This is a genomic window from Pseudomonas sp. (assembly GCF_049653025.1).
Taxonomy (GTDB): Bacteria; Pseudomonadota; Gammaproteobacteria; order Pseudomonadales; family Pseudomonadaceae; genus Aquipseudomonas.
The window spans coordinates 55347-113017 of sequence record NZ_JBASFM010000007.1 but is presented as its reverse complement, the minus strand read 5'-3'; the positions used below and the strand labels follow the sequence as shown (position 1 = coordinate 113017).

General features: G+C 62.3%; 49 protein-coding genes and 1 tRNA gene (2 of these 50 cut by a window edge). 27 read left to right on the top strand and 23 right to left on the bottom strand.

All coding sequences use genetic code 11. From position 1 onward, the window contains the following. A protein-coding gene (locus tag WBK23_RS07765) for a Rieske (2Fe-2S) protein (RefSeq protein WP_424483407.1) crosses the window boundary here: on the top strand, positions 1–200 show its 3' portion. It extends 127 nt beyond the left edge of the window; the window shows 200 of its 327 coding nt (coding positions 128–327); the start codon falls outside the window, past its left edge; the stop codon is at positions 198–200. 5 nt (positions 201–205) lie between these two features. Here the strand turns inward: WBK23_RS07765 and WBK23_RS07760 are convergent, their stop codons facing one another. Further along, positions 206–1096, bottom strand: a complete 891-nt coding sequence (locus WBK23_RS07760; RefSeq protein WP_424483406.1) for an esterase/lipase family protein — start codon at positions 1094–1096, stop codon at positions 206–208. Positions 1097–1216: 120 nt separating this feature from the next. Here WBK23_RS07760 and WBK23_RS07755 point away from each other — a divergent pair, with 120 nt between their 5' ends. Continuing rightward, the gene (locus tag WBK23_RS07755; RefSeq protein WP_424483405.1) at positions 1217–1954 is read left to right on the top strand and encodes a class I SAM-dependent methyltransferase; all 738 of its coding nucleotides are present in this window, start codon (positions 1217–1219) and stop codon (positions 1952–1954) included. Here WBK23_RS07755 and WBK23_RS07750 read toward each other — a convergent pair. Together WBK23_RS07750 and WBK23_RS07745 are read right to left on the bottom strand one after the other, a co-directional pair. After that, positions 1935–3023 (bottom strand): fatty acid desaturase family protein, encoded by a 1089-nt coding sequence (locus WBK23_RS07750; RefSeq protein WP_424483404.1) that lies wholly within the window; start codon positions 3021–3023, stop codon positions 1935–1937. The two genes, WBK23_RS07755 and WBK23_RS07750, sit on opposite strands and share 20 nt — an antisense overlap. Positions 3024–3040: 17 nt before the next feature. After that, positions 3041–4156 (bottom strand): ferredoxin reductase, encoded by a 1116-nt coding sequence (locus WBK23_RS07745; protein WP_424483403.1) that lies wholly within the window; start codon positions 4154–4156, stop codon positions 3041–3043. 173 nt (positions 4157–4329) lie between these two features. On the opposite strand from WBK23_RS07745, the gene WBK23_RS07740 reads away from it, so the two are divergent. The 7 genes from WBK23_RS07740 (at position 4330) to WBK23_RS07710 (ending at position 10788) form a co-directional block, all read left to right on the top strand. After that, a complete protein-coding gene (locus tag WBK23_RS07740; protein ID WP_424483402.1) occupies positions 4330–4965 on the top strand; it encodes a TetR family transcriptional regulator in 636 nt (211 codons plus the stop codon). Positions 4966–5275: 310 nt separating this feature from the next. After that, a complete protein-coding gene (gene ureE, locus WBK23_RS07735) occupies positions 5276–5776 on the top strand; it encodes an urease accessory protein UreE (RefSeq protein ID WP_424483401.1) in 501 nt (166 codons plus the stop codon). Next, complete coding sequence (locus WBK23_RS07730; protein ID WP_424483400.1) at positions 5773–6447, top strand: urease accessory protein UreF; 675 nt, start codon at positions 5773–5775, stop codon at positions 6445–6447. Before ureE ends, WBK23_RS07730 begins: the two co-directional genes overlap by 4 nt. Positions 6448–6466: 19 nt before the next feature. Then, a complete protein-coding gene (gene ureG / locus WBK23_RS07725) occupies positions 6467–7081 on the top strand; it encodes an urease accessory protein UreG (protein ID WP_275961651.1) in 615 nt (204 codons plus the stop codon). Between the two features lie 174 nt (positions 7082–7255). Beyond that, entirely contained in the window at positions 7256–7828 is a 573-nt protein-coding gene (locus WBK23_RS07720) for a HupE/UreJ family protein (protein ID WP_424483399.1), read from the top strand. Between the two features lie 159 nt (positions 7829–7987). Next, positions 7988–8902 (top strand): glycerophosphodiester phosphodiesterase, encoded by a 915-nt coding sequence (locus WBK23_RS07715; RefSeq protein WP_424483398.1) that lies wholly within the window; start codon positions 7988–7990, stop codon positions 8900–8902. 929 nt (positions 8903–9831) lie between these two features. After that, on the top strand, positions 9832–10788 hold the full coding sequence (locus WBK23_RS07710; protein ID WP_424483397.1) for a DUF808 domain-containing protein: 957 nt from the start codon (positions 9832–9834) through the stop codon (positions 10786–10788). A gap of 41 nt (positions 10789–10829) precedes the next feature. Here WBK23_RS07710 and WBK23_RS07705 read toward each other — a convergent pair whose 3' ends face one another. From WBK23_RS07705 to WBK23_RS07680, 6 genes are all read right to left on the bottom strand, one after another. Further along, positions 10830–11678 (bottom strand): mechanosensitive ion channel family protein, encoded by an 849-nt coding sequence (locus WBK23_RS07705; protein ID WP_424483396.1) that lies wholly within the window; start codon positions 11676–11678, stop codon positions 10830–10832. Positions 11679–11756: 78 nt separating this feature from the next. Next, positions 11757–12662: a transglutaminase family protein gene (locus tag WBK23_RS07700; protein ID WP_424483395.1), complete on the bottom strand. Its 906-nt coding sequence runs from the start codon at positions 12660–12662 to the stop codon at positions 11757–11759. Further along, entirely contained in the window at positions 12659–15151 is a 2493-nt protein-coding gene (locus tag WBK23_RS07695) for a circularly permuted type 2 ATP-grasp protein (protein WP_424483394.1), read from the bottom strand. The genes WBK23_RS07700 and WBK23_RS07695 overlap by 4 nt, the downstream gene beginning before the upstream one ends. 80 nt (positions 15152–15231) lie before the next feature. Continuing rightward, the gene (locus WBK23_RS07690; RefSeq protein WP_424483393.1) at positions 15232–18522 is read right to left on the bottom strand and encodes a DUF2126 domain-containing protein; all 3291 of its coding nucleotides are present in this window, start codon (positions 18520–18522) and stop codon (positions 15232–15234) included. A gap of 336 nt (positions 18523–18858) precedes the next feature. Continuing rightward, positions 18859–19971, bottom strand: a complete 1113-nt coding sequence (locus tag WBK23_RS07685; protein ID WP_424483392.1) for an SO2930 family diheme c-type cytochrome — start codon at positions 19969–19971, stop codon at positions 18859–18861. Next, positions 19971–21209, bottom strand: coding sequence for a parallel beta-helix domain-containing protein (locus tag WBK23_RS07680; protein ID WP_424483391.1), 1239 nt, complete (start codon positions 21207–21209; stop codon positions 19971–19973). Before WBK23_RS07680 ends, WBK23_RS07685 begins: the two co-directional genes overlap by 1 nt. A gap of 161 nt (positions 21210–21370) precedes the next feature. Between WBK23_RS07680 and WBK23_RS07675 the strand changes: the two genes are divergently transcribed. The 8 genes from WBK23_RS07675 (at position 21371) to pgi (ending at position 32341) form a co-directional block, all read left to right on the top strand. Continuing rightward, a complete protein-coding gene (locus WBK23_RS07675) occupies positions 21371–21547 on the top strand; it encodes a hypothetical protein (RefSeq protein ID WP_003244646.1) in 177 nt (58 codons plus the stop codon). Between the two features lie 57 nt (positions 21548–21604). After that, positions 21605–24559: a sensor histidine kinase gene (locus WBK23_RS07670; RefSeq protein WP_424483390.1), complete on the top strand. Its 2955-nt coding sequence runs from the start codon at positions 21605–21607 to the stop codon at positions 24557–24559. A gap of 75 nt (positions 24560–24634) precedes the next feature. Continuing rightward, positions 24635–26062 carry a sigma-54-dependent transcriptional regulator gene (locus tag WBK23_RS07665; RefSeq protein WP_424483389.1) on the top strand — a complete coding sequence of 476 codons (1428 nt, stop codon included), beginning with the start codon at positions 24635–24637 and terminating at the stop codon, positions 26060–26062. 700 nt (positions 26063–26762) lie between these two features. Next, the gene (locus WBK23_RS07660; RefSeq protein WP_424483388.1) at positions 26763–28169 is read left to right on the top strand and encodes a polynucleotide adenylyltransferase PcnB; all 1407 of its coding nucleotides are present in this window, start codon (positions 26763–26765) and stop codon (positions 28167–28169) included. Continuing rightward, on the top strand, positions 28169–28660 hold the full coding sequence (gene folK, locus WBK23_RS07655) for a 2-amino-4-hydroxy-6-hydroxymethyldihydropteridine diphosphokinase (RefSeq protein ID WP_424483387.1): 492 nt from the start codon (positions 28169–28171) through the stop codon (positions 28658–28660). The genes WBK23_RS07660 and folK overlap by 1 nt, the downstream gene beginning before the upstream one ends. Before the next feature lie 242 nt (positions 28661–28902). After that, the gene (panB, locus tag WBK23_RS07650) at positions 28903–29703 is read left to right on the top strand and encodes a 3-methyl-2-oxobutanoate hydroxymethyltransferase (RefSeq protein ID WP_424483386.1); all 801 of its coding nucleotides are present in this window, start codon (positions 28903–28905) and stop codon (positions 29701–29703) included. Beyond that, a complete protein-coding gene (gene panC, locus WBK23_RS07645; protein WP_424483385.1) occupies positions 29700–30560 on the top strand; it encodes a pantoate--beta-alanine ligase in 861 nt (286 codons plus the stop codon). Before panB ends, panC begins: the two co-directional genes overlap by 4 nt. A gap of 116 nt (positions 30561–30676) precedes the next feature. Beyond that, positions 30677–32341 carry a glucose-6-phosphate isomerase gene (pgi, locus tag WBK23_RS07640; protein WP_424483384.1) on the top strand — a complete coding sequence of 555 codons (1665 nt, stop codon included), beginning with the start codon at positions 30677–30679 and terminating at the stop codon, positions 32339–32341. Here the strand turns inward: pgi and WBK23_RS07635 are convergent. Then, the gene (locus WBK23_RS07635; protein WP_424483383.1) at positions 32338–33342 is read right to left on the bottom strand and encodes a GlxA family transcriptional regulator; all 1005 of its coding nucleotides are present in this window, start codon (positions 33340–33342) and stop codon (positions 32338–32340) included. The two genes, pgi and WBK23_RS07635, sit on opposite strands and share 4 nt — an antisense overlap. Before the next feature lie 124 nt (positions 33343–33466). On the opposite strand from WBK23_RS07635, the gene WBK23_RS07630 reads away from it, so the two are divergent. The 10 genes from WBK23_RS07630 (at position 33467) to WBK23_RS07585 (ending at position 44526) form a co-directional block, all read left to right on the top strand. Continuing rightward, entirely contained in the window at positions 33467–34576 is a 1110-nt protein-coding gene (locus WBK23_RS07630; RefSeq protein WP_424483382.1) for a DJ-1/PfpI family protein, read from the top strand. Between the two features lie 92 nt (positions 34577–34668). Further along, positions 34669–36606, top strand: a complete 1938-nt coding sequence (gene acs, locus WBK23_RS07625) for an acetate--CoA ligase (protein ID WP_424483381.1) — start codon at positions 34669–34671, stop codon at positions 36604–36606. 53 nt (positions 36607–36659) lie between these two features. Continuing rightward, positions 36660–37535, top strand: coding sequence for an oxygenase MpaB family protein (locus WBK23_RS07620; protein ID WP_424483380.1), 876 nt, complete (start codon positions 36660–36662; stop codon positions 37533–37535). Between the two features lie 95 nt (positions 37536–37630). Further along, positions 37631–38812: an acetyl-CoA C-acetyltransferase gene (locus tag WBK23_RS07615; RefSeq protein ID WP_424483379.1), complete on the top strand. Its 1182-nt coding sequence runs from the start codon at positions 37631–37633 to the stop codon at positions 38810–38812. 179 nt (positions 38813–38991) lie between these two features. Then, a complete protein-coding gene (locus WBK23_RS07610) occupies positions 38992–39297 on the top strand; it encodes a hypothetical protein (RefSeq protein WP_424483378.1) in 306 nt (101 codons plus the stop codon). A 119-nt stretch (positions 39298–39416) separates the two neighbouring features. Next, positions 39417–40433 (top strand): class I SAM-dependent rRNA methyltransferase, encoded by a 1017-nt coding sequence (locus tag WBK23_RS07605; protein WP_424483377.1) that lies wholly within the window; start codon positions 39417–39419, stop codon positions 40431–40433. Positions 40434–40536: 103 nt separating this feature from the next. Then, complete coding sequence (locus WBK23_RS07600) at positions 40537–43563, top strand: DUF748 domain-containing protein (RefSeq protein ID WP_424483376.1); 3027 nt, start codon at positions 40537–40539, stop codon at positions 43561–43563. 11 nt (positions 43564–43574) lie between these two features. After that, positions 43575–43871: a DUF2845 domain-containing protein gene (locus WBK23_RS07595; RefSeq protein WP_424483375.1), complete on the top strand. Its 297-nt coding sequence runs from the start codon at positions 43575–43577 to the stop codon at positions 43869–43871. Between the two features lie 25 nt (positions 43872–43896). Further along, positions 43897–44193 carry a DUF2845 domain-containing protein gene (locus WBK23_RS07590; RefSeq protein ID WP_424483374.1) on the top strand — a complete coding sequence of 99 codons (297 nt, stop codon included), beginning with the start codon at positions 43897–43899 and terminating at the stop codon, positions 44191–44193. A 45-nt stretch (positions 44194–44238) separates the two neighbouring features. Then, on the top strand, positions 44239–44526 hold the full coding sequence (locus WBK23_RS07585; protein ID WP_424483373.1) for a DUF2845 domain-containing protein: 288 nt from the start codon (positions 44239–44241) through the stop codon (positions 44524–44526). A 145-nt stretch (positions 44527–44671) separates the two neighbouring features. On the opposite strand, the gene pnp is transcribed toward WBK23_RS07585, so the two are convergent. The 13 genes from pnp to ftsH form a co-directional block, all read right to left on the bottom strand. After that, complete coding sequence (gene pnp / locus WBK23_RS07580) at positions 44672–46777, bottom strand: polyribonucleotide nucleotidyltransferase (protein WP_424483372.1); 2106 nt, start codon at positions 46775–46777, stop codon at positions 44672–44674. Positions 46778–46990: 213 nt separating this feature from the next. Next, positions 46991–47260, bottom strand: coding sequence for a 30S ribosomal protein S15 (gene rpsO / locus WBK23_RS07575; RefSeq protein WP_305623403.1), 270 nt, complete (start codon positions 47258–47260; stop codon positions 46991–46993). A 205-nt stretch (positions 47261–47465) separates the two neighbouring features. Next, positions 47466–48386, bottom strand: a complete 921-nt coding sequence (truB, locus tag WBK23_RS07570) for a tRNA pseudouridine(55) synthase TruB (protein WP_424483371.1) — start codon at positions 48384–48386, stop codon at positions 47466–47468. Positions 48387–48390: 4 nt separating this feature from the next. Beyond that, on the bottom strand, positions 48391–48795 hold the full coding sequence (gene rbfA, locus WBK23_RS07565; RefSeq protein ID WP_424483370.1) for a 30S ribosome-binding factor RbfA: 405 nt from the start codon (positions 48793–48795) through the stop codon (positions 48391–48393). Positions 48796–48902: 107 nt separating this feature from the next. Next, entirely contained in the window at positions 48903–51401 is a 2499-nt protein-coding gene (infB, locus tag WBK23_RS07560; RefSeq protein ID WP_424483369.1) for a translation initiation factor IF-2, read from the bottom strand. A gap of 27 nt (positions 51402–51428) precedes the next feature. Further along, positions 51429–52910 (bottom strand): transcription termination factor NusA, encoded by a 1482-nt coding sequence (gene nusA, locus WBK23_RS07555; protein ID WP_424483368.1) that lies wholly within the window; start codon positions 52908–52910, stop codon positions 51429–51431. Positions 52911–52994: 84 nt separating this feature from the next. Further along, positions 52995–53453, bottom strand: coding sequence for a ribosome maturation factor RimP (gene rimP, locus WBK23_RS07550; RefSeq protein ID WP_424483367.1), 459 nt, complete (start codon positions 53451–53453; stop codon positions 52995–52997). Between the two features lie 302 nt (positions 53454–53755). Continuing rightward, positions 53756–53841: transfer RNA gene (locus tag WBK23_RS07545), tRNA-Leu, on the bottom strand. A 33-nt stretch (positions 53842–53874) separates the two neighbouring features. Continuing rightward, positions 53875–54255, bottom strand: coding sequence for a preprotein translocase subunit SecG (gene secG, locus WBK23_RS07540; RefSeq protein WP_424483366.1), 381 nt, complete (start codon positions 54253–54255; stop codon positions 53875–53877). A gap of 4 nt (positions 54256–54259) precedes the next feature. Beyond that, on the bottom strand, positions 54260–55015 hold the full coding sequence (gene tpiA / locus WBK23_RS07535; RefSeq protein WP_424483365.1) for a triose-phosphate isomerase: 756 nt from the start codon (positions 55013–55015) through the stop codon (positions 54260–54262). Positions 55016–55080: 65 nt separating this feature from the next. Beyond that, positions 55081–56418, bottom strand: coding sequence for a phosphoglucosamine mutase (gene glmM / locus WBK23_RS07530; RefSeq protein ID WP_424483364.1), 1338 nt, complete (start codon positions 56416–56418; stop codon positions 55081–55083). Positions 56419–56437: 19 nt separating this feature from the next. Continuing rightward, positions 56438–57289 carry a dihydropteroate synthase gene (folP, locus tag WBK23_RS07525; RefSeq protein WP_424483363.1) on the bottom strand — a complete coding sequence of 284 codons (852 nt, stop codon included), beginning with the start codon at positions 57287–57289 and terminating at the stop codon, positions 56438–56440. Positions 57290–57297: 8 nt separating this feature from the next. Continuing rightward, positions 57298–57671: the 3' end of an ATP-dependent zinc metalloprotease FtsH gene (gene ftsH / locus WBK23_RS07520; protein ID WP_424483362.1), read on the bottom strand. The gene runs 1543 nt beyond the window's last position; only the last 374 of its 1917 coding nucleotides appear in the window; its start codon lies off the right edge, out of view; its stop codon occupies positions 57298–57300.

Sequence of the window (57671 nt, the reverse complement as noted above, 5' to 3'; positions counted from 1 at the left end):
ACCGCGGCATCCCCCTGGAATGGCTGCCCGACCAGTTTCTCGATCACAGCGCCAGCCTGATCCAGTGCGCCACCCACGGCGCACTGTTTCTGATCGAATCCGGCGAATGCGTCGCCGGCCCCTGCGCCGGGCAATCGCTGCAAGAACTTGCCATACGTGAGGATGATCAGGGCGTCTGGGTTGATCTAAACAACATTTAAGAACCCTAAAGTCCCGCAGTAGCCAAACGCTGCGCATGCTCAACAAACAGCTTGACCGGCTCGGCGCCTTTGCCGACCAGGCCGAAGGTCTGATTGATGATGTCGAAGTGATCCATCGGGTACTGATCACCAATCACCGAGCCTAGGTGTGAGCTGTAGCGCCCGACCATGCCATCGCACTGCCCCGGCTCACGCTGAAAGGTTTTGGCAAACATCCGGCAGGCGACATTCGGCCCATCGAAGCGGTTACCGCCTTTATCGGTGATCCCCGGCTGAATGGTGCCGGACCAGGAGTAGTAGCGCACGCCGTTGACCTCGGCCGCGCCCTCACCGCCCCATACTTCAGGCAAGCCCTGCGGATACTGCACATTAAAGGCCGCCACGCCTTCGCTGGTCAGCGATTGCTGCGCTGCTGCCACATCCATCGGCAGTGGTTCGCCTTTGTAGCCGCGCTCCAGCCAGGCCATGCACCGCGCCACACCACGCAGCAGACGCGCCAACAGACGCTCACGCCAGCTGCCGTGCGGGGCTTTGCGTTTGAGAAAATCCGCCAGCTCCGAGCCATGATTGGGCCCGGCCACCGAGGTCACGGACGCCACCCACTCGGGTTTTAGCGCCGCCGCATAGCGCGCCGTCAATGCACCCTGGCTATGGCCGATCAGATGCACCTTTTCTGCGCCGGTCTGCTGCAACACATCGGCGATGCGCAGCAGCAGTTGCTCGCCGCGCACCTCGGTGGAATGCACCGAAGACACCAGCACCGGGAAGACTTTTGCACCGATGCGGCGCAGCGCCGTGACGATACCGTACCAGTAGGGGTAACCAAGCAGGCTGACAAAACCGAGCAAACCTGGCACCAAGACCAGGGGATAACGGGGTGCAGAAGATGTCGACATAGCAAACCATCCTTGTGTCATACCGCCGAGAAAGAAGTACAGAACCACGAAGCATGCCAATGCCGCTCGTGGGAAAACTGGGCCGCCTGACATATAGTCCCGGCTTCTCTTTGCGCTGCCATGACCATGCACACCATCGAACGGATTTACCCGAAGGATCTCAACCCGCAGAGCCCGGATGACCAGGCCAGCCTGCAGATTCATATGCAGCGCTATGAGTTCGCCGCTAAGCACCTCAGCGGCCAGCGCGTACTGGATATGGCCTGCGGCTGCGGTTATGGCACGGCGCTACTGGCCGAACGCAACTCGGACAAGCAGGTCACCGGCGTCGACATTGACCCTGCGGCCATTGCCTACGCTCGCGAGCATTACCAGCTGGCCAATCTGCGTTATGAATGTGCCGATGCCGAACAGTTCAGCAGCGACCAGGGCTTCGATTGCATCGTCAGCCTGGAAACCATCGAGCATCTGCCGCGCCCGCAGGTGCTGCTGGCCAACTATGCGCGGTTACTGGCTGAGGGCGGCAAGGTCATCGCTTCGGTGCCGATCACTCCAACCCTGGACGGCAACCCCCACCACCTGCACGACTTCAGCAAACGCAGCTTTTATGCACTGTTCCGCCAGCAAGGGCTGCATGCCCGCCAGCACTTGGAACAGATTCAGTGGTGGCAGTTCAAAGGTTTGTTCTCGAAGCAGGCCGATCAACAGAAACAGCACCGCTCAGAAGGGGTCGGCAATGCTGTGCTGTTGTACTACCGCAAGCGCCCGCTGTACCTGTTCAGCCGGCTGTATTCGATGCTGCGCTACGGCTTTAGCAACCGCTATCTGACTTGCGTCTTCACACGCCAGCCGGCATAGCCTCGACCGGACGACGGCGGTAGATCCAAATCCGCCTAAGCACAGTCGAGAATTGATGCCACAGGCTGCCGTTGTTATAGACCTGACCATAACGCTCGGCGATCTCGCGCACTTCTACGGCCAACGCCGCATAACGCCGCGCCGGCAGGTCGGGGAACAGGTGGTGTTCGATCTGGTGGCTAAGGTTGCCGGTGAGGATATGGAACAGCGGCCCGCCGTTGAGGTTGCTGGAACCGCGCAGCTGACGCAGGTACCAGTGACCACGGCTCTCGCCGACCACCGACTCCTTACTGAACACAGCCGCCTGCTCGGTAAAGTGGCCGCAGAAGATCACCGTAAAGGTCCACAGATTGCGGATCAGGTTGGCCAACACATTACCGGCCAACACCGCCACGGCATTGGCTCCGATTAACAGCGCCAGCAGCGGGAAAAACAGGTAATCCTTGCCCCACTGACGGAGGATCTTGGCGTTGAACTGCTTGATCAGCGGGCGCACTTCCTCTTTGCTCAGCCGGCCCTTGTAGACCTTGTCCAAGCGCAGGTGCTGCACCGCGATCGAGTACTGGAACAGCACCGCCTGAATCGTTACCCACAGCGGCTGCCAACGGTAGAACGGTTTCCAGCGCTGCTCGGGAAACAGCCGCACCACGCCATAACCGACGTCATCGTCCATGCCCAGCACATTGGTCCAGGTGTGGTGCACATGGTTGTGGGTGTGCCGCCAGAAATCACTGGGCCCGGCGATATCCCACTCATAGCTGCGCCCGGCAAACTCCGGGTCATTCATCCAGTCGTACTGGCCGTGCATGACGTTATGGCCCAGCTCCATATTCTCCAGAATCTTGCCCAGGCCCAGTAGCAGCGTGCCGAGCAGCCAGGTCGGCGGAAACCAACCGAACATCAGCAGACTGCGTCCGCCCCAGCAACAGCAGCGCACCGCCGCGCGAATACGGCGGATATAGCGCGCATCCACCTCGCCCAGATCGGCCAGGGTACGTTGGCGCAGGGCGTCCAGCTCGTTGCCGAAGGCGTTCATTTCATCCGTGGAAAGTTCGCGATCACCACGCATGGGGATTCCCTCGCAAGTTAAAGATCAATCTCGACATCGGTGTGCGGCGCGCTGACACATAAGCGGATCGGCTGACCCGGCTCGCTGAACAACAGGCCGCTGCGCAAATCGCGCACCGTGCCGCTGAGCAAGGTGCAGGTGCAGCTGGCGCAGATACCCTGGCGACAACCATGGGCCGGCGTCAGGCCCTGGGCCTCGGCCTGTTCCAGCAGGCTGCGCTGGTTATCCGCCGGCGCCACCCAATGACTGCGGGCAAAGCCCAGGCGCACCTCGCGGCGCTGGCTATCGAGTTGCAACGCCGGCGGGGTAAACGCCTCGTACTGCAAGCCTCCCACCTGGTTTGCGCCTTGCCACCACTGCTGCACCTGCGCGACAAACCCGGCCGGGCCGCAGGCCAGTACGCTGCGCTGCGCCAGCCCGGTGATGTCGGCCAGGTGTTCGACGCAGAATCGCCCCTGCAGCTGGCTGGCATCGGCGGGTGCCGCGCTTAACGACCAGCGCACCTGCACGTTGGCGTATTGCGCCTGCAAGGCCTGCAACTCGGCGACGAACGCCCGCTGGCCCTGCTCGCGCACGTAATGCAACAGACTGACCGGCGCACTGAAACCCTGCGCCAGCGCCGTACGCAACAGGCCCAGCAACGGCGTGATGCCACTGCCCGCGGCCAGCAGCAGCAACCCCTGCGCCTGTTCGGGCCAGCTCAGCTCGCCATACACCGGCCCCAGCTCCAGCAACTCGCCCACCGCCAGGTGCTCCAGCAGGTAAGGCGACACCCGCCCGCCCACCTGGCGCTTGATCGCGATCTCCAGGCTGCCATCCGGGCGAAGCGCCGTCAGGCTGTAACTGCGGCTCAGGCGCACGCCGTTGCGCTCGAGGTAAAGCTGCACATGCTGGCCCGGCAAGGCCCCACGCCAGTTGCCATTGGCGCGCAGGGTCAGCGCCAGCATGTCGTCGGCCACCCACTGCCGCGCCGTTACCCGGGCCATCACCCGGCTCAAGCGCAAGGCCGGGTGCAGCAACGCCAGCCAGGCATCGACATCGCTCTCGCGCAGCCAGCCGCGCGCAACCAGAGCCCGCAAGGGGCGCAACCCACCGGAGAGTCCACGTATCCAGGCAAAAGGCATCAGGGTCATAATCGCCACTCCAGTGAACAATTGTTCACCAGACTGGCAGAGCATATTCATTCAGTCAACACTCGTACACTCAAACGAACGCAACCCAACAGTGGTTCGACGCGGACAAAGGCCATTTGCTAGAGTGCGGCGCTTGCTTACCCAAGCCTGCCCTTATTGGATGCCCACAGCCGATGCAGCCGCGCGCCGAACAAAAACTGCAAACCCGCCACGCCCTGATGGATGCCGCGCGCAGCCTGATGGACAGTGGTCGCGGCTTCGGCAGCCTGAGCCTGCGTGAAGTCGCGCGCAGTGCCGGCATCGTGCCGACCGGCTTCTACCGGCATTTCGAGGACATGGACGCACTCGGCCTGGCGCTGATCGCCGAGGTCGGTGAAACCTTCCGCGAAACCATCCGCCAGGTGCGCCACCATGAGTTCGAACTGGGCGGCGTGATCGACGCCTCGGTGCGCATCTTCCTCGACGCGGTAGCGGCCAACCGCTCGCAGTTCCTGTTTCTCGCCCGCGAGCAATACGGCGGCTCGCTGCCGGTGCGCCTGGCCGTGGGCGCGCTGCGCGAGCGCATCACCGCCGACCTGGTCGCCGATCTGGCCGTCATGCCGAAGCTGCAGCACTTCGATACCCCGGCGCAGAACGTGATCGCCGACCTGGTGGTAAAAACCGTATTCGCCACCCTGCCCGAGCTGATCGACCCACCCGCAGCGCCCCTGCCGATGCACGCCTCGCCCGAGGTCAAGATGATCGAGCAGCTGCGCTTTATCTTTATCGGTGCCAAGCATTGGCAGGGACTCGGCCAGACCCGCGACTAGCAGGCTGTTGAAAAACTACCTGCGTTGCCGATGCAGCGTTAAAAACAGGCTCGGAATGCTCATTTACAGCTCGTAAACTCCGCTTCCTCGCCTGTTTTTGCCTTGCCTCGGCGGCCTCGCCTACGTTTTCAACAACCTGCTACCAGCCGCACCAAAAGCGAGCATTAAACCAGCACACGCACCAAACCCAACCCCATCACGCGCCAATTTCAGCCACAGCAACACCCGCGCGCCCCGCTCTGCGTGGCGCAATGGCAGCTTGGCAAGGCACTTGCTCTATAACCGGCATTGCCCTGCCGGAAACTGCCCCATGTTGGTGATTCACCGCCGTATTGCCGCCCAGTCGCACTGGGATGCCGAACTCGAACTGAGCTTCGAGGCCCGCAGCAAAAGCCGTCTGCGCTGCTTCAGCCGCACGGGTGAGGATGTCGGCCTGTTCCTCGAACGCGGCCAACCCGCCCTGCACGACGGCGAATGCCTGCAAGCCGAAGACGGCCGCATCGTGCGCGTGGTCGCCCGCGCCGAACCGCTGCTGCATGTGACCTGCGCCAACCCCTTTGAGCTGATGCGCGCCGCCTATCACCTGGGCAACCGCCATGTCGCCCTGCAACTCGGCGATGGCTGGCTGCGCCTGCCGGATGACTATGTGCTCAAGGCCATGCTCGAACAGCTCGGCGCGACGGTGCAGCTGATCGAAGCGCCCTACCAGCCCGAGCAAGGTGCCTATGGCGGCGGCCATCACCACTCGCATGCCGGCGATGCCGAATTCAGCTATGCGCCGCGCCTGCATCAATTCGGTGCACGCAAGTGAATAAAGCCTGGCAGCTACTCCGGCTCGCCAGCCCGCAGCTGCCGATTGGCGGTTATAGCTATTCCCAGGGCCTGGAAATGGCCGTGGAACAGGGCCTGGTCGATAACGCGGAAAGCGCACAGCGCTGGATTGCCGATCAGTTGCTGCTCAATCTCGCGCGCTTCGAAGCGCCGTTACTGCTTGCCCATTGCCAGGCCGCCGCGAGCGAGGACTGGGCGCAGCTGCGCCACCTGGCCGAACAACAACGCGCCAGCCGGGAAACCCGCGAGCTGCGCCTGGAGAGCCGGCAGATGGGTTACTCCCTGCAGCAGTTGCTTAGCGGCCTGCCGGAGCTGGATCAGCCGGCGCAGCAGCTGTTTAGCGAGCTGGACGAACCCGGCCTGGCCGCTGGCTGGGCGCTGGCGGCACGGGCCTGGCAGATCGAGCCAGAGGATGCGCTCGCCGCCTGGCTCTGGGGCTGGCTGGAAAACCAGCTGGCAGTGCTGATGAAGACCCTGCCGCTGGGCCAGCAAGCCGCCCAGCGCCTGACCTCGCAATTGCTGCCGCTGCTCGATCAGGCGCAACGCCAGGCTAGCGAGTTAGAACCGCAACACTGGGGCAGCGCCGCCTTCGGCCTGGCCCTGGCGAGCATGGCGCACGAGCGCCAGTACAGCCGTTTATTCCGTTCTTGATGATAAGGAAAACTCAACCATGAACAGCCAACCCCTGCGCATTGGCATCGGTGGCCCGGTCGGCTCCGGCAAGACCGCCCTGACCCTGGCTCTGTGCCTGGCCCTGCGCGAGCGCTACAACCTGGCGGTGGTAACCAACGATATCTACACCCAGGAAGACGCGCAGTTTCTGGTGCGCAACGAAGCCCTGGCCCCAGAGCGGATCATCGGCGTGGAAACCGGCGGCTGCCCGCACACGGCGATCCGCGAAGACGCCTCGATCAACCTGGAAGCGGTCGACCAGCTCAACCGACGCTTTCCGGGACTGGACCTGATCATCGTCGAATCCGGCGGTGACAACCTCTCGGCCACCTTCAGCCCGGAGCTGTCGGACCTGACCATCTACGTGATCGACGTGTCCGCCGGCGACAAGCTGCCGCGCAAGGGCGGCCCGGGTATCTGCAAGTCCGACCTGCTAGTGATCAACAAGGTCGACCTGGCCCCACTGGTCGGTGCCTCGCTGGAGGTGATGGAGCGCGACACCCTGAAGATGCGCGGCGACAAGCCATTCGTGTTCAGCAACCAGAAGGTCGGCCAGGGTCTCGAGCAGATCATCGCCTTTATCGAACAGCACGGCATGCTCACCGCAGCCTGAGAACCTGCTTACGATCTGCTGCGCGTCGGCCATTCGGCGTTAAAAACAACCTCGGAATGCTCATTTACAGCTCGTAAACTCCGCTTCCTCGGCTGTTCTTGCCTTGACTGGCTCTAGCTCGCGAGATCGTAAACAGGTTCTAAGTACAACCCCATTCAGTCAAGGAGACACCCCATGAACCTGCGCAAAACCCTGTTCGCCATTGCCTTGTTTCTCAGCCCAGCGGTGGCCTTCGCCCACGCTGGCCACGACCACTCCGGGCTGCTGGCCGGTCTGGCGCACCCGGTGTTCGGCCTCGATCACCTGTTGGCGATGCTCGCCGTCGGCCTGTGGGCCGCGCAGCAATCCGGCGCGGCGCGCTGGGCGCTGCCGCTGACCTTTGTCGGCACCATGCTGGTCGGTGGCCTGCTCGGCTTTAACGGCGTGCAGATCCCGCTGATGGAAACCGGCATAGCCGCTTCGGTATTGGCCTTCGGCCTGCTGGTGGCCGTGGCCATTCGCCTGCCGATGCTGATTGCCATCGGCCTGACTGCCCTGTTCGCCCTGACCCACGGTGTCGCCCACGGCCTGGAACTGCCGGACCTGGCCAGCCCATGGGGCTATGCCGTCGGCTTCGTAGCTGCCACTGCGGCCCTGCACGCCAGCGGTTACGCCCTGGTGCGCCTGTTGCCACAAGCGGCTGCGCCCGTGGTGCGGGTGCTCGGCGCGGCCTCGGCAGTTACCGGTGCCTGGTTGCTGGCGGGTTAGCCGAACCATGTGGCGGGCCGCTCATATCCACTGCGCTTTAGCCGCGAATGGCCGCAAACGTCGGCGTACTGTCGCGTTTCGTCTCTCGCCTGGCATTAGCGGCTTTGTCATAGTCTTGGCGTATAACAACCGCCTCTCTTGCCCCTGTGGAACTTCGCCATGCTGCGCGCCGCCCGCTTTCTGCTGATCCCGCTACTACTGCTCGCCATTGTCCTTAGCGCCCTGGCCCTGACCAGCCAGCCGGCACGCCCGGCAGCCGTTTTCAGCGGATTGGGCGAGCAGCCGCTGGTGATTGCCCACCGTGGCGGCAAAGGCCTGTGGCCGGAGAACAGCCTGTTTGCCTTCGAACGCGCTAGCGCGCTGGGCGTGGACATGCTGGAAATGGACGTGCACCGCTCGAGCGACGGCGAACTGGTGGTGATCCACGACCGCACCCTGGACCGCACCACCGATGGCCAGGGCCCGGTCGCCAAGCACAGCCTGGCGCAGCTGCAGGCGCTGGATGCCGGCTACCGCTGGAGCGCCGACGGCGGCCAGAGCTACCCCTACCGCGGTCAGGGCGTGCGCATTCCACGCTTTATCGAGGTGCTCGAACGCTTCCCCGAACAGGCCAAGGTGATCGAGATCAAGGTGCCGGATGTCGGCATGGAAGCGCAGCTGTGCGAAGCCCTGAAAGCTCATCAGCAACTCGACCGGGTGATAGTCGGCAGCTTCTATGACCGCAGCCTGCAGCTGTTCCGCGAGCAATGCCCAGGCGTTGCCACCTCCGCCGGCCCCGGCTCGGTGCGCCTGCTGGTGGCGCTCAACTGGCTCGGCCTGGCCAACCTGTTGTCGCCTTCCTACCAGGCTCTGCAAATTCCCGAAGCCCACGACGGCCTGCAAGTCGCCAGCCCCCGCCTGCTGAAGAACGCCCAGGAACGTGGGCTCAATGTGCAGCTGTGGACCATCAACGAACAGCCGGACATGCGCCGCCTGCTCGACCTCGGTGCCCACGCGCTGATCACCGACTACCCGGATCGCGCCCTGCAGGTACTCGGGCGCTCGACGCAGATAAGCGCCCTGGCAACCGAATAGAGCGCTGTACAAAAAATCGTCGGGAGCGATTTTTGACGTCGCTCCGCGAGGGCCCCGAAGGGGTGACCGCCAGGGATGGCGCTGTACAAAAAACAACCTGGAGCGTTCAGCCCACGCCCACCGTGGCCTGAACGCAAGCGTGCGCAGCTTATCCACAGATCACTCCACAGCAACTTGGGATAAGTTATCCACGTCGCACCCCGGCCATACGGCAAACCCTTGAAATAGCGCGATTATTGCTTGACTCAGCGCGCCGAAAATGACGCTTTCAGATGTAACGGCAAGCTGTTTAAAAATCGATCAACTCGCGCAAAACCACGCTTGATCAGGGCTTCAGGCAGGCATACCAGAGTTATCAACAGCTCTACCCACAGTAGTCGTGGACAACTTCAGCGCTACCCCATCGCGCCCTGAATAACCAGGCTAACCTGTTGTTTATACGATAAATAATCACCTGAACAAAAAACGTACAACTGCCGCAAAGAGCCACACGACTAAGCCTGCAAGCGCCTGCGCCCACCTTATCCACAGTTCGCTCCACAGTCTTTGTGCACAACTGGCCGCGCACTGCCGCAAGGGCTGTGTATAAAGCCAAAAGCGGCTTCTGCCTATGACCGTCATCGAGACAATCAACCGCCCCGCCGCAGGGCATTGGCGTAACGTCGCCTGATCCATCAAGGAGATACGCCCATGCCTCTCAATGAACTATTGCGCAGCCTGCTCGCGGCCTACGCCGGGGGTGCCAGCGGCAGCGCGGATTAAAGCCAGCGCCCTCCAGAAACCTGCCTGAGATTTCGCGTCGCCCTGCACATGCCGGGCCGCTGCCTATGGCTGAGGCGTGCTGACTCACGTATAAATCAGCGCAAAGCCGCGCGCTGCTTTAGCGCCGCGCACCTCTGCTTACAGCCCATAGAAAAGGAATCCTCTGCATGGCCGGTGCCAGCCTGTTAACCCTGCTCGATGACATCGCCGCCGTCCTCGACGACGTGGCGGTAATGACCAAAGTCGCGGCGAAGAAAACCGCCGGCGTACTCGGCGACGACCTGGCGCTGAATGCCCAGCAGGTCAGCGGCGTGCGCGCCGAACGCGAGCTGCCGGTGGTGTGGGCGGTGGCCAAGGGCTCGTTCAAGAACAAACTGATTCTGGTGCCCGCCGCCCTGCTGATCAGCGCCTTCGCGCCCTGGGCGGTGACGCCGTTGCTGATGTTCGGCGGCGCATTCCTGTGCTTTGAAGGCTTCGAGAAACTGGCGCACAAGTACCTGCACAGCCAGGCCGAGGATCAGGCGCAGCATGCAGAATTGCTGCACGCCGTGGCTGACCCCGAAGTGGACATGCTGGCGTTTGAAAAGGACAAGATCAAAGGCGCGATCCGCACCGACTTTATTCTCTCCGCGGAAATCATCGCCATCACCCTCGGCACTGTGGCCCTGGCCAGTTTCGGCAAGCAGGTAGCCGTGTTGTCGGGGATTGCCATCGTGATGACGGTCGGGGTTTATGGCCTGGTGGCGGGTATCGTCAAACTGGATGACGCCGGCCTGTACCTTAATCAGCGCGCTGGCGAAGGCCTCGGCACACGCCTGCAACGCGCCCTCGGCCGCGGCCTGCTGCTGACCGCGCCCTATCTGATGAAAGCCCTATCGGTACTGGGCACCGCCGCGATGTTTATGGTCGGTGGCGGCATCCTTACCCATGGCGTACCGGCGCTGCACCACGGCATCGAACAACTCACCGCCCAGCTGGCGACCAGCAGCGGCCTACTCGCCGCCCTGCTGCCAACCCTGTTGAATGCCATAGTCGGGATTATTGCCGGGGCCGTTGCCCTGCTGCTGGTCAGCCTGGCCACGCGCCTCTGGAAAGCCGTGAAACCGAGCAAGGCGCAAGCCTGATCGAGCGCCGGCCGCCATCCCCTGGCGGCCGGACTCACGGGTTACCCCGCCTGCTGCATGATCACCGTCTGCGCCGGCATCGGCGCCGGGAAGCCGCCTTCGCCGAGGGCATCCTTGATCATCCTGTTGGTATCGAAATACACCTGCCAGTAGTGGTCGGTGTGGCAATACGGGCGCACCGCCAGCACCGGCCCGACCAGGTTGAATTCGATAATCTCCACATCCACCGCCGGTTCAGCCAACACGTTGGCAATCGTGCCAATGCGCTGTTTAAGCAGCGCCGCAGCCGCTTTGTAGTCCGCCGCGCCGGACAGCTGCGCCTGCAGGTCAACGCGGCGGTAAGCGTTGTGACTGAAGTTCTGGATGTTGTCGGAGAAGATCTTGTTGTTACCGACCAGAGTCATCACGTTGTCCGGCGTGTTGATCGCGGTGACGAACAGGCCAATCTCGGTGACGGTGCCGACCACGCCACCGGCGCTGATAAAGTCGCCGACCTTGAACGGCCGCAGCACGATGATAAAACCGCCCGCTGCGAGGTTAGCCAGCAGCCCCGACCAGGCCATGCCAATCGCCAGGCCGACCGCCGCAATCAGCGCCGCCAGGCTGGTGGTCTGCACGCCGAAGTAACCGAGAATGCCAATCACCAGAATGATGTTCAGGGTCACCGAGATAAAGTTGCCGACATAACGCAGCACCGTCGGGTCGACTCGCTGCTGACCCAAGGCTTTCTGCACCATGCCGACCGCAAAGCCGATCAGCCAGCGCCCGATCACCCAGAAGGCAATCGCCGAGACAATCTTGATGGCAAAGGCCGCGCCGTATTGCGCGACCAGGTTGTAGAGGTCGGCGGCTTTCTCGGTACCGAGATTGATCAGGTTGGTTTCTTCCATGGTGTAACTCCCAATGAATGTTCCCCGGGAACGCTAGCACGCACTTGGGCAACCGTCGAAGCGCCTAGCACCGTACTTTCAAGCCAGCCCGCCGGATAACGGCATAACCGTGACCTGCACCTCGGGGTCGTGGCTGCCGCCGCCGAGAATCACCCCGCGCAGCGGCGAGACATCGGCAAAGTCACGACCCCAGGCCAGGGTGATGTGCTCCAGGGCCGGGCGGATATTGTTGGTCGGGTCGAAATCCACCCAACCCTGCTGTGGGCAGAACACCGAGACCCAGGCGTGCGAGGCATCTGCGCCGATCAGCCGGAGCTGTCCGGGCGGCGGCTGGGTCAGCAGATAGCCACTGATATAGCGCGCCGCCAGGCCGCGTGAACGCAGACAGGCGAGCATCAGGTGGGCGAAGTCCTGGCACACCCCGCGCCTCTCCTCCAGCACCTGCAGCAACGGCGTCGCCACCTGGGTGGCGGCGGCGTCGAAGCTGAATTCAGCGAAAATCTTCTGCATCAGCGCCTGCACCGCCAGCAGCAACGGCCGCCCGGCCGGGAAACAGTCGGCGGCATAGGCGGCGAAAACCTGCTTGAGGTGCACATAGGGCGACTCGAAGCGATAGCGCGCCGCCTCCAGCACGCCGGGCAGCAACGCCTGGCCGCTGTAACGCAGCGCCGTGCAGGCCTGCTCCCAGGCGGGCGACTGGGTTAAATCCAGCTCGCCCCGCGCCAGCACCTCGACCCGCAGGCGCGCGCTGACCTTGAGTTCATCGTGCGGGCGCTCGAACACCAACCGAGTCAGCGGGTTGCCGAACACATCCAGGGCATCCTGGCGCTGACAGGGCTGCGGGCTGACCTGCAGCTGCTGCTCATGGTTGCGCTGCCAGGCGCAATCGCGCGGCCACAGGTGCGCCAGTTGCTGCGCCAAGGACACCGGCGCGGCGTAGCGGTAATGGGTGTCGTGAAGAATCTGATAGAAGGCGCTGCTCATGACGACTGGGTCCGCTGGCTGGCATCGACATGGGCGAAGAAGCGCAGGCCCAGGCGGTCGGAGGTTTCCGCAGCGGCCTGACTCAGCGCTTCGAGCAGCGCGGCCAATCCACCGAGCACCTCGTTCACCCCGCTGCTGCCAAACAAGGGGTTTTCCAGACTGCTCAGGCTAAAGCGCGCCAACTGCTGTTCCAAATGCTGCAAGCGCCGTTCGGCCGGTAGCTCGAAGCGTTCACCCAAACGCTCCAGCGAACGCAGCAGGGTGCGCACCTGAAACAGCACGGCATGGGGGTTCTGCTCATCCAGCAACAACAGGTCGAGCACCGGAATCAGCTGCGCCGAGGCCAGGTAACGGGTGCGGTAGGTGATGCTGCTATTACCCAGCTCCAGCAGCCATTCCAGCGCCGACTGATCATTCACCGCGTTACTACGGAGGAAGTTCGCCAGGCTGTCGCAGAGAAACTGCAGACGCTCGATGCAGCGGCCGATCATCAGGAAACGCCAGCCGTCATCGCGGGTCATGTCATCCAGGGCAAAGCCGGACAGCGCCGCCAGCGACATCAGCACGCGGTTGAGAAACTCCAGCAGCTCGCCGAAGTCGGCCTGCTCGGTTTGCAGGACCTGGGCCTCGCGCTGCAACTCCAGCAGCGCCTGCCAGTTGGCCTGGGACAGCTTGCCGCGCACGCTGCCGGCCACCCACTGCAGGCGTTGCAGGTTGGCGCGCAGGCTGTCCGGCCACTCCTCGCCGAGCAGCGCTTCGAGCAGACGCTGCTGCAACTCGCCGCTGTCGGCATCCGGCAGCAGGCCCAGGCTTTCGCCCAGGCCCAGGGCGGTTTGCAGGGCCTGCGGGTCATCATCATCGTCAACGTAGCGCGCCAGCATGATCCGCAGCAGGCGCGCACCATCCTCGCAGCGCTCGCTGTAGCGGCCGAACCAGTAGAGGTTCTCCACCACCCGCGACGGCAGAAACGGGTCACTGCGCACCAGGTCAGCTACCCCCAGTGGGCGCAGCCACTGCCAGGGTTCGCCGCTGACGCTGCGATCACCGAGCACCCAGGTGTCCTTGCTCGCGCCGCCACGCTGCATCGACACCACCTCGGCGTCGGCCTCGGCGGCTACCCGGGTCAGGCCGCCCGGCATCACCCGGTAACCGTCGGCGCTGGCCACGGCGAAGACCCGCATGCCAATTGCGCGGGGTTGCAGGCTGGCGTCTTCGGCCTGCCACACCGGCGCTTGCGACAGCTGCGCCAACGCCTGCGCCACATAGGCGTAGGGCCGCGCCCTGAGGCGTTCGGCCAGCTCGGTGCGCTGCTGGGCATTCAGGTTGCGGCCAAACTGCGGGGCAAAGCTCTGCGAAGGGAAGCTGGCGCGCACCAGCAACTCATCGAGTTTTTCCAGCGCTTCCTCCAGCACCGGCGGCTCGCCGCACCACCAGCTGGCGATGCTCGGCAGCAGCAACTCCTCGCCGAATAACTTTTCTGCGATGGCCGGCAGAAAACCCGGCAGCCCTGGCGATTCCAGCACACCGCTGCCGAGGGCATTGGCCACCAGCACATTGCCCTGGCGCACCGCTTCGAGCAGGCCGGACACGCCGAGGGCCGAGTCGGTGCGCAGTTCCAGCGGATCACAGAAGTCATCATCCAGACGGCGCAGCACTGCATGCACGCGGCGCAGGCCGGCCAGGGTTTTCAGGTAGACCTTGGCCTCGCGCACGGTGAGGTCGCTACCTTCCACCAGCGGATAACCGAGCTGGCGCGCCAAATACAGGTGCTCGAAATAGCTCTCGTTAAACCGCCCCGGCGTCAGCAACACCACCAGCGGCGTCTCGCCGTCCGCCGGGGCCTGGCGCGCCAGGGTGTCCTGCAGAGTGCGGAAGAAACCGCCGAGGTACTGCACGCGCAGGTCACGGTACAGATCGGGAAAGGCGCGCGAGACGATCTGCCGGTTTTCCAGGGCGTAACCGGCACCGGAAGGCGCCTGGGTGCGGTCGGCGGTGACCCACCAGCGCCCATCCGGAGCGCGGGCCAGATCCACCGCATACAAATGCAGGTAGGTGCCGCCGGGCGGCTGCACGCCTTGGCAGGGCCACAGGTAATTGTTGTGGCCGAAGATCAGCTCGGCCGGCAGCAGGCCGTCGGCCAGCAGTTGCTGCGGGCCATAGAGATCGGCCAGCACGGCATTTAACACACCAGCCCGCTGCGCCACGCCAGCGGCGATCTGTTGCCACTCTTCAGCCGGAATCAGATTGGGCAACAGGTCCAGTTCCCACGGCCGGTCGGCGCCATCGGGATCGGCGTAGATGTTGTAGGTCACGCCGTTTTCCTGAATCTGCCGCGCCAGCAACGCCTGGCGCTGCGCCAGTTGTGCCGGGCTGCTGCACTGCAGGCGCTCGAACAGCTGCTGCCAGTGCGGGCGCACCTGGCCATCGGCATCCAGCAGCTCGTGGTAGGCCCCGGCGTTCAGCGGGTAATCGGCAAGCAGATCAGGCATGGCAGGCTCAGTAAAAGGTTCTGGCATTTGCAGGTTTAGTTATACGCGGGAGCCAGCGTGCCGGCCCCGCAGCAAACCGTCTAGCTAAGGCGCAAATCCAGGGTCATCGGCAGTTCATTATTATTGATCGCCGCCAACAGCGGACGCTTGCCCGGACTATGGCCAAGGCGGAAGAAGCGCGCCAGCCGGCGGCTCTCGGCTTCATAGGCATTTACCGGCAGGCTGTCGTAGCTGCGCCCGCCGGGGTGGGCCACGTGGTACTGGCAGCCGCCGAGGGAACGGTTCATCCAGGTGTCGATCAGGTCGAAGACCAGCGGCGCATGCACCTCGATGGTCGGGTGCAGGCAGTTGGCCGGCTGCCAGGCACGGTAACGCACCGCGCCAACAAACTCGCCGACCTTGCCGGTGGGCCGCAAGGGCATCGGCACGCCGTTACAGGTCAGCATATAGCGATCCGCGGCCATGCCCGTCACCTTCACTTGCATACGTTCCAGCGAGGAATCGACATAGCGCACCGTGCCGCCGCCACCGCCCTCCTCGCCCAGCACGTGCCAGGGCTCCAGAGCCTGGTGCAGTTGCAGCTCGATACCCTTGACGTTGAAGTCGCCAACCTTGGCAAAGCGGAACTCGAAATGCGCGGCAAACCACTCACGACACAGCGCGTAACCGCTGCCGCCCAACTCCTGCAGCACATCGGCAAAATCCTGCTCGATAAAGTGCGGCAGCAGGAAACGGTCATGCAGTTCGGTGCCCCAACGCACCAGGCGCTTGGGCTTGTAGGGCTCGCGCCAGAAGCGCGCGACCAGGGCGCGCAGCAACAGCTGCTGAGCCAGGCTCATCTGCGCGTGGGGCGGCATCTCGAAGGCGCGCAGCTCGAGCAGGCCGAGACGGCCGGAAGCCGAGTCCGGCGAATACAGTTTGTCGATGCAGAACTCGGCGCGGTGGGTGTTACCGGTCACGTCCACCAGCAGGTTGCGCAGCAGGCGATCGACCAGCCAGGGCGGGCAATCGCGGCCCGCCTCGGGCATCTGCGCGAAGGCGATTTCCAGCTCGTACAGCGCATCATTGCGCGCCTCGTCGACGCGCGGGGCCTGCGACGTCGGGCCGATAAACAGGCCGCTGAACAGGTAGGACAGCGACGGATGGTTGTGCCAGTAACTGATCAGGCTGCGCAGCAGATCGGGGCGGCGCAGGAAGGGCGAATCAGCCGGCGTCGCGCCACCGAGGACGAAATGGTTACCGCCGCCGGTGCCGGTGTGACGGCCGTCGAGCATAAATTTCTCGCTGGAGAGGCGACACTGGCGAGCTTGCTCATAGAGAAACTCGGTGCGTTCGACCAGCTCATCCCAGCTGGCTGCCGGGTGGATATTCACCTCGATCACGCCCGGGTCCGGGGTCACCCGGAAGAACTGCAGGCGAGGGTCCAGAGGCGGCTCATAACCTTCCAGCAGCACCGGGCATTTCAGCTCGGCGGCGGTGGCTTCGATGGCAGCCACCAGTTCCAGGTAATCCTCCAGGCGTACCAATGGCGGCATAAACAGATAGAGCTTGCCGTCGCGCGGTTCGGCGCACAGCGCGGTGCGCACCACGGCGGCGGCGGACTGGCCGAGCAGCGGGCGCTTGGCCGCACCGTTCTGGCTACCCGGCCAGACGCCACGCAGCTGCGGTTTGATCTGCGCCGCAGCCGGCAGCGGGGCAAACACCTGCGACGGATCTTCCGGGGTTACGTAGGGGTAATCGGCCTCGCTGACCCAGGGCTGCGAGTCCAGCGGCAGGCGGTAGCCCATCGCCGAATCGCCCGGCACCAGGCGGCAATGCTGATCACGCAAAAACCAGCTGCCACTCTGCCAGCCCTGCTGTTTGGCATGCCGGGCCAGCGGCAGGATATGCCCGACCACCTTGTCCAGGCCCTGCTCAAACACCTTGCGCAGGCGCTCGCGCTCCAGCGGGTCGGCCAAACGCGGGTCTTCGGCGCTAACGTTGATCGGCAGCTTGCGTTCGCGCCAGAGGTAATAGAAGCGGTCTTCATAGGCTGGAATGCGGTATTTGCCATCGACGCCCAATCGCTCGGCCAGCACGCCGAGAAAGTCCGCCGCCTGCGCCGCATCGACGCCGTAATCCTTTTGCTCATCGGCGTACAGCGCCGGGTTCTGCCACAGCGGCTCGCCATCGCGACGCCAGAAGCAGTTGAGTGACCAGCGCGGCAACTGCTCGCCGGGGTACCACTTGCCCTGGCCGAAATGCACCAGCGCGCTCGGCGCGTAGTGTTCACGCAAACGATGAAACAGCTCAGTGGCCAGGCGGCGCTTGTTCGGCCCGAGGGCAGCGGTATTCCACTCTGGGTCATCGGGGTAGTCGAGGGCGACAAAGGTCGGCTCGCCGCCCATGGTCAGGCGCACGTCCTGCTCTTGCAGGTCTTCATCGATCTGCTGGCCGAGCGCGACAATCGCCTGCCACTGCTCCTCGCTGTAGGGCTTGCTAACCCGTGGTGCTTCCCAGATGCGCTCGACCCACATCTCGTGGCTGAACTCGCACTCGCATTCATCCACGCCGCCGCTGATCGGTGCCGCCGAGGACGGCTCGGGACTGCAGGCCAGCGGAATATGGCCTTCACCGGCGAACAGCCCGCTGGTGGGATCGAGGCCAATCCAGCCGGCGCCCGGCAGATACACCTCGCACCAGGCGTGCAGATCAGTGAAATCCACCTTGGCACCGCTGGGACCATCCAGCGCCTCGACGTCGGCCTTGAGCTGAATCAGATAACCGGAGACAAAACGCGCTGCCAGGCCGAGGTGGCGGAACAGCTGCACCAGCAGCCAGGCCGAATCGCGACAGGAACCGGAGCCTTTCTCCAGGCTTTCTTCCGGGGTCTGTACCCCCGGCTCCAGGCGGATCAGGTAGCTGATATCGGTGGCCAGGCGCTGATTCAGCGCCACCAGGAAATCCACGCTGCGGGTCGGCGTCAGCTCGATGCTGGCCAGGTATTCGGCGAACAGCTTGCCGGCCGGCAGCTTGAGCAGATAAGGCGCGAGCTCGGTCTGTTCGCCCTCGGTGTAGGCGAAGGGAATCTGCTCGGCATAGGGTTCGAGGAAGAAGTCGAAGGGGTTGAACACCGCCATCTCGGCGACCAGATCGACTTCAACCTTGAGTTCGCGGGTCTTTTCCGGAAATACCAGGCGCGCCAGGTAGTTGCCCTGGGGGTCCTGCTGCCAGTTGATGAAATGCTCGCCCGGCTCGACGCTCAAGGCGTAGGAGAGCACTCGCGTGCGGCTGTGCGGCGCAGGACGCAGGCGGATGACCTGCGGGCCGAGGTTGACTGCACGGTCGTAGCGGTAGTGGCTGACATGGTGCAAGGCGATATGAATCGACACAGCGGGCCTCCTGCGAGCCTGGACGATAACCAGGCAGCGCAAGACTTATGCCAGCGGCCAGAGCCCCGTGGGCCGGGGCTTACGGCCTAAGCCAAGGACCGCCACGCACCAGAACAGGGCCGGCCATGCCCCACGCCTGCTGCAGCGCACGAAAACAGATCGCGCCTTTAGAGCCTGCTTAAAGGCTCGCGAGCTAGAGCCATGCAAGGCGCTACGTTAGTAACAGCCTCTGGCTGGTCAAAACGGCGAGGAAGCGGAGTGTACTTTTGTACATGAGCATTCCGAGCCTGTTTTTAACGCAGCAGGGCCGACGCGCAGCAGACTTTGAACAGACTCTCAGCAATCCCCGTCCAGGCTGGAGATCCAACGCTGCAGCACCTCGACACCCTCGGCATGCACGGTGGAACGCCCCAGCTCCGGCATCATGATGCTCGGATCGACGCTTTCCACGCGAAACATCAGCACCGATTTATCCGGCTGACCGGGATGGATATCCACCAGGCGATCGCCGGAGCCCTTGCCGGCGGCCACCGGCTGTTTGCACAGGCCGAAGGGAATGCCGACAGCGGTGCCCGGATCGAGCGTCAGGCCCGAGGTACGCCCTGGCCCCTTGGGGTTATGGCAGTGGCTGCAATTGGCATCCAGGTAGCTGCGCGCTTGCTGCTCCAGGCTTTCGCCACTGCGCGGCGTCGGCCACAGCGCGTTTTGCGGCACGCCCTGCAACTCGGCCGGCAAGCCTTGCAGTCGGCCCTGTTGCTGCCAGTGCTGCAACTGGTTATGCGTACCATCGGCGTAAGCGAAGTCCTTGTTCAGATGCCGCGCCTTGGGGCCCAGCGGGTTGACGCCCTGCCCCGTGCGCTCCTCATGACAGCCAGCGCACTGGTTGGCGTCGGGTACCTGATAGGCCACTGGCTGAGTCTGGCCCTGAGCATCGAGCAGGCTCAGCTCGCGGCTGTCGCCAGCCAATTCCAGGTGCGCCTCCTGCTGTTGCGCATCCCACACATAGGGCAGCGCCACCCAGCCATCCTGCTGCTTGAGCAGGATGCGCGTTTCAATCATCTGCACCCGCGCCAGCTCCAGGCCGCGTTGCGGGTCGCGGTCATCGCGTTCGTTGAGCAACAGGCGACCCTGGGCGTCCTTGGGGTAGTAGAAGGTCTTGCTCAGCACCGTGCCGACGGGGTAGTCGTAATGCGCGTCGCCATAGGTCGCTGCCGTGCCCGCCGGCATCCAGACCGTGCGCAGCTTGTGCGCATAGTCGGTAAACAGCGGGGTATTCAGGTCGTAGGGCAGTGCTTCGGCAATCGGTGCGATAAAACCGTCGGCGCGTTGCAGCATGCCCCACTCACTGAGTGTTTGCGGGTAGTTGTCGCCTTGCGGCAGGTACAGCGGGGCCGGCTGCTGCTCACAGCCGGCCAGGAGCAGCAGCGCCCACAGCAGCAACCTGCGCATCAGGCCCCCTGGCCGGCTTCGGCCGAGGCCAGTTTGACAGCCGGCAAAGGTGCCAGGCTGCAACGGTAATCGGCCATCTCGGTGCTGATGTTCTTGTAGCTGTTCGGCCCGTCGACATTGATCATCCCGGCCTCGCCGTTGTTGATGCAGATCGCCCGGTCGGCCGGCAGCTTGCCGTCGACCAGGATGTCGAGGTTGACGTAACCGTCCCAGAGAATATCCGGCAGGCGGCCATTCAAGCCGAACTGGCTGACCTTAAGCGCTTTCAGCTCCAGGTGATCCGGGCTGTCGCCGCCTGGGCCGAAACGGTTGCCGTGGATATAAATGCCTTCGGGATAGGGGTCAAAGTCCTTCGCCGTGGACAGGTCGGTGTAACCGGTACTGAAGTAGCTGCTGATGATCACGTTGGCGGTCTTGTGATCGCCGATATCGTTGTCGAACACCTCGACATCGTCGTTGGAGTTGATCACCACACCCGAGCCGGCCGGCACACTGGCCACCGGCGTACCTTTGTGGCCGAAGTTGCTGTGGTTGTTACCCTCGACCTTGTTGCGGAACACCCGCGTGCCGCGGCCGGCCTGCGGCAGGTTGGGCATGTTGAACACCAGAATGCCGCCGGTGTTACCGGTGGCGACGTTGTCGTAGACATCGGCGTCGATGGTGTTCTCGATCTCGATGCCGGCGACGTTGCGCTCGGCGCGGCTGTTGCGCACCACCACATTGCGCGACTGACCGACATAGATGCCGGCGTCCGATGCGCCAATGGCCACCGCACCCTCGATCAGGGTGTTCTCGGTCTGCACCGGGTAGATGCCATACGCGCCGTTCTCGGTGGCCGGGCCGTTGGTCCACTCGGTACGCACGCGGCGGATGATGATGTTCTTGCCGCCCACCACTTTCAGCGAATCACCCTTGGTGTCCTCGAAGGCGATGTCTTCGATGGTGAAATCCGAAGCGTCCACCAATAGGCCCTCGGCACCGGACTTCTGCCCTTTGAAGCTCAAGATGGTCTTGTCCATGCCCGCGCCCTTGATGGTCACGCCGCTGACTTTCAGGCTCAGGCTGCGGTCGAGCTGGTAGGTACCGGCCGGGATTTCGATCACGCTGCCGGGCTTGGCCTTGATCAGCTGGGTCTGCAGGTCTTTCTGGAAATCCAGGTTGGCAACCGGGGCTTGTTCTTCGCCGCAAGCGGCAAGCAATACGGACAGGGCGAGCATGGAAAGCGGGGCAAGGCGCATGGCAATCTCCAGCGTTTTTTTATTAAGTGGAACGATAGTACCAACTAATTAAAAAAAGCCAAGCCCCGCGCCACTCACCGCCGCTCAACCTGCCAACTGCCGACCTACGCAGAGCGGCGCGCATCCGTTACCATCGCGGCACTCCCGAGACGAGATGCGGCATGTATATCTACCGATTGGTTCTGATCCTGGTGGTGGGGATTTACCTGTTCTCCCCAGCCATCATGGACTGGTGGATCGACCCCAATGGGGCCTGGTACCGGCCCTACCTGCTGTGGCTGATCCTGATAGTCGTCACCTTTATTCTGCAGAGTCAGCGCGATGCCGATGAACTCTGACCTGCTGCGGCGCGACCTGCGTAACCGCTCTTTACCTTTATTCGCAGAGCCAACCCGATGCTGACGAGCTTTAGCCTGAGCCAGCTGATCCTGATCAGCGCTGCCTACCTGCTTATTCTGTTCGGCGTGGCCTGGGTCAGCGAACACGGCCTGATCCCGCGCTGGGTGATCCGCCACCCGCTGACCTACACCCTGTCGCTCGGCGTGTATGCCAGCGCCTGGGCCTTCTACGGCACGGTGGGTCTGGCCTACCAATATGGCTACGGCTTCCTCGCCAGCTACCTGGGGGTGTCCGGGGCGTTTCTGCTGGCGCCGGTGCTGCTCTACCCGATTCTGCGCATCACCCGCACCTACCAGCTGTCATCGCTGGCCGACCTGTTCGCCTTCCGTTTTCGCAGCACCTGGGCCGGCGCGCTGAGTACGGTGTTTATGCTGATCGGCGTACTGCCGCTGCTGGCCCTGCAGATTCAGGCGGTAGCCGATTCCATCGGCATCCTCACCCGCGAACCGGTGCAGGAGCGCGTGGCCCTGGCCTACTGCGGGCTGATCATTCTCTTTACCATCCTGTTCGGCGCACGGCATATCGCCACCCGCGAGAAGCACGAAGGCCTGGTGTTCGCCATCGCCTTCGAATCGATCGTCAAGCTGGTGGCGATCAGCGTGATCGGCCTGTATGCGCTGTATGGCGTGTTCGATGGCCCGCAGGACCTGCAATCCTGGCTGGTGCAGAACCAGTCCTCGCTGACCAGCCTGCACACCCCGCTGCAGGAAGGCCCCTGGCGCACCCTGCTGCTGGTGTTCTTCGCCTCGGCCATCGTCATGCCGCACATGTACCACATGACCTTTACCGAGAATCTCAACCCGCGCGCCATGGTCAGCGCCAGCTGGGGCCTGCCGCTGTTCCTGCTGCTGATGAGCCTGGCGGTGCCGCTAATTCTCTGGGCCGGCCTCAAGCTGGGGGCGACCACCAACCCGGAGTACTTCACCCTCGGCGTGGGTATCGCAGTGAATAGCCAGACCCTGGCGCTGATCGCCTATGTCGGCGGCCTGTCGGCCTCCAGCGGGCTGATCATCGTCTCGACCCTGGCGCTGTCGGGCATGGTGCTCAACCATGTGGTGCTGCCGCTGTACCAGCCGCCGGCCGAAGGCAATATCTACCGCTGGCTGAAGTGGACGCGGCGCGCGCTGATCCTGCTGATCATCATGGCCGGCTACGGCTTCTATCTATTGCTGGGGGCCGAGCAGGACCTGGCCAACCTGGGCATCGTCGCCTTCGTCGCCACCTTGCAGTTCCTCCCAGGCGTGCTGTCGGTGCTGTACTGGTCGACCGCCAACCGCAAAGGCTTTATCGCCGGGCTGCTGGCCGGTATCGGGGTGTGGGTGGTGAGCATGCTGTTGCCGATGCTCGGCAACCTGCAAGGCATCTACCTGCCCTGGTTCAACCTGATCTATGTGCTGGATGACAGCAGCTGGCACCTGGCGGCCATCGGTTCACTGGCGGCCAACGTGCTGGTGTTCACCCTGGTGTCGCTGTTTACCGAAGCCAGCGATGAAGAAAAAAGCGCCGCCGAAGCCTGCGCCGTGGACAACGTGCGCCGCCCGCAACGGCGTGAACTGCTGGCCAACTCGCCGCAGGAGTTTGCCGCGCAGCTGGCCAAACCCCTGGGGGCCAAGACCGCCCAGCGTGAAGTGGAACAGGCCCTGCGCGACCTCCATCTGCCCTTCGATGAAGGCCGCCCCTATGCCCTGCGTCGCCTACGTGATCGCCTCGAGGCCAACCTCTCCGGCCTGATGGGCCCTAGCGTGGCCCAGGACATCGTCGAGACCTTCCTGCCTTATAAGGCCGGCAGCGAAAGCTATGTCACCGAAGACATCCACTTTATCGAGAACCGCCTCGAGGACTACCACTCGCGCCTCACCGGCCTGGCCGCCGAACTCGACACCCTGCGCCGCTATCACCGCCAGACCCTGCAGGAGTTGCCGATGGGCGTCTGCTCGCTGGCCAAGGACCAGGAAGTCCTGATGTGGAACAAGGCCATGGAAGAGCTCACCGAAATCCCCGCGCAGCGCGTGGTCGGCTCGCGCCTGAGCAGCCTCGACGAACCCTGGCGTGGCCTGCTGCAGCACTTTATCGAGCTACCCAACGAGCACCTGCACAAACAGCGCCTGGCCCTAGACGGCCAGACCCGCTGGCTCAACCTGCACAAGGCGGCCATCGACGAGCCGCTTGCCCCCGGGAACAGCGGCCTGGTGCTGCTGGTCGAGGACCTGACCGAGCGCCTGGCGCTGGAAGCCAAACTGGTGCACTCCGAGCGCCTGGCGTCCATTGGCCGCCTGGCCGCCGGGGTGGCCCACGAAATCGGCAACCCGATTACCGGCATCGCCTGCCTGGCGCAGAACCTGCGCGAAGAACGTGAAGGCGACAGCGAGCTGACCGAGATCAGCGAGCAGATCATCGAACAGACCAAGCGCGTCTCGCGCATCGTCCAGTCGCTGATGAGCTTCGCCCACTCCGGCAGCCACCAGAACAGCGAAGAGCCGGTATGCCTGGCCGACGTGGCACGCGATGCCATCGCCCTGCTGGCGCTGAACCGCCGCAGCGTCGAAGTGCAGTTCTTCAACCTGTGCGACTCCGACCACTGGGTGGTCGGTGACCCGCAGCGCCTGGCCCAGGTGCTGATCAACCTGCTGTCGAATGCCCGCGATGCCTCGCCGCCCGGCAGTGCGATCCGGGTCAAAAGTGAGGCCTTTGAACACACCGTCGACCTGATCGTCGAGGACGAAGGCAGCGGTATTCCCAAAGCGATCATCGACCGTTTGTTCGAACCCTTCTTCACCACCAAGGACCCGGGCAAAGGTACGGGACTGGGCCTTGCACTGGTCTATTCAATCGTGGAAGAGCATTATGGACAGATAACAATCGACAGCCCGGCCGACCCCGAGCAACAGCGCGGCACCCGTATTCGGGTCAGCCTGCCGCGGCATGTCGAGGCGACGTCCATAGCGACTTAAACCAGCTACTAGAGAGCATGCCTGCCAGGCCTTTAGCCCAGCGGCATGCCCCGAGACCGTCGAGAGACCGAATTGATGCCTCATATTTTGATCGTCGAAGACGAAACCATTATCCGTTCTGCCTTGCGTCGCCTGCTGGAGCGCAACCAGTACCAGGTCAGCGAAGCCGGCTCGGTACAGGAAGCTCAGGAACGCTTCAGCATTCCCAGCTTCGACCTGATCGTCAGCGACCTGCGCCTACCCGGCGCGCCGGGCACCGAACTGATCAAGCTCAGCCAGGGTACGCCGGTGCTGATCATGACCAGCTACGCCAGCCTGCGTTCGGCGGTCGACTCGATGAAGATGGGCGCGGTGGATTACATCGCCAAACCCTTCGACCACGACGAAATGCTCCAGGCCGTGGCGCGTATCCTGCGCGATCACCAGCAGGCCAAGAGCGCACCAGCGCCGGCAGCCGGCACGGCGAAAGCCAGCGCCGACAAGGTGGTGGACAATAGCAACGGCGAAATCGGCATCATCGGCTCCTGCGCCGCCATGCAGGAGATGTACAGCAAGATCCGCAAGGTCGCGCCCACCGACTCCAACGTACTGATCCAGGGCGAGTCCGGCACCGGCAAGGAGCTGGTAGCCCGCGCCCTGCACAACCTCTCGCGGCGCGCCAAGGCCCCACTGATTTCGGTGAACTGCGCCGCCATCCCGGAAAGCCTGATCGAATCCGAACTGTTCGGCCACGAGAAAGGTGCCTTTACCGGTGCCAGCGCCGGCCGCGCCGGTCTGGTCGAAGCCGCCGACGGTGGCACGCTGTTTCTTGACGAGATCGGCGAGCTGCCGCTGGAAGCCCAGGCGCGCCTGCTACGCGTGCTGCAGGAAGGCGAGATTCGCCGGGTGGGCTCGGTGCAATCGCAGAAGGTCGACGTGCGCCTGATCGCCGCGACCCACCGCGACCTGAAAACCCTGTCGAAGATCGGCCAGTTCCGTGAAGACCTGTATTACCGCCTGCACGTAATCGCCCTCAAGCTGCCAGCCCTGCGTGAGCGCGGCAGCGACGTCAGCGAGATCGCCCGTGCCTTCCTGATTCGCCAGAGCACCCGTCAAGGCCGGCCAGAACTGAGCTTTGCCGCCGACGCCGAGCAGGCCATCCGTCATTACCCCTGGCCGGGCAACGTGCGCGAGCTGGAAAACGCCATCGAGCGCGCGGTAATCCTGTGTGAAGGCAACAGCATCTCGGCCGAGCTGCTCGGCATCGACATCGAACTGGATGACCTGGAAGACGACTTCAACGGGCTGCCCATCCCAAGCAACGGCATGGGCCACGAACCCAGCGAGCCGACCGAGGATCTGTCCCTGGAGGACTACTTCCAGCACTTCGTCCTCGAGCATCAGGACCACATGACCGAAACCGAGTTGGCGCGCAAACTCGGCATCAGCCGCAAATGCCTGTGGGAACGTCGCCAGCGCCTGGGTATCCCACGGCGCAAATCATCAGGCGCAACGGCAGGCTAAAGCACTGCGCCGGGGTGACAGATGTGTGCGGCAGAGGTTCCCTCAGCTGTTACCCATTCAACACCTAGTAACAAAAGCCGGGTCTTACGGTAACGAGAACCCGGCTTTTTTATACCCTCACCTCACTCACTAAAACACTCAAGGCCTTGTTTTTAAAGGGATTACAAAAACTGGCACGGGATCTGCTTTATTGCTGGCACAACAACAATAATAAGCACGCTGCAAACCTAATAAAAATAAGACGTACCGACTCCAGCACAATAAAAACAACAACGCGGAGGCGTAGCTAACTGATTCTTTTGGAAAGGAATTGCCTTTGGGGTTCGCCCCAAAACCAGGCCGAGAACTACAAAACTGCCCTAAGGCAGAGCCTGTACTGGTTGGGTCACTGTGTGATCATGGCAGCGTCAGCATCCAAAGCAATCCGTTTGCTCTTGACTCCCAGCCTGGGAGATCTTCCAAAAGTCTTTGACTGGATGGAACGGGCAAATCAACAAAAACAACAAGCCCGCCATAATAATAAAAACAGAGCACGCACCAATTTGGGGGGGAGCTTCGGCTCCCCCAGTAGCTTCAAACTCCCCGCCTGCAACAGTCTCCTGCCGTTTCCTGCATCAACCCCCGACTCAATGCTAGAATCCGCGCCATTCCTGCGGCCGACATATACTCTGGCCAGTCATTTCGTCAAACAGTGCCTCCCATGCTGAAAAAGCTGTTCAAGTCCTTTCGTACCCCCATCCGCCGTGGCACACACTCGCACAGCACGCCTGAAGTGCTGAGCAGCAGCCAGCACCCGATCGAGCGCGGTGAAATCAGCCGTTACGCCATCAGCGTGGTCGAACGCCTGCAACAGGCCGGCTACCAGGCCTATCTGGTTGGCGGCTGCGTGCGTGACCTGCTGCTGGATATCGACCCCAAGGACTTCGACGTCGCCACCAGCGCCACGCCGGAGCAAGTGCGCGCCGAATTCCGCAACGCCCGGGTGATCGGCCGCCGTTTCAAGTTGGTGCACGTGCATTTCGGCCGCGAAATCATCGAAGTGGCCACCTTCCGCGCCAACCACCCGCAGGGTGAGGAAGAGGAAGACAGCAACCAGGCCTCGCGCAATGAAAGTGGGCGCATCCTGCGTGACAACGTTTATGGCAGCCTGGAAGACGATGCCCAGCGCCGCGACTTCACCATCAATGCGCTGTACTACGACCCGAGCAATGAACGCATTCTCGACTACGCCAACGGCGTACACGACATCCGCAACCACCTGATCCGCCTGATCGGCGATCCGACCCAGCGCTACCAGGAAGACCCAGTACGCATGCTGCGCGCCGTGCGCTTTGCCGCCAAGCTGGACTTCGACATCGAGAAACACAGCGCCGCGCCGATCTACAAACTGGCCCCGATGCTGCGCGAGATTCCTGCCGCGCGCCTGTTCGACGAAGTGCTCAAGCTGTTTCTCGCCGGCTATGCGGTATACACCTATGAGCTGCTGGTCGATTACGGCCTGTTCGGACAGCTGTTCCCGGCCAGCGCCGAAGCGCTGAAGAGCAACCCGGATTACACCGACCAGCTGATCCGTAACGCCCTCGACAACACCGACCTGCGCATCCAGCAGGGCAAGAGCGTAACCCCGGCCTTCCTGTTTGCCGCCCTGCTCTGGCCGGCGTTGCCAGCACGGGTGATCAAGCTGCAGGATCGCGGCATGCCGCCAATCCCGGCCATGCAGGAAGCCGCTCACGAGCTGATCAGCGAACAGTGCCAGCGCATTGCGGTGCCGAAACGTTTCACCATGCCGATCCGCGAAATCTGGGATATGCAGGAACGCCTGCCGCGCCGCAGCGGCAAACGTGCCGACATGCTCCTGGAAAACCCACGCTTCCGCGCCGGCTACGACTTCCTTCTGTTGCGTGAAAGCGCGGGCGAGGAAACCGGCGGCCTCGGCGACTGGTGGACCCGTTATCAGGAAGTCAGCGACAGCGAGCGCCGCAACATGATCCGCGACCTCAGCAGCAAGGACGACGCTCCAGGCGCGCCACGCAAGCGCAAACGCAGCAACAGCAAGCGTAAACGCGGCCCGGCGGGCGAGAGCCCGAGCAGCCCTGCTGGCGAATAATGGAACGCGTCTATATTGGCCTGGGCAGCAACCTGGCCACACCGCTCGAACAACTGCGCAGCGCCCTGGCGGCGCTGGCCGCCTTGGCGCAAACCGAGTTGGTCGGCCAGTCCTCGTTCTATGCCAGCGATCCGCTCGGCCCGGCCGACCAGCCGCGCTACGTGAATGCCGTGGCGGCGCTGGACACCGCACTCAACCCCCTGGCCCTGCTCGATGAGCTGCAACGCATCGAACTGGAGCAAGGCCGCACACGCAAGGCCGAGCGCTGGGGCCCACGCACCCTCGATCTGGACATCCTGCTGTTTGGCGAACACCAACTGGACGAGCCGCGCCTGACGGTGCCGCACTACCATATGCACGCCCGCGCCTTTGTCCTCTACCCGCTGGCGGAAATCGCCCCCGCGCTGCGCCTGCCAGACGGCCGCGCCCTCAGCGAACTGCTCGCCGCCTGCCCGTTTGCCGGACTGGAGCGCCTGGTCGAGCCGGCCTAGACCGCCAGATACCCACAGATCGACCGCCGAGTCATGCCTCACCCGCCGCTCTACCCCCAGCTCCAGCACGGCACATTGGCGGTAACGCCAGTAACAGGCCGGTAACACCTGCAATTGACTTCGAGCCCCCCCATCAGGACTATAGGCGTCCCGTTGCCCCGCACCGGTGCAATTCGAGGCCAATGCAGGCCAACTTGAAGCAGCACAACTGCTGACTGAACGCCTGAGTGAGGACAGTTTTCATGCCTGATGTAACCCTGACCACCTTGCAAAGCCTCAAGCAGAGCGGCGAGAAAATCGCCATGCTGACCTGCTATGACGCCACCTTCGCCCAGGCGGCCTGTCAGGCCGGCGTCGATGTGCTGCTGGTGGGCGATTCCCTCGGCATGGTCTTGCAAGGCCATGACAGCACGCTGCCGGTGAGTAACGCCGACATGGCGTACCACACGGCCTGCGTCAAACGCGGCAACCAGGGCGCGCTGATCCTCGCCGACCTGCCCTTTATGGCCTATGCCACCGTTGAACAAGCGCTGCACAACAGCGCCGTACTGATGCAGGCCGGCGCGCATATGGTCAAGCTGGAAGGCGCGGCCTGGCTGGCCGAGTCGATTCGCCAGCTGGCCGAACGCGGCGTACCGGTGTGCGCGCACCTGGGGCTGACGCCGCAGGCGGTGAATATCCTCGGTGGTTACAAGGTGCAGGGCCGTCAGGAAGCCCAGGCGCGGCAAATGCGCGCCGATGCCATGGCCCTGGAGCAAGCCGGCGCGGCCATGCTGCTGCTGGAATGTGTACCCAGCGAGTTGGCGGCGGAAATCAGCCAGGCAGTGAAGATTCCGGTGATCGGCATCGGTGCCGGTAGCGCCACCGACGGCCAGGTACTGGTGCTGCACGATATGCTCGGCATGTCCCTGAGCGGTCGGACACCGAAGTTCGTGAAGAACTTTATGGCCGGCCAGAGCAGCATTGCCAACGCCCTCAGCGCCTACGTCAAAGCCGTCAAAGACCAGAGCTTCCCCGCCGCCGAACACGGGTTTTCTGCATGAATACAGTTAAAAGCGTGCGCGAACTACGTGCCGCTGTCAGTCAGGCTCGCGCCGAAGGCAAACAGATCGCCTTCGTCCCGACCATGGGCAACCTACATGCCGGTCACGCCGCCTTGGTCGAAAAAGCCGCCCAGCGCGCCGACTTCGTGGTCGCCAGCATCTTCGTCAACCCGCTGCAATTCGGCCCCAGCGAAGACCTCGACAAATACCCGCGCACCCTGCTCGCCGACCAAGAAAAACTGGTCGAAGCCGGCTGCCATTTGCTGTTCACCCCGGATGTCGAAGAAATGTACCCGCACGGCATGGACGGCCAGACCCGCGTTAGCGTGCCCGGCGTCTCCGAAGGCTTGTGCGGTGCCAGCCGCCCAGGGCATTTCGAAGGCGTGGCGACCGTGGTGAGCAAGCTGTTCAACATGGTCCAGCCGGACCTGGCGATCTTCGGCCAGAAGGATTTCCAGCAGCTGGCGGTGATCCGCACCCTGGTGCGCGACCTGAACATGCCGATCCAGATCATCGGTGAGCCGACCGTACGCGCCGAAGACGGTCTGGCGCTGTCCTCGCGCAACGGCTACCTGAATACCGAACAACGCGCCGCCGCGCCCGAGCTGTATCGCGGCTTGCAACAGCTGGCCGCCGCCATCCAGGCCGGTGAGCGTGACTACCCCGCCTTGATCGCCGCAACCCAGCGCCAGCAGATCGAAGCCGGCTTCCGCCCCGACTACTTAGAGGTGCGCGAGTCGAACAGCCTGCGCCCGGCAACGGCAGATGATCGCCAGTTGGTGATTCTGCTGGCCGCCTTTATCGGCAGCACCCGCTTGATCGACAACCTGGCCTTCGACCTGGACGCTACCGTTTAAGGCCCGCAAGCCCAGGCAGGTTGCCTGCCCCCCACCTCAGCCAGCTACACTCAAGGCCCGGATTGCTCCGGGCTTTTTGCATGGTTTACCCGCTTAAGAATAAGGAACACGCACCAATGGCCTATTACCAGCAGCCGCATGACGTCACCAGCCTGCCCGCGTGGCAGGCGCTGCGCGAGCATCGTCAGCAGATGAACGACTTCAGCATGCGCGAGGCCTTTGCCAGTGACCCACAGCGCTTCTCGCGCTTCTCCCTGAGCAGCTGTGGGCTGCTGCTGGATTACTCGAAAAACCTGATCAGCGACAAGACCCTGGAATTGCTGGTGCAACTGGCCGAACAGAGCCAACTGCCGGAAGCCATCCAGGCGCTGTTCAAGGGCGAGCGGGTCAACGCCTCCGAAGGCCGCGCCGCGCTGCACACGGCCCTGCGCAGCCCGATCGGCCGCAGCCTGAAGCTGGATGGCGTCGACCTGATTCCCCAGGTGCACCGCGTGCTTAACCAGATGACCGATCTGGTCGGGCGGATTCACAGCGGCCTGTGGCGCGGCTACACCGACAAGCCGATCACCGAGGTGGTGAATATCGGCATCGGTGGTTCCTTCCTCGGCCCGCAGCTGGTTTCCGAGGCGCTGCGCCCGTTCACCCAACGTGGCGTGCGCTGCCATTACCTGGCCAATATCGACGGCAGCGAGTTCCGCGAACTGACCGCGCGCCTGAACCCGCAGACCACTCTGTTTATCGTCTCGTCGAAGTCCTTCGGCACCCTGGAAACCCTGAAAAACGCCCTCGCCGCACGGGACTGGTACCTGGCCCTGGGCGGCCCGGAAGACCAGCTGCACAAGCACTTTATCGCCGTGAGCAGCAACCAGAAGGCCGCCGTCGAGTTCGGCATCAAGGCGGAAAACGTCTTCCCGATGTGGGACTGGGTCGGCGGCCGCTATTCGCTGTGGTCGGCCATTGGCTTGCCGATTGCCCTGGCCATCGGCATCTCCAACTTCAAGGAACTGCTGGCCGGGGCCTACGCCATGGACCAGCACTTCACCCAGGCCCCGCTGGCGCAGAACATGCCGGTGCTGATGGCCCTGCTGGGCATCTGGTACAACAACTTCTGGGACGCCAAGAGCCAGGCGATCCTGCCGTACGACCATTACCTGCGTAACTTCACCAAGCACTTGCAGCAACTGGACATGGAGTCCAACGGCAAGTCGGTGCGCCAGGACGGCAGTGCGGTCAATTTCAGCACTGGGCCAGTGATCTGGGGCGGCGTCGGCTGCAACGGCCAGCACGCCTACCACCAGTTGCTGCACCAGGGCGGCCAACTGATTCCGGCCGACTTTATCGTGCCGGTCAACAGCTTCAGCCCGCTGGCCGATCACCACCAGTGGCTGTTCGCCAACTGCCTGTCGCAGAGCCAGGCCTTGATGCACGGCAAGACCCGCGAGGAGGCCGAGAGCGAGCTGCGCGCCAAGGGCCTGAGTGAGGCCGAAGTGCAGCGCCTGGCACCGCACAAGGTGATCCCCGGCAACCGGCCGAGCAATATCCTCGCGCTCAACCGCGTCGACCCATTCAACCTCGGTGCGCTGGTCGCCCTGTATGAGCACAAGGTGTTCGTGCAAAGCGCCATCTGGGGCATCAACGCCTTCGACCAGTGGGGCGTCGAGCTGGGCAAGGAACTGGGCCAGGGCGTCTACCAGCGCCTCACCGGCCAACTCGACGAGCCAGCCAGTGACGCCTCGACCCAAGGCCTGATCCAGCACTTCCGCGAGCGCCATCGCGGCTAATTGCGGCAGAAACGCTGACGATATTCATCGGGGGTAATCCCCAGATGCTGACTGAAGCAGCGCCGCAGGTTGTACAGCGAGACGAAACCGCACTGCTCAGCCACCCGCTTGAGTGAGCGGGCACCCTGCTCCAACTGGCGACAGGCCGCCTCCAGGCGCAGCTGCTGCAGATAATGCCCCGGCGTCATCTGCAGCTCCTCGCGGCAACGGCGGTGCAAGGTGCGCACCGACAGCGCCAACCCCGCCGCCATCGCCTCATTATCCAGCCGCTGTTGCAGCCTGGGCTGCAGCCAGTGCTTGAGGCTTTCCGCCAGGCCGCCTGGTGCCCCGGTCTGTGCCAGCAGCTCGGCGCTGAACTGGCGCTGACCCCCGCTGCGCCTGAGTGGCAGCACCAGGTCCTTGGCCACGTCCAAAGCCATTGCCGGCCCGCAGTCTTCCTCCACCAGCGCCAGGCACAGGTCAATCCCGGCGGTCACTCCGGCCGAGCTGTAGCAGTTGCCATCCTTGATAAACAGCGCGTCGGCGCACACCTCGATACGCGCAAAGCTGCGCTGCAGCAGCTCGACGTAGCGCCAATGGGTAACCGCCATACGGCCATCCAGCAGCCCGGCCTGGCCCAGCAGAAAGGCCCCGGTGCACACCGAACAACAGCGCGCCAGCTGCTCGGCGGCCTGACGCAACCAGGCGGCCAACTGCCCGCCGGCCAGCGCCGGCATCACACCGAAACCACCAGCCACCAGCAGCGTAGCCCCAGCCAACTGGGCAAGCGCCGGCAAGGGCTCCGTCAGCAGCACCACGCCCGCCGAAGCGCGCACCTCGCCACCATGCTGCGAAACCAGGCGCAGGCGATAACGCGGCGGCAAACCAGCAGCCGCCAGATGATCGTTGACCACGGCAAAGACCTCCAGCGGCCCGCTGGCATCGAGCAACTGGAAATTGTCGAAGACCAGCAACAGAACGTCCTGCAGGTCACCAGGCGGTGACAGTGGAAAACCGTGCATATCACTCATCCTTGGTGCCTATTCACAGGCGCGCGAGCGTGCGGCATTGGCAGATATTCACTCATCAATGGCATTACTGCCAAACACACCCAGACGAGACTAAAGCCTCGACTGGAGACTGCCCATGCCTACTCGCCTTCTACTGCTCAGCCTGTGCCTCAGCCTGTTGCTCGACACGAACCACCTGCTTGCCGCAACACCGCCACCGATAACCGACGAAGCCATCGCCGCCTATGTGCCCCGCCACGGTCGCGCGCGCCCGGTGATTGCCGTGCTGGGCGAGAACCGCATGACCGAACTGGTCGATTTCGTGGTGCCCTACGGGATTCTCAAACGCGCCGATATCGCCGAGGTACTGGCCGTCGCCCCCGACCCCGGCAGCATCAGGATGATGCCGGCGTTGAGCTTTGCCGCCGACGCCAGCACGGCCGAGTTCGACGCACGCTATCCGCAAGGGGCCGATTACCTGATCGTGGCGGCGACTCACCATAACGACGACGCGCGCCTGCTCGCCTGGATTCGCGCGCAAGCGGGCAAAGGCGCAACTCTGCTGGGCATCTGCGATGGCGTATTCAGCCTGGCTCACGCCGGCCTATTGGACGGACACCGCGCCACCGGGCATTGGTACTCGGCCAGCGAACGCCGCGCACAATTCCCCCAGACCCAATGGCTGGAACAGCGCCGCTATGTGGTCGATGGCGCGGTGATCAGCAGCTCGGGGGTCAGCGCCGCCATGCCGGTATCCCTGGCCCTGGTCGAGGCCATTGCCGGGCGTGCGCGGGCGCAACAGCTTGCCGATGAACTGGGGCTGCCCGACTGGTCAGCCGCTCACGACAGCCGCCCCTTTACCCTGCACCGCGCCGACTACCTGACCCTGGCCGGTAACTGGCTGACGTTCTGGGAACATGAAACGCTGGCCATCCCCGTGCAGGCCGGGATCGACGAAATCGCCCTGGCCCTGACTGCCGATGCCCACGCGCGCACCTACCGCTCACAGGTGCTGAGCATCGCCTCGGCACCGTTGGTGACCCGCAGCGGCCTGCACTTGATCCCTGACCGCACGCGCAGCGCGCCGGATATGCGCACCCTCAGCCTCGCCAATGGTCCGGCGAGCCATGCCCTGCAGCAGGCCCTGGAGAATATCGCCAGCCAACACGGCCCTGCGACTGCACGCCTGGTCACTCTGCAGCTGGAATACCCCAGCCCCTACCTTGCGCCGGACTCGCCGCCCTAAGCGCCATGGCACTTGAACCGAGCACCCGCTTGGTTCACCCTTGCGGTTATTACTACGGAACACCACGCGGAACACAACAACAAGGACCCGCCATGTTCGAAATCACTCGCCACCCGGTTGCCGATGCAGTGCGCCAACGCGCTCACCTGGACAACGACGACTACCAACGCCTCTATCAGCAGTCGATCGAGCAGCCGGAAATCTTCTGGGCCGAGCAGGCCAAGGCCTTCCTCGACTGGAGCAAACCCTGGACCAGCGTGCAGCAGGGTGATCTGCTCAGCGGTCAGGGCTCCTGGTTCAAGGGCGGCCAACTCAACGTCAGCTACAACTGCATCGACCGCCACTTGGAAAAGCGCGGCGAGCAGATCGCGCTGATCTGGGAAGGCGACAACCCCAGCGAATCGGCGCATATCACCTACAAGAAGCTGCACCACAACGTCAGCCGCCTGGCCAACGTGCTGAAAAGCCGTGGGGTGAAAAAGGGCGATCGGGTGTGCATCTATATGCCGATGATCCCCGAGGCCACCTACGCCATGCTCGCCTGCACCCGTATCGGCGCGGTGCATTCGGTGGTGTTCGGCGGCTTCTCCCCGGACGCGCTGCGTGACCGCATTCTCGATGCCGATTGCCGCACGGTGATTACCGCCGATGAAGGCGTGCGCGGCGGCAAATACGTGGCGCTCAAGGCCAATGTCGACAAGGCGCTGCAGAGCTGCCCGGCGGTGTCCACCGTAGTGGTGGTCGAGCGTACCCAGGGCGAGATCGACTGGGTCGAAGGCCGCGATATCTGGTACCACGAGGCACTGCGCGAAGCCTCTGGCGATTGCCCACCCGAGCCGATGGACGCCGAGGACCCGCTGTTTATCCTCTACACCTCCGGTTCCACTGGCAAACCCAAGGGCGTGCTGCACAGCACCGGCGGCTACCTGCTGATGGCGGCCATGACCCACAAATACGTATTCGACTACCACGAAGGCGATATCTACTGGTGCACCGCCGACGTCGGCTGGGTCACCGGGCACAGCTATATCGTCTACGGCCCGCTGGCCAACGGCGCGACCAGTCTGATCTTCGAAGGCGTACCTAACTACCCAACTGCCTCGCGCTTCTGGCAGGTGATCGACAAACACCAGGTCAACATCTTCTACACCGCGCCCACCGCCCTGCGCGCGCTGATGCGCGAAGGCAGCGGCCCGGTCGAGTGCACCGAGCGCACCAGCCTGCGTTTGCTTGGCAGCGTCGGCGAGCCGATCAACCCGGAAGCCTGGGAGTGGTATTACAACGTGGTCGGTGAGCGCCGTTGCCCGATCGTCGACACCTGGTGGCAGACCGAGACCGGGGCCATCATGATCACCCCACTGCCCGGTGCCACCGACCTCAAACCCGGCTCGGCGACCCGCCCGTTCTTCGGCGTGCAGCCGGTGCTGTTGGATGAACAGGGCAAGGAAATCCACGGCCCAGGCTCAGGCGTGCTGGCGATCAAGGACAGCTGGCCGAGCCAGATCCGCAGTGTCTACGGCGATCACCAGCGGATGATCGACACCTACCTCAAGCCCTACCCCGGTTACTACTTCAGCGGCGACGGCGCGCGCCGCGACGAAGACGGTTACTACTGGATCACCGGGCGCGTGGACGACGTGATCAACGTCTCTGGCCACCGCATCGGCACCGCCGAAGTGGAAAGCGCCCTGGTGCTGCACGACGCCGTGGCCGAGGCCGCGGTGGTCGGCTACCCGCATGACATCAAGGGCCAGGGCATCTACGCCTTCGTCACCCCGATGAACGGCGTGGAGCTCAACGAGGCATTGAAGAAGGAACTGCTGGCCCTGGTAGGCAAGGAAATCGGCAGTTTTGCCAAGCCCGAGCTGATCCAGTGGGCACCAGGCCTGCCGAAGACCCGTTCGGGCAAGATCATGCGGCGCATCCTGCGCAAGATCGCCTGCAACGAACTGGAAAACATGGGCGACACCTCGACCCTGGCCGACCCTACGGTGGTTGACGGGCTGATCGAGCAACGCCTGAACCGCTAAAAACCAGACGTAGGACGGCCATGCGCAAAACATGGCCGTCCTGCAGAGCCCCTATGGAATTTCTTCGCCGCCGTATCGAAAGCCAAGTCCTTAGCCTCAGCGGTATAGCCCTCGGCCAGATTGATTTTGAACAGCCCCAGGGCGACCCCGGCCTGTTCGGCCCGGATTCGGTGAGCTGGCAGGTGCACGGTGATTTCACCAGCATGCTGATCGGCGGCATCAGCGCCCTGCTGCTGCAGGCCTTGCACCCCCTGGCATTGGCCGGGGTGTGGGACCACTCGAATTTTCGTGAAGACCTGCTCGGTCGCTTGCGGCGCACCGGACAGTTTATTTCTGGCACCACCTACGGCTCACGCGCCGATGCCGACTGGCTGATCGACAAGGTGAAAACCATCCACCTCAAAGTCACGGGAACCGCCCCGGATGGCCGCGCCTATGCCGCCAGCGACCCAGCCCTGCTGACCTGGGTGCATGTGGCCGAGGTGCACAGCTTTCTCCAGGCCCATCTGCGTTACCGCAACCCACAGCTGAGCGAGGCCGATCAGGACCGCTACTACGCGGAAATCGCCCTGATCGCCGAACGCCTGGGTGCCACCCAGGTGCCGCGCTCACGGGCCGAGATCGCGGCCTACCTGGCCGATATTCGCCCACAATTGCTGTGCGACGAACGCTCGCAGGAGATCCTCCGTATCCTGCTCAACGCCCCCGCACCCAGCGCCCTCGCCGCCCCGGCGGCCAAGCTGCTGATGCAGGCGGGTATCGACCTGCTGCCAGCCTGGGCGCAGGAGATGCTCGGCCAGCAGATCAGCCCGACCCGCAGCCGGCTGATCCATGCAGGCGTAGACAGCCTGGCCCCCGTACTGCGCTGGGCGGTACGCGGCGGCGCGATTCACCGGGCACGCCGGCGCCTGAACCTGCCACCGCGCTGACCGGTCGGTTCGCACGCTGGCCGTAAACAAAGCCGCTGTGCCACCATAGCCACCTCTCGCGGTCCGCCGCGCCTGTTACTTGTGAGGATCGCGTTATGCAAGACGTCGTCATCGTTGCCGCCACCCGCACCGCCATCGGCAGCTTTCAGGGTGCGCTGGCGAATATCCCGGCACCGGAACTGGGCGCTGCGGTAATCCGCCGCCTGCTCGAGCAAACCGGCCTGGACGGCGCGCAGGTCGACGAAGTGATCCTCGGCCAGGTGCTGACCGCAGGCTCAGGGCAGAACCCGGCGCGCCAGGCGGTAATCCTCGCTGGCCTGCCCCACGCCGTGCCAGCGCTGACCCTGAACAAGGTCTGCGGTTCGGGCCTGAAAGCCCTGCACCTGGGTGCCCAGGCGATCCGCTGCGGCGACGCCGAGGTGATCATCGCCGGCGGTATGGAAAACATGAGCCTGGCCCCCTACGTGATGCCCGGCGCGCGCACCGGCCTGCGCATGGGTCACGCCAAGCTGGTCGACAGCATGATCACCGACGGCCTGTGGGACGCCTTCAACGACTACCACATGGGCATCACCGCCGAGAACCTGGTCGACAAGTACGACATCAGCCGCGAAGCGCAGGACGCCTTCGCCGCGGCCTCGCAGCAGAAAGCCGTGGCCGCCATCGAAGCTGGGCGCTTTGTCGATGAAATCACCCCGATCATGATTCCCCAGCGCAAAGGCGACCCGGTTGCCTTCGCCACTGACGAGCAGCCGCGCGCCGGCACTACGGCCGAATCCCTGGGCAAACTCAAACCCGCATTCAAGAAGGACGGCAGCGTCACCGCCGGCAATGCCTCCAGCCTCAATGACGGTGCTTCCGCCGTGCTGCTGATGAGCGCCGCCAAAGCTCAGGCCCTTGGCCTACCGGTGCTGGCGAAGATCGCCAGCTATGCCAATGCCGGCGTCGACCCGGCGATCATGGGCATCGGCCCGGTCTCGGCGACCAAACGCTGCCTGGCCAAGGCCGGCTGGCAGCTGGCTGACCTCGACCTGATCGAAGCCAACGAAGCCTTCGCTGCGCAAGCCCTGGCAGTCGGCAAGGAACTGGGTTGGGACGCGAGCAAGGTCAACGTCAACGGCGGTGCCATCGCCCTCGGCCACCCGATTGGCGGCTCCGGCTGCCGCGTGCTGGTCACCCTGCTTCACGAGATGATCAAGCGCGACGCCAAGAAAGGCCTCGCCACCCTGTGCATCGGCGGCGGTCAAGGCGTGGCACTGGCTATCGAACGGGCCTGATAACACCGCTCAGCTATAGCGACAAAAAAGCCGGCCCCCATCAACCAAGGGGCCGGCTTTTTTATTTGCCATCGACAGCAGTGATGACTGCTATTGACCGCCTGCGTTTCTCAAGAGTTGGGCCACGGCGCAACATTAGCCCCGTAGCCACTTACCCCGACTCTTCCGAGGACACCCAGATGAACAAGTACCTGATCGCTTCCCTGATTGCCGCTAGCCTGACCAGCAACGTTTTCGCCGCAGACGGCGCAGAGCGCAGCCTGAGCAACCGCATCGCTGCTGATGGTGCTGATGGTGCTGACCGTACCAGCATCAACCGCATCGCTGAAGATGGTGCAGATCGCACTGGCGGCAACCGCGTAGCTGCTGATGGCGCTGACCGCACTGGTGGCAACCGTATCGCCGCTGATGGTGCCGACCGTACTGGCGGTAATCGCATCGCCGCTGATGGTGCCGACCGCACCGGCGGCAAGCGCATCGTCTGATCGAAGAACACTCGCAAATTAAAGGGCACCTTAGGGTGCCCTTGCTGTTTTTGCCGTGTCTGCGTCCCTGCCGGCGAATCTTGATAAACTGCGCGCCCTCCTTTTTCGAGTCGCCGCGCATGCCCTCTCTCGACCAGGCGCTGCGCGCCGCACTGGATAACCGTCAAGACCTGCTGGCTGAACTGCATCAGCAAGGTACCGACTGCTATCGCCTATTCCATGGCAGCCAGGAAGGGGCTGGCGGCCTGACCATCGACCGTTACGGCCCGCAATTGCTGGTGCAGAGTTTTCACCAGAGCCTCAGTCGCGACGAACTGCTGCAACTGGCCGAGCAGTGCCAGGCCAGCCTCGATGAAGAGCTGCTACTGGTCTATAACGACCGCTCTCAGGGTAATTCGCGGATCGACCGCAGCGACGCCGTCTACCAGGCGGAGCCTGCAGCACTCGAAGACCTGACCGGCCATGAATGGGGCCTCAATTACCGCGTGCGTGGCCGCCATGCCGGGCAAGACCCGCTGCTGTTTCTCGACCTGCGCAACGCCCGCGGCTGGGTCAAAGCGCACAGTTCCGGTAAATCGGTGCTCAACCTGTTCGCCTACACCTGTGGCGTCGGCTTGAGCGCTGCGGCTGGCGGTGCCAGCGAAGTGCTCAACCTGGACTTTGCCGAGGGCAACCTGGCGGTCGGCCGCGAGAATGGTCAGCTCAACCCGCAGCTGCAACCCATGCAGTTTGTGCAATCGGACTACTTCCCGGCAATTCGCCAACTGGCAGGCCTGCCGATCAATGCGCGGCGCGGGCAGAAGCTGCCGCATTACCCGCGCCTTGAGCCGCGTCAGTTCGACCTGGTGCTGCTCGACCCGCCCGCCTGGGCCAAGAGCGCTTTCGGCACCGTCGATTTGCTGCGCGATTACCAGAGTCTGCTCAAACCGGCGATTCTCGCCACCGCCGATGATGGTGTACTGATCTGCTGCAACAACCTGGCAAAAGTCGCCATGGCCGATTGGCGCGAACAGGTACTGCGCTGCGCCGAGAAACTTGGCCGGCCGGTGCGCGACTGCCAGGTGCTGCCACCGGCCGCAGACTTCCCCTCGCAGGATGGGCAGCCGCCGCTGAAAACCCTGATCCTGCAATTCTGAACCACCGCGCAAGGCACGCAGAAAATCCCCCGCCGGACCTGCGTGGAACTGCCGGTGCGTGCCATACTCCAAGGCATTTCTCGTCGGGACAGATGACGTTCATATGCTTAAAGGATTAAAGCGCGCAGCCTGCGCCAGCGTAATTGCCATTGCCCTCTACAGCTTGCTGGGCTTCCTGATTCTGCCCGGTATCGGTTTGCGCATCGCCAACCAGCAACTGGCCCAGTACGCCACACTACCGGCCAAGCTGGAGCGCTTGCAGCTCAACCCATTCAGCCTGGAAGTCAGCCTGTGGGGCCTGAGCATTGGTGAGCCGGAAAACCAACAGCTGGCCTTCGGCCGCCTCTACGCCAACCTGCAACTCGACAGCCTGTGGAGCGGCGCACTGCACCTGGCCGACATCGAGCTGGAGAAAGGCCACACCGAGCTGCTGTTCGGCAAAGACGGCACACTCAACCTGAGCCAGTTGTTCAAACTGCCACCCAGCCCGCCCAAGGCCGCCGATGAGCCGCCGAGCGAACCCTTTCCGTTGCGTATCGGGCGTATCGAGCTGATCGAGAGCGGCCTGCATTTCCAAGACCTGCGCCCGAGTGAGCCGGTGGAGTTCGTTTACGACTCGCTCAACCTGGAGCTGAAAAACCTCAGCACCCTGCAAGGCGACAATGCCGACATGAGCCTGGTGGCGATCGGTCCGCACGGCGGGCGCGTCGATTGGCACGGGCAGATCAGCCTGTCGCCGATTGCCTCCAGCGGCCAGCTCAAGCTCAGCGAAGGCAAGCTGAAAGCCGTCTGGCCCTATGTGCGCGACGCCGTGCCCCTGGTGCTGGAGGACGGCGTGCTCAGCCTCAGCAGCGATTATTCGCTGAGCCTGGCCAAGGGCACCGAGCTGCAGCTGAGCAACACCAGCGTTCAGGTCAGCAACTTCGCCATCAAGAGCCCAGCCAACAAGCCGCTGCTGCGCCTGGAAAACCTGGAGATCAGCGAGACCAGCCTGGACCTGGCCAAGCAGCAGGTCATAGTCGGCAAGATTCGTAGCCAGAAGCTAGAAACCTGGGCCGCACGCGAAGCCGACGGCCAACTCGACTGGCAAAAGCTGCTGGCCAGCCAACCCGACAAACCCGCCCCTACACCTGCCGCGGCTCCGGCTCCGGCTCCGGCTCCGGCTCCAAATGAGGGTGGTGCAGGCTCCAGCGCAACAACAGAACCCGAGCCCGTCAAAGACAGCACCGAGACGGCCGCTGCGCAGCAATCTGCTGAGCTGAAAGCCGCCAGTGTGGAGCAGCCCATAGAGCCAGACAAACCCTGGCAGGTGATTCTGCGTGACGTGCAACTGCGCGACTATCAGGTGCACCTGGCCGACCGCGCCGCCGGTGCGGAAGTCAAAGTCGACCTGGCTCCGCTCAATCTCGACCTGAGCGACTTCGACAGCCTGGGCACCTCACCCTTTGCTCTCAAGCTCGACACCGGGGTGAACAAGAATGGTCAACTCAAGCTCGACGGCCAGGTGCAACTGACGCCGACCACCGCCAAGCTGCAAGTTGCCACCCGCGATATCGACCTGCGCCTGGCGCAGGCCTACATCAGCCCCTTCGTGCGCCTGGAGCTGCGCAGCGGCCTGCTCGGCAGCGACCTGGCCGTCGACCTGAAAAGTGTCGAGCCGCTGGCCTTCGGCATCGCCGGGCAAGCCGAGGTCAAGCAACTGCACACCCTCGACACCCTCAAGGACCGCGACTTCCTCAAATGGCAGCAGGTATTGGTGGAAGGGCTCGATTACCAGCACGGCAAGGGCCTGGCCATCGGCCAGGTCAAACTGCAACAGCCCTATGTGCGCTTTATCATCAACGAAGACCTCACCACCAATATCAACGACCTGGTGATTCCACAGCCAGCCGAGGCCAACGCCAAGCCTGCAGTGGCAAGTAAACCGCTGCCGATGCGTATCGGCGGCATCAACATCAAGGACGGTTCGGCCAACTTTGCCGACTTCAGCCTGACGCCCAACTTCGCCACCGCTATCCAGCAACTCAACGGCCAGATCGGCACACTCGACAACCAGAGCCCGAAAACCGCCAGCGTCGATATTCAGGGCAAGGTCGACAAATATGCGCCCGTCAGCATCAAGGGCAAGCTGACGCCGTTCGACCCGATGAACAGCCTGGATATCGCCACCAGCTTCAAGAACGTCGAGCTGACCACCCTCACGCCCTACTCCGGCAAGTTCGCCGGCTACCGCATCCGCAAGGGCCGGCTCAATCTTGACCTGCACTACCAGATCGAGAAAGGCCAGCTCAACGCCGAGAACAAACTGCTGCTGGAAGACTTGCAGCTTGGTGAACAGGTCGATAGCAAAGACGCCACAGACCTGCCGATCCGCCTGGCCATCGCCCTGCTCAAGGACACCGACGGCAATATCAGCATCCAGCTGCCGGTGCAGGGCGATCTCAACAGCCCGCAGTTCAGCGTCATGCCGATCGTCTGGCAGACCCTGCGCAACCTGGTGCTGCGCGCGGCCCAGGCACCGTTCAAGTTTATCGGCGGCCTGGTCAGCGGCGGCAGTGAAGTCGACCTTAGCAGCGTGCGTTTCAATGCGGGTGACAGCGAGCTCGACGGCGACGCACAGAAGGCCCTGGACACCCTGGCCAGCGCCCTCAAAGAACGCCCGACCCTGCGCCTGGAAGTCGAAGGCATGAGCGCACAAAGCAGCGACGGCCCGCCGCTCGCCATCGAACGCCTCGAGCGCGAATACCAAAACAACTGGTACAAGATGCTGCAACGCCGTGGCGACCAAGTACCTGCCGAGCCTAGCGAGTTGGTGGTGGATGAGGACGACAAGGCGGTGCTGCTCGAGGGCATCTACCGCACCCGCCTCAAGCAGCAACCGCCTGCCGAGTGGAGCGAACTGGCGGACGAAGAGCGCGCGGCGAAGATGCGCGAAGGCGTGCTGCAATCCTGGGGGCAAAGCGAACTGCTGCAACGCCAACTGGCCCAGGCACGCGCCGCCGAGATCAAGAGCTACCTGGTTGAACGCGGCGGCCTGACCGACGAACGTATCTACTTGCTGGATGTCAATATTGCTGAGGCCGACGCCAATGGCCGCGTCGCCAGCACCCTGCATCTCGACAGCGAGTAAGGCATCTATTCATGCGAGCAATTTCTGCGGCCCTGGCCCTTGCGCTACAGGCAGCCCCCGTCTTGGCCCAGGCCGAAACGATGCGCTGTGGCAGCCAACTGGTAAGCCTGGATGACCGGCGCTTCGAGGTGCTGCAGAAATGCGGCGAGCCGGTCTTCCGCGACCTGGTCGGCTACTCCCTCGGGCCAAATGAACGGCGCGAGTACCAGATCGAGGAATGGGTCTACGGCCCCGATAATGGCATGCTGAGCATCCTCACCTTCGAAGGCACGCGCTTGCGTGCCATCGAACGGCGTCGCAGCCGCTGACCCTCTACCCTCTCCGGGAAATGCCATGAAGCCTCTGATCTTCAGCCTGCTGCTTCTGCCACTGGCCGCACACGCCTCGTCGACCCTGCGCTGTGACAGCGGACTGGTCAGCCTCGATGACACCACCAGCGAAGTCAGCAGCAAATGCGGCGAACCATTGAGCCGTGACTTTCTCGGCTACCGCGAAGTACTTGATGAATATGGTTTCTACAATGAAGTCACGGTCGAAGAATGGTCATACGGCCCGCGCAATGGCATGTATCAGTTTCTGCGTTTCGAAGGCAACCGGCTGATCAAAATCGACAGCAAACGCCGTAACTAGCAACTCTCTGTACACCTACCAAACCAACGACAAGGACATTGCATCATGCAACGGATCGCACTCAGCCTCTCCCTGCTACTTTTGGCAACCAGCGCGCAGGCCACCCTGCGCTGTGAGAAGGGCATCGCCAGCACTGGCGACCGCACCAGCGAAGTCACCGCCAAGTGCGGCGAACCAGTTGCCCGCGACATGCTGGGTTACACCCTGGATGCCAAGGGTAATAACGAGTTCCTTGTAGAGGAATGGGTCTATGGCCCGCGTAACGGCATGAACTACTACCTGAGGTTCGAAGGCGGCAGACTGAAAAGCGTGGAGAGTAAACGCGGCAGCTGAGCCGCTAACCCACGGCATATTGCACGACGCTCATTGGCCACCAGGGCCACGTCAAACAATATCGTCGATGCTGCTCCACAGTTTTCAGCAGACAAAAAAGAGGGCCCCGAAGGGCCCTCTTTTTTGCTGCTAAGCGACGCGGTGTTTACACACCCGAAGCCTTGGCAGCGGCTACATCCTTGATCGACAGCTTGATACGGCCGCGGTTGTCCACGTCCAGTACCAGTACTTCAACTTCCTGACCTTCTTTCAGAATGTCGGTCACTTTCTCAACGCGAGCGTCGCTCAGCATCGAGATGTGCACCAGACCGTCTTTGCCCGGCAGGATGTTGACGAATGCGCCGAAGTCGACGATGCGCTCAACCTTGCCGACGTAGATCTTGCCGATTTCAGCTTCCGCGGTGATGCCCAGTACGCGCTGACGCGCGGCCTCGGCAGCTTCCTTGGTTTCGCCGAAGATCTTGATCGAACCGTCGTCTTCGATGTCGATCGACGCCTTGGTTTCTTCGCAGATCGCGCGGATGGTTGCACCACCTTTGCCGATCACGTCGCGAATCTTGTCCTGGTCGATCTTCATCGCGATCATGGTTGGGGCGTTGGCCGACAACTCGGTGCGCGAAGTGGCGATGATCTTGTTCATCTGACCGAGAATGTTCAGGCGTGCTTCCAGGGCCTGATTCAGGGCGATTTCCATGATCTCTTCGGTGATGCCCTGGATCTTGATGTCCATCTGCAGCGCGGTGACGCCATTGGCGGTACCGGCTACTTTGAAGTCCATGTCGCCCAGGTGATCTTCGTCGCCGAGGATGTCGGTCAGAACGGCAAACTTCTCGCCTTCCTTAACCAGACCCATGGCGATACCGGCAACCGGTGCCTTCATCGGTACACCAGCGTCCATCAGGGCCAGGGAAGCGCCGCAAACGGAAGCCATCGAGGACGAACCGTTGGACTCGGTGATTTCCGAAACCACACGGATGGTGTACGGGAACACGTCAGCAGCAGGCAGCATGGCCTGTACCGAACGGCGTGCGAGACGGCCGTGACCGATTTCGCGACGGCCAGTGGCACCCATACGACCACACTCGCCCACCGAGTACGGAGGGAAGTTGTAGTGCAGCATGAACGGGTCTTTGCGCTCGCCTTCGAGGGTGTCGAGCAGCTGCGCGTCACGCGCGGTACCGAGGGTGGCAACGACCAGGGCCTGGGTTTCGCCACGGGTGAACAGGGCGGAACCGTGGGTCTTGTCCAATACACCGACTTCGATGTTCAGGCCACGTACGGTACGGGTGTCACGGCCATCGATACGCGGTTTACCGTTGACGATGTTCTCGCGCACGGTGCGGTATTCGATTTCGCCGAAGGCGTCTTTGACTTCACCAGCAGAAGGCTGGCCTTCTTCGCCGGAGAGCTTGGCAACGATTTCATTGCGCAGCTCGCCCAGACGGGCATAACGCTCGTGCTTGACGGTGATGGTGTAAGCCTGGGAGATCGCTTCGCCGAATTCGCTACGGATAGCGTTCAGCAGTGCAGTGTTCTCAGCTTTTGGCTGCCAGTCCCACGTCGGCTTGGCGGCTTCAGCGGCCAGCTCGGCAACGGCTTGAATCACAACCTGGAATTCGTCGTGGGCAAACAGCACAGCGCCCAACATCTGGTCTTCGGTCAGCTCTTTGGCTTCGGATTCAACCATCAGCACGGCGTCTTTAGTACCGGCTACAACCATGTCCAGGCTGGAAGCCTTGAGTTGCTCGTAAGTCGGGTTCAGCAGGTAGCCGGTTTCCGGGTGGAAGGCTACGCGCGCGGCACCGATTGGGCCGTTGAACGGGATGCCGGAGATCGCCAGGGCAGCCGAGGTACCGATCATCGCAGCGATGTCCGGATCGGTCTTCTTGCTGGTGGAGATCACGGTGCAGATGACCTGCACTTCGTTCTGGAAACCTTCTGGGAACAGCGGACGGATCGGACGGTCGATCAGACGCGAGGTCAGGGTTTCTTTTTCGCTTGGGCGTGCTTCACGCTTGAAGAAGCCGCCAGGGATCTTGCCGGCTGCGTAGGTTTTTTCCTGGTAGTGCACGGACAGCGGGAAAAAGCCTTTGCTTGGGTCGGCAGTCTTGGCACCGGTTACGGCGACCAGTACGGCGACGTCGTCGTCAACGGTGACCAGCACTGCGCCGGAGGCTTGACGGGCGATACGGCCTGTCTCGAGGGTAACGGTCGATTGACCGAACTGGAACTTTTTGATTACCGGGTTCACGGTGTTTTCCTTCTCTTTGTTGCCCTTGGGGAAAGCGTTTCTTGCCACCGTTCTATCACCTCAACGTGACCAAAACGGGTCTTGCAGAATGGGTGGGCGGTTACGGGAATCGGACCCGCTATCGTCCAAAACAGCTATCGCAGAAAAGCAAAAGCTGGAAGCAGGGGCAAACCCCACTTCCAGCTTCGGCAGTCAGCTACGCGTAAGCATTGCTTAGCGACGCAGACCCAGGCGACCGATCAGGGCGCTGTAACGACTGGCGTCCTTACCCTTCAGGTAATCCAGCAGCTTACGACGCTGGTTAACCATACGGATCAGGCCACGACGCGAGTGGTGGTCTTTACCGTTGGCCTTGAAGTGGCCTTGCAGCTTGTTGATGTTGGCGGACAGCAGTGCAACTTGCACTTCCGGGCTACCGGTGTCGCCAGCAGCTTGCTGGTAGTCAGTTACGATCTGGGCTTTTTCTTCAACGCTGAGTGCCATGTGGGCAATCCTCTCAGTTAGGCAACTGCCGAAACAGTCGCAATAGGCCGGGAATCGCTTCCCGTGTTTTTAAGTGAGGTATGACCGCGCCTATTAACAGCCACCCTCGATACACGCAGACCAGAGCCGAAACCCCCTGCCTGCGCTACGGTCATGCTGACCGAATCCTGCGTCACAGGCCTGCGGCCCGTAACTCCAACCAAGGCTACGCCTTGTTAGCAATCAATCGACGCGGCGCAATGCGCCCGTCTTCGCTCACTTCACCGATACCGATAAAGCGACCGTTGTGATCTTGCACCCGAACCATGCCGAACTTCGGTGCTTCCGGGGCGCGTACCGGCTGCCCTTGCAACCAGTAGAACGAACTGTGCTCGGAGAACTGCAGCAACGGCCAATGCAGCAGGCCACTGTCTGACGGCTGCAGAAACTGATCCACCGCCTCATTGCCACCTTCGGCATGCACCCGTTCCAGCTCTTCGAGCGTCACGGTGCGGCTCAGATCGAAGGGGCCGGCTTTGGTTCTGCGTAGCTCTGCAACGTGTGCACCACAACCCAGCAGGTGGCCAATGTCTTCGACCAGAGTGCGGATATAAGTGCCTTTGCTGCAATCAACTGCGAGGCGCGCTTGCTCTGCCTCGCAGTCCAGTAATTCCAGGCGCGCAATAGTAACAGAACGCGGCTCGCGCTCCACTACTTCACCGGCACGGGCCAGCTTGTACAGCGGCTGCCCATCACGCTTGAGCGCCGAGTACATCGGCGGTATCTGGCTGATTTCACCGCGAAAATCGGGCAGAACTGCTTCGATATCGGCGCGACCAACGGTCACCGGACGACGCTCCAGCACTTCGCCTTCAGCATCGGCGGTGGTGGTGGTGACGCCCAGCTGCATCAGGGTTTCGTAACCCTTGTCCGCATCCAGCAGGTACTGGGAGAACTTGGTCGCCTCGCCGAAACACAGCGGCAATACGCCAGTGGCCAAGGGATCGAGGCTACCGGTGTGCCCGGCCTTCTCGGCATTCAGTAACCAGCGCACCTTCTGCAGCGCAGCGTTGGAGCTAAAGCCCTTGGGCTTATCCAGCAGGATGATGCCATCGACGGCACGACGAATACGTTTGACCTGGGCCACGCGCTTACTCCTTGGCCTCGGGTTCGTCATCGTGCTGACGGTCTTCGCTGACTGCACGCTCAATCAGTGCCGACAGCTGCGCACCGCGAATCACGCTCTCATCGTAATGAAAACGCAGGTTCGGCACGCTGCGCAGCTTCATCGCACGGCCCAGCTGCATACGCAGGAAGCCGCTGGCATCGTTGAGCACCTTGATGCTCTGTACGACAGGATCGACACCCTCTTCCGGCTCGCCACCCATGACGGTGACGAACACCTTGGCATGGCTGGAGTCGCGGCTGACTTCCACCGCGGTGATGGTCACCAGGCCGCCAAGACGCGGGTCTTTGACTTCCAGGCGGATCAACTGCGCCAGTTCGCGCTGTATCTGGTCGCCGATGCGCTGGGCCCGGCTAAATTCTTTGGCCATTTCTACTACCTTCACTCGTCACGCGGCTCAAAAAGCAGCGGACCTAAAAGCGGCAAACGCCCGGCCGCGCAAAAGCGGGGCCGGGCGCTGCGTGTTGCGACTCGTGCTTACAGGCTACGAGCCACTTGGACTTTCTCGAACACTTCGATCTTGTCGCCGACCTTGACGTCGTTGTAGCTCTTCACGCCGATACCGCACTCCATGCCGTTACGCACTTCGGAGGCATCGTCTTTGAAGCGACGCAGGGATTCCAGCTCGCCTTCGAAGATCACCACGTCGTCGCGCAGTACGCGGATCGGACGGTTACGGTGAACCGTACCCTCGACCACCATACAGCCGGCAATCGCACCGAACTTCGGCGAACGGAACACGTCACGCACTTCGGCGATGCCCAGGATGTTCTCGCGAACATCACTGCCGAGCATGCCGGTCAGGGCCTTCTTGACGTCTTCGATGATGTCGTAGATCACGTTGTAGTAACGCATATCCAGACCTTCCTGCTCGACGATCTTGCGTGCGCCAGCATCGGCACGCACGTTGAAGCCGAACAGTACAGCGTTGGAGGCCAGCGCCAGGTTGGCATCGGATTCGGTGATACCACCGACGCCGCCACCGACCACACGCACTTGCACTTCATCATTACCCAGGCCGCCGAGCGAGCCTTGCAGCGCTTCCAGCGAACCACGGACGTCGGATTTGAGGACGATGTTGAGCGTCTTCTTCTCTTCCTGGCCCATGTTTTCGAAGATGTTTTCCAGCTTACCGGCGTGAGCACGGGCCAGTTTCACTTCGCGGAACTTGCCTTGACGGAACAGTGCGACTTCGCGGGCTTTCTTCTCGTCAGCCAGCACGCTCATGTCGTCGCCAGCATCCGGGGTGCCGTCCAGGCCGAGAATCTCGACCGGAATCGACGGGCCAGCTTCTTTGATCGGCTTGCCGTTCTCGTCGAGCATGGCGCGGATACGACCGAAGTTGGAACCGATCAGCACCATGTCGCCTTGACGCAAGGTACCGTCCTGAACCAGTACGGTAGCAACCGGACCGCGGCCTTTATCAAGGCGCGATTCAACCACAACGCCACGGCCTGGGGCCGATGGAGTGGCTTTCAGCTCAAGGATCTCGGCTTGCAGCAGTACCGCTTCGAGCAGTTCGTCGACACCGGTACCGACTTTCGCCGACACAGAGACGAACGGCGTTTCACCGCCCCACTCTTCCGAAGTCACGCCGTGTACCGACAGTTCGCTACGAATGCGATCGAGGTCAGCACCTGGCTTGTCGATCTTGTTCACCGCGACAACCAGTGGAACGCCAGCAGCCTTGGCATGCTGAACGGCTTCAATGGTCTGCGGCATCACGCCGTCGTCCGCTGCAACCACCAGGATCACGATATCGGTCGCCTTGGCACCACGGGCACGCATCGCGGTAAACGCGGCGTGGCCCGGGGTGTCGAGGAAGGTGACCATGCCGCGCTCGGTTTCTACGTGGTAGGCACCGATATGCTGGGTGATACCGCCGGCTTCGCCAGCAGCAACCTTGGCACGACGAATGTAGTCGAGCAGCGAGGTCTTACCGTGGTCAACGTGACCCATTACGGTCACAACCGGCGCACGGGAGAAGGTCTCACCTTCGAACTTCAACGACTCAGCCAGGGAATCTTCCAGGGCCGTGTCGCTGACCAGGGTGACCTTGTGACCCAGCTCCTCAGCAACCAGTTGGGCAGTTTCCTGATCCAGCACCTGGTTGATGGTCGCAGGGGTACCCAGCTTGAACATGAACTTGATGATTTCAGCGGCTTTAACCGACATCTGCTGAGCCAGATCGCCCACAGTGATGGTTTCGCCAATCTTCACTTCACGCACGATCGGGCCCGTCGGGCTCTGGAAGCCGTGAGCGTTACGCTTCTTCAGCTTGCCTTTGCCACGGCCGCCACGACGGAAGCTGTCGCTTTCTTCGTCGATGGAACGCGGGGCAACGCGTGGAGCCGGGGCCTTTTCCTTGACGGTCGGGCGATGCTGGGTGGTCTTGCGCTCACCACCACGACGATCGGCGTCATCATTACGGGCTTTGTCCGGACGACGCGGTTCGTCTTTCTTACGCTCGTCGGCTACCGGAGCCGCTACCAGCGAAACGTCCACCGCAGCGACTGGCGCAGGTGCTGCCTGAGGGGCAACAACCGCTTCAGCCACAGCATCTGGGTTCTGTGCGTTTTCAGCCGCACGGCGCTTGGCTTCTTCTTCAGCTTTTGCCTTCGCGGCGTCAGCTACAGCGCGCTGTTCAGCCAGCTCACGCTGCTTTTCAGCTTCGATTTCTTCAGCGCTGCGCTTGACGAAGGTTTTCTTCTTGCGCACTTCAACGCTGATGGTCTTGCTGCCGGCAACACGCAGGGTGCTAGTGGTTTTGCGCTGCAAGGTGATCTTGCGCGGCTCTTCCGCTTTGGTGTCGCCGTGACTGCTCTTGAGGTGGGCCAACAGGGCCTGCTTCTCACTGTCGGTCACCGCTTGCTCAGCACTCTTGTGCGGCAATCCTGCCTCACTCATTTGCTGCAGCAGGCGTTCAACCGGCGTATTGACCACTTGGGCCAGTTCTTTAACCGTGACTTGCGTCATGCATTTCTCTCCTCAGGCCGCAACTGCTTACTCGAACCAATGGGCTCGGGCGGCCATGATCAACTTGCCGGCTCGCTCAGCGTCGATACCGTCGATGTCGAGCAGGTCATCAATCGACTGCTCGGCCAGGTCTTCGCGGTTAACAACGCCGCGCACTGCCAGTTCATGCGCAAGCGCCTTATCCATCCCCTCAAGCGAGAGCAAGTCTTCGGCTGGGTGGGCATCTGCCAGCTTTTCCTCGTTGGCGATGGCTTTAGTCAGCAAGCGATCTTTGGCACGGGCGCGGAGCTCGTTGACGATATCCTCGTCAAAGCCATCAATGCTGAGCATTTCTTCCATCGGTACGTAGGCAATTTCTTCAAGGCTGGTGAAGCCCTCTTCGACCAACACCTGGGCCAGTTCTTCGTCGACTTCCAACTCGTCGATAAAGCGCTGCAGGATGTCGCCTGTTTCCGCTTGCTGCTTGGCCTGAATATCCGCTTCGGTCATCACGTTCAGGGTCCAGCCAGTCAACTGACTGGCCAATCGCACGTTCTGACCGCCGCGGCCAATGGCCTGAGCAAGGTTATCTGCGCCAACGGCGATGTCCATGGCATGGGCATCTTCGTCGACAATAATGGCGGCCACTTCGGCCGGCGACATGGCGTTGATCACGAACTGCGCAGGATTGTCATCCCACAGCACGATGTCGACACGCTCACCCGCCAACTCGCCGGAGACCGCCTGCACGCGCGAACCGCGCATGCCGATACAGGCACCCTGCGGGTCGATGCGTTTGTCTTTGGAACGCACGGCCAACTTGGCGCGCGAACCTGGATCACGGGACGCGCCCATGACTTCGATCAGTTCTTCGGCGATTTCCGGTACTTCGATGCGGAACAGCTCGATCAGCATTTCCGGCGCGGTGCGCGAGAGGATCAGCTGTGGGCCACGGTTCTCGGTGCGAATTTCCTTGAGCAGGGCACGCAGGCGCACACCAACACGGAAAGTTTCGCGGGAGATGATGTCTTCGCGAGCCAACATGGCTTCTGCGTTGTTACCCAGATCAACGATCACGCTGTCACGGGTGACTTTCTTCACGGTGCCGGAGATGATTTCACCCAGGCGCTCGCGGTAAGCTTCGACCACCTGAGCACGCTCAGCTTCGCGAACCTTCTGCACAATCACTTGCTTAGCCGTTTGCGCAGCGATACGGCCGAACTCGATGGACTCGATCTTCTCTTCGAGCACATCACCGACTTTGGCGCTGGCTTCAACCGCGCGCGGCATGTCAGTGGTGACCTGGTGCGCAGGGTCATCAAATTCACTTTCATCAACCACTGTCCAGCAGCGGAAGGTTTCGTAGTTGCCGGTCTGACGATTGATCGCCACACGCAACTCGACTTCATCTTCAAAACGCTTCTTGGTAGCAGTGGCCAAAGCCAGCTCCAACGCTTCAAAAATTACGCTCGCCGGTACGCCCTTTTCGTTGGATACCGACTCAACAACCAGCAGTACTTCTTTGCTCATCGTACGCCTCGCCTTTCGCAATCCGTTGGATCCGCGCTATCCGCGCCACTTGCGCAATCGCGCAGCTTTCGCGGGACCCGCGTCTCAATCAAACCTGGGGATAATGTTGGCCTTGTCGATCATTTCGATCGGCAACAGGAATTCGTGGTCATCCACCTGCACTACCACGTCCTGCTCTTCCACACCGCGTAGAAGGCCCTGGAAGTTACGCCGCCCTTCAAAAGGCGAACGCAGCTTGATCTTCACTTGCTCGCCGGCATGCCGGGCGAACTGTTCAATGGTGAACAGCGGCCGGTCCATACCAGGCGAAGACACCTCAAGGGTGTACTCGGCACTGATGGGGTCCTCAACATCGAGAACACCACTGATCTGCCGACTGACAATTTCGCAGTCTTCGATCAGCACGCCATCGGCTTTATCAATATAAATTCGCAGCAGAGAATGCCGCCCTTGTGACAGGAACTCGACACCCCAACATTGGTAGCCAAGAGCCTCGACTACCGGGGCCACCAAGGCCTGCAACTGTTCTAGCTTGCTCGACACCTGAACCCCTCGCGCATGCTGTAAAAATAAAAAATGGGCGAAACGCCCATCATCGAACCGCCCTCTAAAGGCCGGTAAAGCTGTCACCCAGCTAGCAAAAAGCCCCTTAAAAGGGGCTCCTCTGCAACTCAATGCGGGGGACTGGGTTAACCCAGCCAACATCGGACTCAACATCCGAGGAGCGACCTTACTGCTCAATCCCACATCAAAGCTGGGGCCGGATTATACGACTGATCCCACAACAGGGTCAATCGAAGCTCCAGCAACAAGAAGGCCCGCATCGAGCGGGCCTTCTTGAAAATTGGTACCGAGAAGGGGACTCGAACCCCTACAGCCTATGGCCACTACCACCTCAAGGTAGCGTGTCTACCAATTCCACCACCTCGGCAAAATCGTTTACTGCATACCGCGTACTACTTTATTACTGCTCAGGAGCCTGAGGTACGTCCGCCGCTGCAGGAGCCGGCTTAGCTGCATCAAGAACAGGTACATCTTCAACAGCCGGAGCGGCCTGCTGTACTTCCAAGACTGCCGGATCAGGCAAACCAACCTGAGCCATAGCATCAGCTTTGTCTTTAGCAAAGAACGCTAAACCCAAGCTAGTCATGAAAAAAGCGGTAGCAAGTATAGCAGTAACGCGACTCAGAAAGGTAGTGGTTCCTTGACTACCGAATACGGTAGAAGAAGCACCCGCACCAAAAGACGCACCTGCATCTGCACCCTTACCCTGCTGCAGCAGAACCAGCGCAACAACACCGATAGCACCCAGCAGATGAAGAACAACGATAACTGTTTCCAGCATTTCTTTAGCTTCCTGCGGCGCGACAGATCGCACCGAACTCATCCGCATTCAGAGAGGCTCCACCTACAAGCCCCCCATCGATATCCGGCATACCGAACAACTCGGCTGCACTGGCGGCCTTGACGCTGCCACCATAAAGAATTCTTACCTTGCCAGCCAACTCTGGGCTTTTCGCCGCCAATTGCGCGCGAATCGCCGCATGCACTTCCTGCGCTTGCGCAGGCGATGCAGTCAAACCAGTGCCAATGGCCCAAACCGGCTCATAGGCAATAACCGCATCTGCAAACACCTCAACACCCAACGCATCGATCACCGCAGACAACTGCGCAGCAACCACTTCAAGCGTTTGCCCAGCTTCACGCTGAGCCAAGGTTTCCCCAACACACAGCACTGGAAGCAAACCTGAAGATTGCGCCGCGGCAAATTTGCGCGTCACGATCTCATCAGTGTCTCCCAGCAAGGCTCTACGCTCGGAGTGACCAACCAGAACCAGCGAACAGCGTGCGTCATGCAACTGACTTGCCGCCACTTCGCCCGTTAAAGCACCTTGCTGCGCTTCGGTCGCACAATCTTGCGCACCGACCGCAACAGCCTTGCCTGCCAGACCATCAACCACCTGACCCAGATGCAAACAAGACGGAAAAACTGCTACATCCACATCAGCAGGCAGCACCTGCTGATTGAGACCGTTGATCAGCTCTACGACGCTGGCGCGGGTACCGTGCATTTTCCAGTTACCAGCAACCATTGGGCGACGCATGCTTTACCTCGTCGGTCAAAGAGGGCGCAGATGTTACCCAACAGCTACCGGGCTGGCAAGCCGAATCAAGCACATACATCAGCAACAACTTTAGCCAATTCATCGGCATAGCCGCGTACCTGGCCTTCATCATCACCTTCAACCATGACACGCACCAACGGCTCGGTGCCGGATTTGCGCAGCAACACCCGCCCACGACCGGCCATCTGCTCGGTTACCCGCGCACTCGCCTGCTGCACAGCCGGATGCTCCAAGGGGTCAACACCACCCGCAAAACGCACGTTCACCAGCACCTGCGGGCACTTCTGCATACCCAGACGCGCCTCACCCAGGGTTTGCCCACGCCGCTTGAGCGCCATCAACACCTGCAACGCCGCGATGATCGCATCGCCCGTGGTGGTGTGCTGGAAACACACCAGATGCCCGGAATTCTCGCCACCCAATTGCCAGTTGCGCGACAGTAGCTCGGCGATCACATAGCGATCCCCAACCTTGGCCCGCACAAAAGGAATTCCCAGCTCATCCAGCGCCAGCTCCAGGCCGAGATTGCTCATCAGGGTACCTACAACACCGCCCTGCAGCTTGCCGCGCTCCAACAGGTCACGCGCAATGATAAACAGCAGCTCATCGCCATCGACGACTACGCCGGCGTGATCGACCATCAACACCCGATCCGCATCGCCATCGAAGGCGATACCCAGGTCAGCCTGCTGCGCCAGCACCTCAGCCTGCAAGGCCTCGACATGGGTCGAACCACAACCGTCATTGATGTTCAGCCCATTAGGCTGCGCCGACAACACCGTTACCTGTGCGCCTAGCTCGCGAAATACGCTAGGTGCAACCTTGTAAGCCGCACCATGGGCGCAATCGACAACAATCTTCAGCCCGGCAAAGTCGGTGCTACTCGGCACGCTGCTCTTGCAGAACTCTATGTAGCGCCCGGCGGCGTCGTTGATCCGCGACACCTTGCCCAACTGCTCGGACTCAACCACCGTCATGGGCTGATCGAGCAATTCTTCGATCATCAGCTCGATTTCATCCGGCAGTTTGGTGCCCTGCCCCGAGAAGAACTTGATGCCGTTGTCATGATGCGGGTTGTGCGACGCACTGATGACGATGCCTGCCTCGGCATGAAAGGTACGGGTCAGATAGGCGATCGCCGGAGTCGGCATCGGGCCGAGCAGCATCACGTCAGCCCCGGCGGCCGACAGCCCCGCTTCCAAAGCTGACTCGAACATATAGCCGGAAATTCGCGTGTCCTTGCCGATCAGGATGCGGCACTTGCCCTGCTTGCGAAACGCCATCCCGGCCGCCCAGCCGAGTTTGAGCATGAATTCCGGGGTAATGGGAAAGTCACCGACACGCCCACGAATACCGTCAGTACCAAAATATTTTCTACCCATTCCCGCACGTCCCTCTAACTTATTCGGCCGCGGCAACCGCGGCGAGCATACGCACTACATCAACTGTTTCTGCCACATCATGCACCCGCAGGATGTGCGCGCCCTTTGTAACCGCCAGCGCCGCCAGCGCCAGACTGCCATACAGCCGCTCACCGACCTCATGACCCAGCACTTTGCCAATCATGCTCTTGCGCGACACTCCAACCAACAACGGCCTCCCTAGCGCATGCAGGGCATCCATATGCTTGAACAGAGCCAGATTGTGCTCCAGGGTCTTCGCAAAGCCAAAACCCGGGTCGAGCACAATCCGCTCGGACGCAATACCTGCAGCCGCGCAGGCCGCCATTCGCTCAGCCAGAAAGTCACGAACCTCGACCAGCACATCGGCGTACTGCGGACTGTCCTGCATGGTGGTCGGCTCGCCACGCATATGCATCAGGCACACCGGCAAACCGCTGTCCGCAGCCGCATCCAGAGCACCATCACGCTGCAAGGAGCGCACATCATTGATCAGACCCGCGCCCAGCCTTGCCACTTCACGCATGACGGCCGGGGTCGAGGTGTCCACCGAAATGATTACATCCAGCTCGGCAGCAATCGCCTCGACGACTGGCGCGACTCGCTCCAGCTCTTCCAGTGCAGACACCACCCGCGCACCAGGACGCGTCGACTCGCCACCGACATCAATCAGGCTTGCGCCGGCCGCGAGCATTGCCTGCGCATGTCGCAAGGCCGCATCGCGACGGGCAAAGCGCCCACCGTCGGAAAAAGAGTCAGGGGTGACATTGAGGATGCCCATCACTTGCGGACGGCTTAAATCAAGAAACCGGCTGCCACAAGGCAGCCGGTCAAAGGTTGGCGCAACAGACATGGAAAACCTTAGAGCTCGGCGGCCGGGCCACCAATTGGCTTCTCTGCAGACTCCGCGACTTCAACAGGCGCAGTCGGCGTGCCGTTATTGTCGTCACCGCCCTGCCAGCCTTTCGGCTCGCGTGGTGCAAGGCCATTCATGATGTCTTCGATCTGCTCGGCATCGATGGTTTCGTACTTCATCAAGGCCTCGGCCATGGCATCGAGCTTGTCGCGATTTTCCTGCAACAGGCGCTTGGCGGTGCCATAGCACTCATCGATGATGCTGCGCACTTCCTGGTCGATCAGCTTGGCGGTGTCCGCAGACATATTGCTTTGCTGGCTGCCCATGCTACGACCGAGGAAGACTTCGCCTTCCTCTTCCGCATACATCAGCGGGCCGA

Bases quoted from the DNA above. Each gene is read 5' to 3' on its own strand.
- pgi (WP_424483384.1), top strand. From the start codon at position 30,677: ATGGCCTATTACCAGCAGCCGCATGACGTCACCAGCCTGCCCGCGTGG.
- WBK23_RS07750 (WP_424483404.1), bottom strand. From the start codon at position 3,023: ATGCGTGGTGATCGCGAACTTTCCACGGATGAAATGAACGCCTTCGGC.
- WBK23_RS07720 (WP_424483399.1), top strand. From the start codon at position 7,256: ATGAACCTGCGCAAAACCCTGTTCGCCATTGCCTTGTTTCTCAGCCCA.
- WBK23_RS07660 (WP_424483388.1), top strand. From the start codon at position 26,763: ATGCTGAAAAAGCTGTTCAAGTCCTTTCGTACCCCCATCCGCCGTGGC.
- WBK23_RS07680 (WP_424483391.1), bottom strand. From the start codon at position 21,209: ATGCGCCTTGCCCCGCTTTCCATGCTCGCCCTGTCCGTATTGCTTGCC.
- glmM (WP_424483364.1), bottom strand. From the start codon at position 56,418: ATGGGTAGAAAATATTTTGGTACTGACGGTATTCGTGGGCGTGTCGGT.
- panB (WP_424483386.1), top strand. From the start codon at position 28,903: ATGCCTGATGTAACCCTGACCACCTTGCAAAGCCTCAAGCAGAGCGGC.
- folK (WP_424483387.1), top strand. From the start codon at position 28,169: ATGGAACGCGTCTATATTGGCCTGGGCAGCAACCTGGCCACACCGCTC.
- WBK23_RS07760 (WP_424483406.1), bottom strand. From the start codon at position 1,096: ATGTCGACATCTTCTGCACCCCGTTATCCCCTGGTCTTGGTGCCAGGT.
- WBK23_RS07590 (WP_424483374.1), top strand. From the start codon at position 43,897: ATGAAGCCTCTGATCTTCAGCCTGCTGCTTCTGCCACTGGCCGCACAC.
- WBK23_RS07630 (WP_424483382.1), top strand. From the start codon at position 33,467: ATGCCTACTCGCCTTCTACTGCTCAGCCTGTGCCTCAGCCTGTTGCTC.
- panC (WP_424483385.1), top strand. From the start codon at position 29,700: ATGAATACAGTTAAAAGCGTGCGCGAACTACGTGCCGCTGTCAGTCAG.
- WBK23_RS07585 (WP_424483373.1), top strand. From the start codon at position 44,239: ATGCAACGGATCGCACTCAGCCTCTCCCTGCTACTTTTGGCAACCAGC.
- WBK23_RS07595 (WP_424483375.1), top strand. From the start codon at position 43,575: ATGCGAGCAATTTCTGCGGCCCTGGCCCTTGCGCTACAGGCAGCCCCC.
- WBK23_RS07710 (WP_424483397.1), top strand. From the start codon at position 9,832: ATGGCCGGTGCCAGCCTGTTAACCCTGCTCGATGACATCGCCGCCGTC.
- WBK23_RS07755 (WP_424483405.1), top strand. From the start codon at position 1,217: ATGACCATGCACACCATCGAACGGATTTACCCGAAGGATCTCAACCCG.
- WBK23_RS07665 (WP_424483389.1), top strand. From the start codon at position 24,635: ATGCCTCATATTTTGATCGTCGAAGACGAAACCATTATCCGTTCTGCC.
- rbfA (WP_424483370.1), bottom strand. From the start codon at position 48,795: ATGGCCAAAGAATTTAGCCGGGCCCAGCGCATCGGCGACCAGATACAG.
- WBK23_RS07675 (WP_003244646.1), top strand. From the start codon at position 21,371: ATGTATATCTACCGATTGGTTCTGATCCTGGTGGTGGGGATTTACCTG.
- ureG (WP_275961651.1), top strand. From the start codon at position 6,467: ATGAACAGCCAACCCCTGCGCATTGGCATCGGTGGCCCGGTCGGCTCC.
- folP (WP_424483363.1), bottom strand. From the start codon at position 57,289: ATGTCTGTTGCGCCAACCTTTGACCGGCTGCCTTGTGGCAGCCGGTTT.
- rpsO (WP_305623403.1), bottom strand. From the start codon at position 47,260: ATGGCACTCAGCGTTGAAGAAAAAGCCCAGATCGTAACTGACTACCAG.
- WBK23_RS07620 (WP_424483380.1), top strand. From the start codon at position 36,660: ATGGAATTTCTTCGCCGCCGTATCGAAAGCCAAGTCCTTAGCCTCAGC.
- WBK23_RS07695 (WP_424483394.1), bottom strand. From the start codon at position 15,151: ATGCCTGATCTGCTTGCCGATTACCCGCTGAACGCCGGGGCCTACCAC.
- WBK23_RS07670 (WP_424483390.1), top strand. From the start codon at position 21,605: ATGCTGACGAGCTTTAGCCTGAGCCAGCTGATCCTGATCAGCGCTGCC.
- WBK23_RS07615 (WP_424483379.1), top strand. From the start codon at position 37,631: ATGCAAGACGTCGTCATCGTTGCCGCCACCCGCACCGCCATCGGCAGC.
- ureE (WP_424483401.1), top strand. From the start codon at position 5,276: ATGTTGGTGATTCACCGCCGTATTGCCGCCCAGTCGCACTGGGATGCC.
- WBK23_RS07715 (WP_424483398.1), top strand. From the start codon at position 7,988: ATGCTGCGCGCCGCCCGCTTTCTGCTGATCCCGCTACTACTGCTCGCC.
- WBK23_RS07685 (WP_424483392.1), bottom strand. From the start codon at position 19,971: ATGCGCAGGTTGCTGCTGTGGGCGCTGCTGCTCCTGGCCGGCTGTGAG.
- secG (WP_424483366.1), bottom strand. From the start codon at position 54,255: ATGCTGGAAACAGTTATCGTTGTTCTTCATCTGCTGGGTGCTATCGGT.
- tpiA (WP_424483365.1), bottom strand. From the start codon at position 55,015: ATGCGTCGCCCAATGGTTGCTGGTAACTGGAAAATGCACGGTACCCGC.
- WBK23_RS07605 (WP_424483377.1), top strand. From the start codon at position 39,417: ATGCCCTCTCTCGACCAGGCGCTGCGCGCCGCACTGGATAACCGTCAA.
- WBK23_RS07635 (WP_424483383.1), bottom strand. From the start codon at position 33,342: ATGCACGGTTTTCCACTGTCACCGCCTGGTGACCTGCAGGACGTTCTG.
- WBK23_RS07610 (WP_424483378.1), top strand. From the start codon at position 38,992: ATGAACAAGTACCTGATCGCTTCCCTGATTGCCGCTAGCCTGACCAGC.
- WBK23_RS07745 (WP_424483403.1), bottom strand. From the start codon at position 4,156: ATGACCCTGATGCCTTTTGCCTGGATACGTGGACTCTCCGGTGGGTTG.
- WBK23_RS07700 (WP_424483395.1), bottom strand. From the start codon at position 12,662: ATGAGCAGCGCCTTCTATCAGATTCTTCACGACACCCATTACCGCTAC.
- WBK23_RS07600 (WP_424483376.1), top strand. From the start codon at position 40,537: ATGCTTAAAGGATTAAAGCGCGCAGCCTGCGCCAGCGTAATTGCCATT.
- nusA (WP_424483368.1), bottom strand. From the start codon at position 52,910: ATGAGCAAAGAAGTACTGCTGGTTGTTGAGTCGGTATCCAACGAAAAG.
- acs (WP_424483381.1), top strand. From the start codon at position 34,669: ATGTTCGAAATCACTCGCCACCCGGTTGCCGATGCAGTGCGCCAACGC.
- WBK23_RS07705 (WP_424483396.1), bottom strand. From the start codon at position 11,678: ATGGAAGAAACCAACCTGATCAATCTCGGTACCGAGAAAGCCGCCGAC.
- infB (WP_424483369.1), bottom strand. From the start codon at position 51,401: ATGACGCAAGTCACGGTTAAAGAACTGGCCCAAGTGGTCAATACGCCG.
- WBK23_RS07740 (WP_424483402.1), top strand. From the start codon at position 4,330: ATGCAGCCGCGCGCCGAACAAAAACTGCAAACCCGCCACGCCCTGATG.